Origin of the sequence: Pseudomonas fulva NBRC 16637 = DSM 17717 (assembly GCF_000730565.1) — a bacterium.
Lineage (GTDB): Bacteria > Pseudomonadota > Gammaproteobacteria > Pseudomonadales > Pseudomonadaceae > Aquipseudomonas > Aquipseudomonas fulva.
Genome location: NZ_BBIQ01000024.1, coordinates 1 through 56,664, shown reverse-complemented (window position 1 = coordinate 56,664; position 56,664 = coordinate 1). Strand labels below are relative to the sequence as shown.

Genomic DNA, 56,664 nt, shown 5'->3' with positions numbered 1-56,664 from the left:
CTGGGTACGTGTGTGCGCCAATCAACCTGGGGGCGAACACCGACCCTTATCAGCCCATAGAGCGCGAATACATGCTGGCCCGGCGTTTGCTGGAGGTGCTGCTGAAGTTTCGCCACCCCGTGACCATCGTTACCAAGGGCGCCTTGGTTCTGCGTGACCTTGACCTGTTGACTGAAATGGCCAGCTTGCGGCTCGTGCGCGTGATGATCAGCCATACCACCCTTGATGCCGGCCTCAAGCGCATTCTGGAGCCCCGTGCCGCTTCGCCTGCTGCACGCTTGCGGGCCATACGCCTGCTGCGCGATGCCGGCGTACCCGTAGGCGTCCTGTGCTCGCCGATCATTCCCATGATCAACGACTGTGAACTGGAGCAGTTGCTGGAGTCGGCGCAAGAGGCTGGGGCGCAAAGCGCAGCCTACATGATGCTTCGCTTACCGCTTGAGGTGGCCCCTCTGTTTGAGCAGTGGTTGCACGATCACTACCCGCAGCGTGCAGCCCATGTAATCAGCCTGATTCGGCAAAGCCGGGGTGGAGCGCTTTATGACAGCCGTTTCGGTGCTCGTATGCAGGGCGAGGGAGTGTTTGCACAGTTGCTTGCCCAGCGCTTCGCCAAGTGTATACGCAAATTGGGATTACAGGACCGTGGCGCCTTGAAACTGGACTGTTCGTTGTTTAGTCCGCCTGGCGTCCAGCTTCAGTTGTTGTGAACCATGGAGCATGGCGCAAACGCTCTGTCGCATTGAAAACGTAGATAGGCGTTCGTCAGTGATTGTGAATGGACGGTGATTTATTGTTGAAAGCGGGCACGCACTCAAAGAGGGTAATGCGTTCAGAGCGATAATGTTGTGATCGATGGACCTAACGTTTGCGGGGTTTTGCCCGTACTGCCCTTCCGAATTGAATCATACGCATGTCGTTCGTGTAAGCGAATACTTACATGAATGTAAGTATATTGCTATTCCGTGTTCACGGATTGCTCGGGTAACCTCATGCCAATTGTTACCCGTTAGTCGGCATAAAAATGTATTGGCGCGTGCTGGTAAACAAGTGAAAAACGGAGCGAGGTGCTCCATGACCTCCGGCACCAGGATAAATTTAAGGTCCGTTCCTTCATTCGGAACAGCGCTCATTACACGGTTAGAATTGAAAAGCAGGCCGATTTAAAAGCCTGTCACAAACAGCTACCGGGCCTTACCTTCAAAGATCTATCGATGCCCGAAAACTTCAGCGACGTAGACAACAAGATTTGGCCGGCCAGCAGGCGTTACATGTCCAACAGGGAAGGTATGCGTACTACCAAAAATTTGGAGGCAGCAATCGGCGCTGCAGCGTTTCAGGCCTCCCATCCCCGCCGATCTCGTCTGCGGCCTTGCTTACTGGCCCTGCTTGCCTATGGCGCATTCACCGTTGTGTCGGCTATGTCATCAACTGTTCAAGCCAAGGAGCTTGCCATGCAAGATGGCGCTAACCACTATCAACCCTATCAGCCAGGCATGGAACTTCCGGAGGGTGTGTTCCCACCGATGCCGGGTTACACCCATCAGGATTTGATTGGCGCGGCTACCACGCGCGCACGATCAGTTTTGGATAAAGGGGGTATCGAGCCAGCGCTTGTCCGTGAATCGTTAATTGGCTTGACCAAGCAGCTTAATCAGGCATTTGAAGCCCAAAATGTCGAGTATCAGATATCGACGTGGTACCAGAAACCTTACGCGAACAGCGCGGACCGTGGCAAAAGCGTTGCAGACATGGCTGAGCACTTTGGTGCGCTTGCTGTGCGCGCTGCTACCGCGTCACTCAGAGGCTCCCCGTTACTGGAAAAAGACCGTAACTTTCTCGGCGACTACATTGAAAGCGCCGGTGATGGTGTGCGCGACCTGATAGCAGGATTAGAAAATTCGGGCATTGATTGAGTTGCCGCATCACGCTGTGATTACCGCGGCTTTGAATATTCTCTGCTGCATAACCCGCGAATAACGAACCTCTAGCCAAGATACGGATGAACCGAACCCGCCTTCGATCCAGAACACATTGCAAGTTTTTTCATTCCGGACGCTTGGGTCTAGCTTTGGCTGTCAGCCTACTCGCGTTGTCCGGCAACTCCCCTGTTTACGCAACGGAGTCAGACATGGCTGGCCGAGACTATACCTACCACCCGTACACCCCAGGCATGAAACTCCCCGAAGGCGTTTTCCCACCGATGGAGGGGTACACCCATGACGCCTTGATCATCGCGGCTCAGAGGTGCGTTGAGAACTACCTGAAGGCCCATTCCATCGACCCCGTAATAATCCAGCAGTCACTGGCTACGCTGGCAACGAGCATGCGTGAAAAATTCGAGCGCGAGGGCGTTGAATACCAAGTGTCCAGTTGGTATCAGAAGTCGTATAACGACCCGGCGGCACGTGCTCGAAGTGTGGCAGCGATGAGTGAAGAGTACGGCTCGGCAACAGTTGAAGCGGCTGCCGAGTCCTTAGAGGGCTCCCCATTGCTACGCCAGGGCAGGGATTTCTACAAAGGCTACATCGCAGCTGCGGGCGAGGCCGTTCGTGACTTGATTCTGACATTGAAAGACCGGAAGGCTTGATCGGGCATCGAGGTATCGTTCCCTTCGAAAACCCGATGCACTACAGATGTGCGAAATGTAGCCCGGACGGCGCGTTGCCTCTGCGCCTTGACAGACTACCTTTGACAAAGCGCTGGGGGACTACCCCCAGCCTCACTAATCCGAGCAAATAATTGCAGTCATGGTACTTGGCAATTGATGCTTTTTTGCTACTATTGAAACACCCTCCTGATCATCTGGAACGCCCGTTCTAGAGCCTCCGAATTAAGTTTCAGTTAAGTTTTCCCGGCTAGCGTAGGAAATCAGTCCACACCGACTGTGATTTATGCTCAATGCCTGTCATCTAAATCCCAGCATTGCCAGAATCTTTCACCGGTAAAATGGATTTGCCTACTCACCGTCAAGAGGATGAATCATGCCCGTAAAGGACCCATCCAAGGTCGTGCCGCAGGTCCCTGCGGAGAGCGCCGATGCCGCCCTGAAGCACATTGTCGACGGCTTCCTGCGCTTTCATCATGACGTTTTTCCTGAGCAGCAAGAGCTGTTCAAGAAGCTCGCCACGGCGCAAACGCCGCGCGCCATGTTCATTACCTGCGCCGACTCGCGCATCGTGCCGGAGCTGATCACGCAAAGCTCGCCGGGCGATCTGTTCGTTACTCGCAACGTCGGCAACGTGGTCCCGCCTTATGGCCAGATGAACGGCGGCGTTTCCAGCGCCATCGAATACGCCGTCATGGCGTTGAAGGTGCATCACATCATCGTGTGCGGTCACTCCGACTGCGGCGCCATGCGCGCCGTGCTCAACCCGCAGTCGCTGGCCAAGATGCCGACCGTCAGCGCATGGCTGCGTCATGCCGAAGTAGCCCGCACCGTGGTCGAGAACAACTGCACGTGCGAAACCGAGCACGAGAACATGCAGGTGCTGACCAAGGAAAACGTCATCGCCCAGCTGCATCACCTGCGTACGCACCCCTCCGTTGCTTCGCGCCTTGCCGCTGGCGAGCTGTATATCCATGGTTGGGTGTACGACATCGAGACCAGCAAGATCGAAGCCTACGACGCCTTGAGCGACAGCTTCCTGCCGCTGTCGGCAGACCAGCCAGTGCCCTGCGCTACGCCGAGAGGCCGCTACTAAGCGACCCGACCACCGCTGAACCTTGATGGCCGGCTACACCCCGCTGGGGTGTGGCGTGGCCGTCTGCTGCCCTGAATTCCCTGACTGGTGTGCCGGCTTCTGCGCTGGCGGCTTGCTGCCGCGCGCCTGTCGGGGCTAAACGTGCCCGCGGCCAGAGGAATGGCCGTGCGATAGAGAAAGGAGTAATACGGTGAACATTACACAGCTGAAAGCGGCCCTGCCGCGTGAGTTGCTGGCCTCGGTAGTGGTCTTTCTGGTGGCCCTGCCCTTGTGCATGGGCATTGCGATTGCCTCCGGTATGCCGCCGGCCAAGGGACTGATCACCGGTATCATCGGCGGCATTGTCGTCGGTTTTCTTGCCGGTTCCCCGTTGCAGGTCAGCGGACCGGCAGCTGGGCTGGCGGTGTTGGTCTTTGAGTTGGTGCGCCAGCACGGCATGGCCATGCTCGGGCCGATTCTGCTCCTGGCAGGGATACTGCAGTTGCTGGCCGGGCGCCTGCGCCTGGGCTGCTGGTTTCGAGTGACGGCGCCTGCGGTGGTGTACGGCATGCTGGCGGGTATCGGGGTACTGATCGTGCTGTCGCAGGTCCATGTGATGTTCGACACGGCGCCTCAGCCGTCGGGCATGCAGAACCTGCTGGCGTTCCCGGCAACCGTCGCTGGGGCATTGCCCCTGCAAAGCGCAGGCATGGGTTGGCAGGCCGGTGCATTGGGGTTGGGTACCATGGTCATCATGTGGGGCTGGGAACGGTTGCGGCCACAGCGTTTGCGCTTCATTCCGGGGGCATTGCTGGGCGTGACAGCCATGACTGCCATCAGCCTGTGGCTGGCGCTGCCGGTGAACCGCGTGGAGGTACCGTCGGACTTGTCCGAGGCCATCGACTGGATTCGGCTCGATGACCTGATGAAACTGACCGACCCTAGCCTGCTGGTGGCTGCCTTCGCACTGGCATTCATCGCCAGCGCCGAAACCTTGTTGTCCGCCGCAGCGGTGGACCGCATGCACAGTGGCCAGCGCTCGGATTTCGACCGGGAACTCTCGGCCCAAGGCATCGGCAACATGCTGTGTGGCGTACTGGGCGCGCTGCCCATGACCGGCGTGATCGTGCGTAGCTCGGCCAACGTTCAGGCCGGCGCACAAACCCGGGCTTCGGCGATTCTGCATGGCGTGTGGCTGTTGGCGTTCGTGGTGGTGCTCAGCAGCATCTTGCAGCAGATCCCGATTGCAAGCCTGGCCGGGGTGCTGGTGTTTACCGGGATAAAACTGGTCGATCTCAAAGCCTTCCGGGGCCTTGGACGCTATGGCCGGATGCCGATGTTCACCTATGCGTCCACCGCCTTGGCGATCATCTTCACCGACCTGCTCACGGGCGTCTTGCTGGGCTTTGCCCTGACGTTGCTCAAGCTCGCCTTAAAGGCAGCACGCCTGAAGATCAACCTGGTGGACCTGCCCAAGGCCGGGCACATGGAACTTCGCCTGAGCGGCGCGGCCACCTTCCTCAAGGTGCCGGCGCTGACCAAGGTGCTCGACGGCGTACCGGCCGGCACCACCTTGCATGTGCCGCTGGGCAACCTCAGTTACATCGACCACGCCTGCCTGGAGTTGCTCGAAGACTGGAGCCGCAGCAATGCAGCCAATGGCTCCAAGCTTCGCGTCGAGCACAAGCGCTTGAAACGGCGGGTAGAGGGACGGTTACGTACCACGTCCGGCGTCGGCGCCTGACAGCGGGCCGTGGCCCAGGCCGGCCATCGCAAGAACAGCCAGCCTGGCCCTGCTCAGGCTGGCTGGCCGAGCTCCACGCCCAGCTGACGTGACAAGCAAGGCCAACGTTTCCAGGCGGCGCCGGTTTCAGGGCTGCTCAGCTTCTCGCGGTAGGCCTCTACGGATTCGGCGGCGAAGCTCTCGTCGTCGAGCATTTCATCGACCGAATGGTGCACCACTTCGTCGAGCTGATTGGCGAACGCCTCGCCGATCAGCTGGTGAGCGATCAGGTTGGCAACGGTGGTATCGACGGGGATGAGCGGCTGCTGGAAGTGCCGGATGTACAGGTCGTTCACCTCCTCCACCAGGCGATGGGCCAGATAGGCCTCATCCAACAGGCAGTCCAGGCCGACATGCCCTTGCATCACGCTGGGCGGCTGCAGGAAGTAAGCCTCGGCAATCTTCAGCACCGGCGTGATCTGCGACTCGATGCCGGCTTCACGCGCCACCTCATGAGCCGCTTCGAGCAGTTCCGGCACTTGATCGATGTAGGCACCCACAAAGCGCGCCAGCGTGTCCTGAGCACCCTGCTCCGGCAATTGAATGGACGGGTGCAGGTGCGGCAGTTGCAGCGCGAGACGTTTTTTCAGCTGGCCGGTCTGGCCTTCATGTTGATGGGCTTGATTCACCTGCTCGCGTACAGCAGCGATGTTCATGACAACTCCAAGGACAAAACGTTTCAAACGGAAGACACTAACTTAGCTGGATATTCAATTAAGTTAAGATCCATTTGTTATAAACGGATCCAATCCCTGTGGCATCCAGCATATATGGCGTTCCCTGCCTGACGGTTTTCCTTCAATTACACCGGTTTAGAGCCTTGAGGCGGCGGATGAAGTTCATTTCATGAAGAGCCTCGCCCACCGTGCTGATCCTTCCGGGCAGCCTGAAAAGGCCAGTGCAGGCCGTGGCGCCGCGCCGCATGCGCAGCATGTCGGCATCGCGTACCCTACTGCCTACCTTGTGCGCTGTTCGTCACAGCGATCGTCGACCTCAACCTGTTACCGAGCCCATGACCCGAACCCAGAAAGCCGTCTTCATCATCGCTGCCCTGATCGTTGTGATCATGGGCCTGATCCTCAACAATGTGCTCAACGCCAAACGCGCCCCGAGCGCCACCGAGCTTATCGATGCTGGCATCATCCTGCTGCCGCAAAGCCGGACGGTGGCTGGCGTGACCATGACCAACCAGGATGGCCAGCCGGTGCAGCTGGACCAGCTGAAAGGCAAGTGGTCGCTGCTGTTCTTCGGCTATACCTACTGCCCGGACATCTGCCCCACCACGTTGGCGCAGCTGCGGCAGGTAAAGAGTGAACTGCCCAAGCAGGCGCTGGACCGCTTGCAGGTGGTATTGGTGAGCGTGGACCCCAACCGCGACACGCCGAACCAGCTCAAGCAGTACCTGGGTTATTTCGACAAGGACTTCATGGGGCTGGCCGGTTCCGTGGAAGACACTCAGAAGCTGGCCAATGCGCTCAGCATTCCCTTCATCCCAGCCGATACCAGCAAGCCCGGTTACACCGTGGACCACAGCGGCAACCTGGCCATCGTCGGCCCGGACGGCCGTCAGCGTGGCTTCATTCGTGCGCCGTTCGACAGCCAGAAATTGGTGGCCCGCCTACCTGGTCTGGTCCAGGGCGACTGAGCATCGCTCAGGGCCCTGCGCGGGGCCTGGCCTCTGGGGCGATAGCACAGGCGCATTGCCCCCGTGCTTGTGTCACGCGCCAGTAGCAACCTTACCCTGGGTCGCCAGGCGACCCAGGGCGCAGGCTCAGAACGCGGGTACTACAGCGCCTTTGTACTTCTCGGTGATGAACTGCTTCACCTCAGGCGAATGCAGAGCGGCTGCCAGCTTCTTCATGTCCTCGCTGTCCTTGTTGTCCGGACGCGCGACGAGGATGTTCACGTAAGGCGAATCGCTGCCCTCGATGGCCAGCGCATCCTTTTCCGGGTTCAGCTTGGCTTCCAGTGCATAGTTGGTGTTGATCAGGGCGGCATCGACCTGGGTCAGCACGCGCGGGATGGTGGCCGCTTCAAGTTCGCGGAACTTGATGTTCTTCGGGTTCTCGGCAACGTCTTTCACAGTGGAGAGGATGTTGGTGTTGTCCTTGAGCTTGATGACACCAGCCTTGTCCAGCAGCAGCAGAGCACGGCCACCGTTGGTGGCATCGTTGGGGATGACTACGGTGGCGCCGGACGGGAGTTCGTCGAGCTTCTTGATCTTGGTGGAGTAAACGCCCAGCGGTTCGATGTGCACGCCAGTCACGCTCACCAGGTCAGTGCCCTTGGCCTTGTTGAACTCATCGAGGTAAGGCTGGTGCTGGAAGAAGTTGGCGTCCAGACGCTTTTCCGCCACCTGTACGTTTGGCTGGATGTAGTCGGTGAATTCCTTCACCTTCAGCTCCACCCCTTGCTTGGCCAGCAGCGGCTTGACCACATTGAGAATCTCGGCATGCGGCACCGGCGTAGCGGCGACGGTGAGGGTATCGGCCTGGGCCGAGAAGGCCGCGATGGCGGCAGCGACAGCAAGCAGCTTCTTCATTGATCACTCCTTGTGAGGGCCGCGACGGCCCCCGAACGGGTCGGTCGAGCCGACCCCATTGGGGTTACTTACGGGAAAAATGCACAACCAGCCGGTCGCCGACACTTTGCAGGACCTGCACCAGCACTAGCAGCAGCACCACGGTCACGACCATGACGTCGGTCTGGAAGCGCTGGTAGCCGAAACGAATCGCCAGGTCCCCCAGGCCACCGGCACCCACGACACCGGCCATGGCGGTGTAGGAAACCAACGTGATGGCCGTGACGGTGATCGCGGCGAAGATCCCTGGCCGGGCCTCAGGCAACAGCGCGCTGGTGATGATCTGGCGCGTGGTGGCGCCCATCGACTGGGTAGCTTCGATGATGCCGCGGTCCACTTCGCGCAGGGCGGTTTCGACCAGACGTGCAAAGAACGGGGTAGCACCCACCACCAGCGGCGGGATCGCACCTGCCACGCCTAGCGATGTACCCGTGATCAGCACGGTGATAGGGATCATTACGATCAGCAGGATGATGAACGGCAGCGAGCGCAGGATGTTGACCACCAGCGACAGCAACGCGTACACGCCCTTTTGTTCGAACATTTGCCGCGGGCCGCACAGGAACAACAGCACACCGAGTGGCAGGCCGAGCAGTACGGTGAAGAACAGCGAGCCGAACAGCATGATCATGGTATCGACGGTTGCCAGCCAGATTTCGGCCCAGTCGACGTTGGCGAAGAAACTCAGGGCGTCCATCAACGCAATACCTCCATATGAACATCAGCAGCCTTGAAGCAGGCAAAGGCCGCTTCCATGTCGCCGCCGATCAGGGCAAGCGTGAGCTGGCCGTAGGGGACGTCCTTGATGCGATCGATACGCCCGGCAAGGATGCTGTAGTCGACGCCGGTTTCACGGGCGACGGTGCCCAGCAGCGGTGCATAGGTCGCGTCACCCTGGAAGGTCAGTCGCACGATGCGGCCTGGCACATGGGCGAAATCGTCGCGCTGCTCGCCTTCGTCGACTTGCTCGTCTTCCTGCACGAAGCGTTTGGTGGTGGGGTGCTGCGGATGGAGGAACACGTCCGCCACCGAGCCCTGCTCGACGATCTGGCCGGCGTCCATTACTGCCACCCGGTCGCAGACACGGCGGATCACGTCCATTTCATGGGTGATCAGCACAATGGTGAGCTTCAGCTCACGGTTGATCTCGGCCAGCAGCTGCAGTACCGAGGCGGTGGTCTGCGGGTCCAGGGCGCTGGTTGCTTCGTCACACAGCAAAATCTTCGGGTTGGTGGACAAAGCACGGGCAATGCCGACGCGCTGCTTTTGACCGCCCGACAACTGCGCAGGGTACTTGCGCGCATGGTCCGACAGACCGACCCTGGCCAGAAGCTCGACCACGCGTTTGTCGATCTCGGCGCGCGACAATTGGCCAGCGAGGGTGAGTGGCAGGGCGACATTGTCGGCGACGGTCTTGGACGCCAGCAGGTTGAAATGCTGGAAAATCATGCCGACCTGCTGGCGAAAGCCGCGCAATTGGGTGGCATTGAACGCGGTCACTTCTTCACCGTCGACGATGATCTTGCCGCCGGAAGGCTCTTCCAGGCGGTTGATCAGGCGCAGCATGGTGCTCTTGCCGGCCCCGGAGTGGCCGATCAGACCAAACACCTGGCCATCCTCGATCGTCAGGGTCGTCGGATTCAGGGCGGGAATTTCTCTACCGGCAACGCGGTAAGTTTTGTGTACCTGTTGGAACTCGATCACGTAGCGAACCTTGTGGGGCGCATGGAAATTGATTCAGCGGTGGGCTGGGGGCCGCATTTTAGCCTTTTATAACCGCTGTTCTTAGCATTTATTTTGCCTCTGACCAATCAGAACGCTATATGGCGACAGCTGGTCATCCCGATGGAACGCTCGCTCTTGTGCCCGAGTCATTAACTGGACAAGCCCGATCGGGCGCCCGAAGACTGATGAGGAAAGCCAACCATGCCCAGCAAGAACAAGGATGCGCCGAAGCACAGCGAGGCCGCAGGTACTCAGACCCCGGATCGGGCCAATACCAATGCCAAGTTGCAGAGCCTGGAAGCAGACCGCAGCGATGCCACCGGGCAGGCGCTGCGCACCAACCAGGGTGTGCGCATTTCGGACAACCAGAACACCTTGAAGGCCGGCGACCGCGGCCCCTCGCTGCTTGAAGACTTCATCATGCGCGAGAAAATCACCCATTTTGACCATGAGCGCATCCCGGAGCGGATCGTCCATGCACGAGGCACCGGTGCCCATGGTTATTTCCAGAGCTATGGCTGCCACGCCGAACTGACCAAGGCCGGTTTCCTGCAAGATCCGAAGAAGATCACCCCGGTATTTGTGCGCTTTTCCACCGTTCAGGGGCCGCGCGGCTCCGGTGACACGGTGCGCGACGTGCGCGGCTTTGCCGTGAAGTTCTATACCGATGAAGGCAACTTCGACCTGGTCGGCAACAACATGCCGGTGTTCTTTATCCAGGACGCCATCAAGTTCCCGGACTTCGTACACGCCGTCAAGCCCGAGCCGCATAACGAGATCCCCACCGGCGGTTCGGCCCACGACACCTTCTGGGACTTTGTCTCGTTGGTGCCTGAATCGGCGCACATGGTCGTCTGGGCCATGTCGGACCGCGCCATCCCACGCAGCCTGCGCATGATGGAAGGTTTCGGCGTGCACACCTTCCGTCTGGTCAACGCCGAAGGCGTGGCCCACTTCGTCAAGTTCCACTGGAAGCCCAGCGAGGGCGTGCATTCCGTGCTGTGGGACGAGGCGCAGAAACTGGCGGGCAAGGACACCGACTACCACCGTCGTGACCTGTGGGAAGCCATCGAAACCGGCGACTACCCGGAATGGGAACTCGGCGTGCAGATCGTGCCTGAGGCCGACGAGCACAAGTTCGACTTCGACCTGCTGGACCCGACCAAGATCATCCCTGAAGAGCTGGTCCCGGTCACCCCGCTGGGCAAGATGGTGCTCAATCGCAACCCGGACAACTTCTTCTCCGAGGTCGAGCAGATCGCTTTCTGCCCAGGCCACATCGTGCCGGGCATCGACTTCACCAATGACCCGTTACTGCAGGGTCGCCTGTTCTCCTACACCGATACTCAGATCAGCCGCCTGGGTGGCCCGAACTTCCACCAGATCCCGATCAATCGCCCGGTTGCCCCGAACCACAACAACCAGCGCGATGCGATGCACCAGCATATCGTGCACAAAGGCCGCGCCGCCTACGAGCCCAACTCCATCGACGGCGGCTGGCCGAAGGAAACCCCGCCCGGCCCACGCGACGGCGGTTTCGAGACGTATCAGGAGCGCGTCGATGCGCACAAGATTCGCCAGCGCAGCGACTCGTTCGGTGATCACTTCTCCCAGGCGCGCCTGTTCTTCCAGAGCATGAGCCCGACCGAGCAGCAGCACATCATCAAGGCCTACAGCTTTGAGTTGGGCAAGGTCGAGCGTGAGCACATCCGTGCGCGCCAGGTGAATGAGATTCTCGCCAACATCGACCTGAAGCTGGCAGCAGCCGTGGCGGAAAACCTGGGCCTGCCAGCCCCTAAAGCCGGCACCGTCAAGGTCAAGGGCAGCCAGCTGGCCGAATCGCCAGCCTTGAGCCAGATGAACCATCCGGGCAAGGTCGGGATCAAGGGTCGCAAGATCGCTGTACTGATCGCCAACGGCGTGGATGCCGCCAGCGTCGACAAGATGGTCAAGGCCCTGGAGGCGCAGAGCGCTCGCCCCATGCTGCTGGGCCCGACCTCGGCGCCTGTGAAGGCCGCCGACGGTACGCAACTGCCGGTAGATGCCTCCATGGAAGGCATGCCGTCAATCATGTTCGATGGCATCGTTGTACCCGCTGGCAAGGCGTCCACCGATGCCATGGCGGCCAGTGGCCTGGCCAAGCACTTCCTGCTTGAGGGCTACAAGCATCTCAAGGCGATGGTGCTGACCCAGGAACTGCTTGCAACGTTGGGCCTGAAGGAAGACAAGGGTCTGCTGACCGGCGACGACCAGAAGGCCATGGACGCGTTCGTCAAGGCAGTGGAAGGGCATCGCGTATGGGAGCGTGAAGCGGCTGCCGAAGCGGTTCCTGCTTAAACCCTCCGCGTGTCAGGGGCTGCATTGCAGCCCCTATCCACGGGCCTAGCGCTGGTGGGGGACCAGCACCACCTGAGCGGGCAACGCGCGCTGGATGTCGTGCTTTTGTTTCAGGTCGAAGGTGCTGTCGATCTTGCGAACACGCTTGGCCAGCAATGTCTTCAGCCACGGCGCATCCGCGCTGCGTGGCACCTGGAACACCACATCGCAACCATAATTGACCACGTCGGCGGCGATGTCATCGAGCTGCTGGCGCATGGCTTGGATGTCGGTGGTTTCCAACGCAATCACTGTACTGGGCGCACTGGGGTCGATAACTCGAGCCTTGGGCTTGGCTTCGGCAGCCTTGAGTGCGGCTTCGGCCTTGGCCAGCTCGGCCTTGCGCGCTTGTGAAACGGCATCACCGCCAGTGACCGCCGGTGCCTGTGGCATCAGTGCGCGCGCGCGCGCCAGGGCTGTGACCGCCGCATTCACGTCACCCTTCTGCAACATGATCTGGCTGCGTTGCAGGTAGGCTTCGGCCAGCTCGCGCTGGTATTGCTCGACGCGTCCATCGCCAGGCGACTGCGCTTGCAGGGAGACCAGTTGGTCTTCTGCGGTGGCCAGCTCGTTGCTGGCGATATTTTGTTGCAACTGCTGCCATGCATCAGGCTGGGCAGGCGTGCTGGCCTGTTCGACCGGTGCATGGGAGCACGCGGCAAGGAACAGGGAAAAGACGCCAACAAGCAGACAACGGGAGGCAAACGGCTTCATTCCTGCGGCTCTCTATTTGCGCAAAAAGCGAGCAAGTCTACACCCAGGTGCGCACGCTCGAAAACTGGTCTTACAGACCCTTTACTCCGCCGAAGGTTGCAAGGCAGGACTTGGACGCCTGTCGCTCACCGTTTGGGCAGGGCCAGACTCAGCAAGAATAGCACCGCAGCGCACACCACAATGGATGGACCGGCAGGCGTGTCCTTGAACCATGACAAGGCCAGCCCGCCGCAGACCGCTACCACGCCTATGACGCTGGCGCCTACGGCCATCTGCTCGGGAGAGCGCGCATGCCGCTGAGCGGCTGCCGCCGGAATGATCAGCAAAGAGGTGATCAGCAAGACGCCGACGATCTTCATGGCCACCGCGATGACCACGGCGATGAGCAGCATCAGCGCCATGCGCAACGCTGCAACCGGTAGCCCTTCGACCGTTGCCAGTTCTTCGTGGACGGTGACGGCGAGCAAGGGGCGCCACAAGACGGCGATCAGTACGAGTACCAGGGCGCTGCCGCCCAAAATCCAGGCAAGATCGGTCGGGCTGATGGCCAGCAGATCCCCGAACAGGTAAGCCATCAGGTCGATGCGCACGTCGTGCATGAAGCTCAGCACCACCAGGCCCAAGGACAAGGTACTGGGTGCCAGGATACCGAGCAGCGTGTCGGATGCCAGAGGCTGGCGTTGCTGCAAGGTCACCAGCAGAATCGCCAGCAACAGGCAGCCCACGGTGACGGCCAATGTGGGGCTGACATCCAGCACGAAGCCCAGGGCCACACCCAGCAAAGCAGCATGGGACAGGGTGTCGCCAAAGTAGGCCATGCGCCGCCAGACGACGAACGAGCCAAGGGGGCCAGCTACCAGCGCGAGGGACAGACCAGCGAGCAGGGCGTAGAGAAGAAAATCAGCCATGCTTGCAGTGCGCTCCGTGAACATGGGGGGCTGGGGCGACCACCGAACCGTGCAGGTCGTGACTGTGGTCATGATGATGGTGATAAATGGCCAGGCTGGGTGCGGTCTGGCCGAACAGTTCGACGAATGCCGGGTCACCGCTGACCTGTTCGGGATGACCGGAGCAGCACACATGGCGGTTCAGGCACACCACCTGATCGGTCGCACTCATGACCAGGTGCAGGTCGTGGGAAACCATCAATACGCCGCAACCCAGGCGGTCGCGCAGTCGGGTGATGAGGTTGTACAGCTCCGTCTGCCCTACCACGTCAACACCTTGCACCGGCTCGTCCAGCACCAGCAACTGCGGCTCTCGCAGCAGCGCACGGGCCAGCAGCACACGCTGCATTTCACCCCCGGACACAGTCTGGATGGGACTGTCGATCACGTGCTCGGCGCCGACCTCCTGAAGCGCCGACAGGGCCGCTGCGCGATCCACGCCAGGTACCAGGCGCAGAAAGCGCAGCACCGACAACGGCAGCGTGGCGTCGACCTGGATTTTTTGCGGCATGTAGCCAATGCGCAGCCGGGGTTTGCGCCATACCGAGCCGCGGTGTGGCTTGAGTAGCCCCAGCACGGCGCGGACCAGCGTGGTCTTGCCCGCTCCATTGGGCCCGATCAGGGTGACGATCTGGCCGGGTGCGACTGCCAAGTCGATGCTGTCGAGCACGGCCTCCCCGCCATAGGTGACGCCAACCTGCTCCAGGCGGATCAGCGCGTCGCTCATGCCGCGTCCTTGCAGTTGCTGCACACGCCCACGACCTCGACGGTCTGGTTCTCGACCGTGAAACCTACATGCCTGGCGCTGCCGACGATGGCATCGCTGATACTCGCCTGCTCCAGCTCAATGGCGATATGGCACAGTCGGCAAATGAGAAACTGCCCCTGGTGCGTATGCTCGGGATGGCTACAACCGATAAAGGCGTTGAGCGAAGCGATGCGGTGCACGAGACCGTTTTCCAGAAGGAAGTCCAGCGCGCGGTACACCGTTGGCGGCGCCGCGCGACGGCCATCCTGTTCGCTCAGCACCGCCAGGATGTCGTAGGCGCCCAGCGGTTTGTGGCTCTGCCACACCAGCTCCAGTACCCGGCGGCGCAGCGCCGTCAGGCGCAGCCCTTGACGAGCGCACAGAGCGTCGGCTTCAGCCAGGGCGCTGTGCACGCAATGGGAATGGTCATGAGGACGGGTGGCCAGCGGCGTAATGGACATGGGCAGCGACGATTCTGGATAGAGACGTTATTATGTTACCTGTTTCTGACGATTCGAGTACCTACCGTGGCCCGATTCCTTACCCTGTTTGTCGCTTTCATCGCATTTTCCGCCCACGCTGACGTGCATGTGCTGACCAGCATCAAGCCTCTGCAACAGATCGCCGCTGCTGTACAGGAAGGCGTCGGCAGCCCTGAAGTGCTGTTGCCGCCGGGTGCCTCGCCTCACCATTACGCACTGCGTCCCTCGGACGTGCGCAGGGTCGCGGAGGCGGATTTGCTGTACTGGATAGGCCCGGACATGGAGGGCTTTTTGCCCAAGGTGCTGACCAGCCGCAGCAAGACGACCGTCGCGGTACAGTCGCTGCCGGGCATGAAGCTGCGTCACTTTGGCGAGGACAGCCATTCCCACGACGAAGACCACGACGACCATGACCATGATCACCGCCCAGGCAGCCTGGATGCGCACTTGTGGTTGTCTTCGGTGAACGCCCGGGTGATCGCCGGGAAAATGGCCGCCGATCTCGCCAGCGTGGACCCTGCCAATGCCGACCGCTACACGCGTAACCTGGCGACCTTCACCCAGCGCCTGGACGCGCTCGACACCCGCATCAAGGCTCGGGTGGCGGGTGTGGCCGGTAAGCCTTACTTCGTGTTCCACGAGGCCTTCGATTATTTCGAGGCTGAGTATGGCCTCAAGCATACCGGCGTGTTCAGCGTGGCGTCTGAAGTGCAGCCCGGCGCTCAGCACGTGGCCGCCATGCGTAAGCGGCTGCAGGAAGTGGGCAAGACTTGCGTCTTCAGCGAGCCGCCCTTGCGCCCCCGGCTGGCCGAAACCCTGACAGCCGGTCTGCCGGTGCGCCTGGCCGAGCTCGATGCGCTGGGTGGCACCGATCCGGTGGATGCGCAAGGCTACGAGCGATTGCTCGACAAGCTAGGGGGCGACTTGGCGAGCTGCCTGGAGCAGCTGTAAAGGTACGCTGCGGCTGCATATCTGGGTTGGGCGCCCGGGGCAGCGCCTGATGCCTTCTGCCCCATGGGTAGGCGCACAGGGCCTGCCGCCAGGGTTTGGATCAGAGGGCGAACGGCAGCTTCACGGCCACCTGCTGGCGCTGCGCCAGGCGCACCTCGAACTCGCTTGGGTCGTGGATCATCACGTCCATGCCAGCAAAGGACTCTGCCGCGATCAAGCGAGACAGCCAGAACCGCACGCAGGCAACGCGCAACATCTGTGGCCAGAGTTCGGCTTCGGCTGCTGTGAACGGCCGTAATGCGGCGTAGGCGGCAAGCAAGGCCTGGGCGCGCGGCACATCGATGCCGGCCTGCGCATCCAGGCACCAGTCGTTCAGGGTAATGGCAATGTCATACAGCATCGGCCCCGAGCAGGCGTTGTAGAAGTCGATGACCCCGGACAGATGGGTGCCCTCGAACATCACGTTGTCGCGGAACAGGTCGGCATGCAGGTTGGCCCGGGGCAGTGCCAGGATCTGCGCCTGGTGGGCGGCGATTTCATCCAGCGCCGGTTGCAGCAGGCTCGCCTGCTCGGCGTTCAGGCGCGGCAGCAGTTCAGCCCCGGCGGCCAGCATCCACTCAAGGCCTCGGTCCGTGCGGCGCTCGATGATGTGTTCACGGGTGGCCAGGTGAATGTGTGCGAGCAGGTCACCGACCTGGGCACAATGCTGGGCATTGGGCGCCTTGATGTGTTTGCCCGAGAGCCTGGGTTGCAGCAACGCCGGTTTGCCGCACAGTTCGCGCAGGCCATGGCCGTCACGGTCACGAATGGCGTAGGGCACTGGCATCCGGGCCGTGTGCAGGGTATCGAGCAGCTCGATGAAGAACGGCATGTCCTCGCTGGGCCCACGCTCGATCAGCGTCAGCACGAACTCCCCCTGTTCGAGGCTGACGAAGAAGTTGCTGTTCTCGGTGCCGGCGGCGATACCCTGGAAATCGAGCAGGCGACCCAGCTCATAAGGTGCCAGAAAGGTTTCCAGCTCAGGCCGGGTCACGGGGGTGAAGACTGACATGATGAAAGATTGCCCATGCAGGCACTTCTGGCCGAAGTGCCGGGTTGATGTGAACGGTGCGCGTCAGATTACCACTCGAAGATCTTCCAGGACGGAATCAGCATGTCCGGCTGGTCGGAACGAATGAAATTGCCATCGGAGCCATCGGCGCGTACCAGAAAGTAAGGCTTGCCATGTTTGGGCGTGATCTTGATCGCATACAGGAAGCCGTTTTGGCGATATTCCTGGATGGTCTTGTCGCCTTCCGTGCGAATGGTCACCTCGGGATCGGCCGAGGGCGCGTCATCCGCCGCCAAGGTAACGACGGGCAGACCTGCCATCAGGCAGAGCAGTAACAGGCGATTGAGTGTACGCATGATAACCTAGTCCCTTTGTCGTCAATGATTCTGGCTATTCTAGCGCCGGACCCGTCGAAAAGGTTGATTCTGCTCATGAGCCAAGCGCCCCTCGTCCTCGTGGACGGTTCCTCCTACCTTTATCGCGCCTTCCATGCCTTGCCCCCGCTGACCACGTCCAAGGGCATGCCAACCGGTGCGGTGAAGGGTGTGCTCAACATGCTCAAGAGCCTGCGCAGGCAGTACCCGGACAGCTTGTTCGCCGTGGTGTTCGACGCCAAGGGCGGCACGTTCCGCGACACCCTGTTCGCCGACTACAAGGCCAACCGCCCCAGCATGCCTGACGATCTGCGGGTGCAGATCGAGCCGCTGCATGCCAGCGTCAAGGCCATGGGCTACCCACTGTTGTGCGTCGAAGGGGTCGAAGCTGACGATGTCATCGGTACCTTGGCACGCAGCAGCGCGGCGCTGGACCGGCCGGTCATCATTTCCACCGGCGACAAGGACATGGCGCAACTGGTCGACGGGCACATTACCCTGGTCAACACCATGACCGGTAGCGTGCTGGACGTGGCTGGCGTGCACGAGAAATTCGGGGTCGGCCCCGAGCACATCATCGACTTCCTGGCGCTGATGGGCGACAAGGTGGACAACATTCCAGGTGTGCCTGGTGTGGGTGAAAAGACCGCCGTCGGGCTGTTGACCGGGATCGGCGGGGGGCTCAGCGACCTGTACGCGAACCTGGACAAGGTGCCTGCGCTGCCCATTCGAGGCGCCAAGAGCCTGCCCGCCAAGCTTGAAGAACACCGTGAAGCGGCTTTCATGTCGTACGAGCTGGCCACCATCAAGATCGATGTGCCGCTGGACATCGAAGTCGATGCGCTGGTGTGCGGCGAACCAGACCGCGAGGCGCTGCTGGCGCTATATACCGAAATGGAGTTCAAGAGCTGGATTGCCGACCTGCAGCGCGATGCGGCTCGGGAAGGGGACCAGTTGCCCCCGGTAGAGGCCCCGGCGGCCATGGTCGAGGCCCGCTATGAAACCATCCTTGACCAGGACCGCTTCGACGCCTGGCTTGAGAAACTGCGCCAGGCACCGCTGTTCGCGTTCGATACCGAAACCACCGGCCTCGATGCGCAGCGCGCCCAGCTGGTAGGGATTTCCTTCGCCGTCGAGCCCCATGAAGCGGCCTACGTCCCCTTGATGCACGACTACGAAGGCGCCCCTGCCCAGTTGGACCGTGAGGCCGTTCTGCTCGCGCTCAAGCCCTTGTTGGAGGACCCGGCAAAAGCCAAGGTAGGCCAGAACGCCAAGTACGACATCAACATCCTTGCCAATGGTTCTCCCGCGATCCAGGTGCAGGGGGTGGCCTATGACACCATGCTCGAATCGTACGTGTTCAACTCGACCGGCACGCGGCACGACATGGACAGCCTGGCGCAAAAGTACCTTGGGCATACCACCATTGCGTTCGAGGACATTGCAGGCAAAGGTGCCAAGCAGCTGACCTTCAACCAGATCCATCTGGACAAGGCCGGCCCCTACGCGGCCGAAGATGCCGACATCACCCTGCGCCTGCACCAGGCATTGCAGGCGCACATGGCCAAGACCCCCAGTGTGCAGCCGGTGCTCACGGACATCGAAATGCCGCTGGTGCCGGTGCTGGCCAAGATCGAGCGCCAGGGCGCGTTGGTCGATGCGGCGCTGTTGCACGTCCAGAGCGGCGAGCTGGGTGTGAAGATGGCCGAGCTGGAACAGCGGGCCTTCGAACTGGCTGGTGAGGAATTCAACCTGGGTTCGCCCAAGCAGCTGGGCGCGATCCTGTACGACAAGCTGGGCATGCCGGTGATCAGCAAGACGGCCAAGGGCCAGCCATCGACGGCAGAAGCTGTGCTGGACGAGCTGGCCGAGCAAGGGTACCCACTGCCTGAAGTGCTGATGCAGTACCGCAGCCTGAGCAAGCTCAAGAGCACCTACACCGACAAGCTGCCGGGGCAGATCAACCCTCGCACGGGGCGAATCCACACGTCGTACCAGCAGGCAGTGGCGGCCACGGGCCGGTTGTCGTCCAGTGACCCGAACTTGCAGAACATTCCGATCCGCACGGCCGAAGGCCGGCGAATCCGCCAGGCCTTCATCGCAAGCCCTGGCTACAAGCTGCTGGCCGCCGACTATTCCCAGATCGAGCTGCGCATCATGGCGCACCTGGCCAAGGACGAAGGCTTGCTGCACGCGTTCCAGAACGATCTGGACGTGCACCGGGCGACGGCGGCCGAAGTATTTGGCGTTGCGCTCGAACAGGTCACCCATGACCAGCGGCGCAGCGCCAAGGCGATCAACTTCGGGCTGATCTACGGCATGAGCGCCTTTGGTCTCGCCAAGCAGATCGGGGTGGACCGCAAGCAGTCCCAGGATTACATCGATCGTTACTTCACACGCTATCCAGGGGTGTTGGCCTACATGGAGCGTACCCGTGCCCAGGCCGCAGAGCAGGGGTTCGTGGAAACCCTGTTTGGTCGCCGGCTCTACCTGCCTGATATCAACGCCAAGAACCCAGCCTTGCGCCGGGGAGCCGAGCGCACGGCGATCAACGCGCCGATGCAGGGTACGGCTGCCGACATCATCAAGCGCGCCATGGTCAATGTGGACAACTGGCTGACCGAAAGCGCACTGGATGCGCGGGTGATCCTGCAGGTGCACGACGAACTTGTTCTTGAGGTGCGCGAAGACCTCGTGGATCTGGTGAAAGATGAAATTCGAAAGCACATGAGTCAGGCGGCGCAACTGGACGTGCCGTTGCTGGTCGAGGCCGGTGTGGGCGCAAACTGGGACGAAGCCCACTGATTGCGCGGGCCAAGGGGCGTTGTGGTGCGGTTTGCCGTCACAGTCGCCTTGGCCTGTCACAACCGGTTTCATGAAACTGTCGCAAATAGTTCCAGGCCCCAGGAACTAAAGCAGTGAACTGCAACTCAGAGTACCTGAATGGCTGGTGAAGCCGTTCGATGCTCCTATGTTGTGTTAAGTGTTGGCAGATATCCGGACCCCGCCCTAGCGGTCCGGGCTTGGACCCCGAACTTCCCCCTCCCCATACGAAGTCCGGGGTTTTTTTTGCCTGAAATTTGCCTGGCGCGGGCCTTGGCCCTCAGGCGACAGGCTTGTCTTCGAGCTCCATCCAGTCGGCCAGCACGCGGTAGGCGTCTTCAAGGCCCAGGCGCTTGGGGGCCGAGAACAGTTGGATGGTCACGCCTTCGCCCCAGCCTTTCCTGATCTCCGATTGCACCTTGAGCAAGGTGTTCTTGGCGGCGCCATGGGTGAGCTTGTCGGCCTTGGTCAGCAAGATATGCATGGGCATGCCGCTGGCCTTGGCCCAATCGAGCATCATCTTGTCGAAATCCGTCATCGGGTGGCGGACATCCATCATCAGGATCACGCCACGCAGGCATTCGCGGCTGCCCAGATAAGCTTCCAGGTGGCGCTGCCAGTGCTGCTTGAGGGGGATGGGCACCTTGGCGTAGCCGTAGCCCGGTAAGTCGACCAGGCGGCGTTCGTCATCCAGGCTGAAGAAGTTCAGCAACTGGGTGCGGCCGGGCGTTTTCGAGGTGCGGGCCAGGCTGGCGTGGGTCAGCGTATTCAGCGCGCTGGATTTACCGGCGTTGGAGCGGCCGGCGAAGGCCACCTCGTAACCCTGGTCGTCCGGGCATTGTTCGACCTTGGCAGCGCTGAGGGCGAATTTGGCTTTCTGGCACAGGCCGAGGATGGGGTTCTTGACTTGCATGGGATATCCGATGTGGTGATGCCAGCCCCCTGTTGAGCGGGACCTGGCAAGCGGTGTCGTTTCCGTTTGGGTGGCGGAAGTATATAATGCCCCAGTTTTTGTGTGCTCTTTCTCCCGGCTTTGGGGAACGAGCATGGGGTGTCGAACATGAGCTTGCGCATTAGAACGCAGCGCGGCCCCCAACCCTGAACGTCATGGCGCAATACGCAATGGCCGCTTGCTGTCGGTCTGTTCCTGCCGGTTTTCAGCGCACAGGCTACACAGGATTCCGAGGTGTTGTACAACCGCGTGTGCGCGGCGGGTACAGCGAACGCCTGCTCCATGAGCCCAGAGGGGCGATCGGGCAACCTGATTCCTGATCTGGCGCAATGCATGAATATCTCGGCACGGCACAATGCTCAGGGTTTCAAGGCTATGCCGCCGCGTGGATTGTGCATGGACTGCAGTGCCGAGGACTACCGTCTGGTCATCCTTTGGATGAATGGCAGTCCCGATACATAACATTTCACCCCTAGCCGTGTTGGATTAGCTGATGAACAAACTAGTCGTGAGTCTGCTGTTGAGCCTAGGTGTCGCAGGTGCGGCCACTGCTGCGCAGCCCGTCAAAGGCGATGCCGCCGCAGGTCAGGCCAAGACGGCCGTCTGCGGGGCCTGCCACAACCCAGATGGCAATAGCCTGGCACCGAACTTCCCCAAGCTGGCAGGTCAAGGCCAGCGCTACCTCGAAAAACAAATGCACGATATCAAGTCCGGCAAACGCGTCGTGCTGGAAATGACCGGTATGCTCGCCGGCTTCAACGACCAGGACCTGGCCGATATCGCGGCATATTTTGCCAGCCAGAAAGGCAGCGTGGGCGCGGCCGACCCTACGCTGGTCGAGCGCGGGCGTGCGCTGTTCAACGGTGGCGACCTGGACAAGGGCATGCCGGCCTGCACGGGCTGCCACTCGCCTGACGGGGCGGGTATCGCACTGGCCGGGTTCCCTCACCTGAGCGGGCAGCATGCCCAGTACGTGAGCAAGCAGCTGACGGACTTCCGTGAAGGCAATCGCACCAACGATGGGGATGCCATGACCATGCGCACCATCGCCGGGAAGCTCAGTAACCATGACATCGAGGCATTGGCCAGCTACATCCAGGGCCTGCATTAATGCCCGGTTAATGTTGAAAGCCAAAGATGAAAGGGCGGCGCGGCTGCCCTTTTTTTCGTCCGCAGCCGTTACACTACAGAACTAGAGCCCTTCCCGGCCTGTCTCAATCCAGGTCGTGCCGTGGCGACCCATGACTGCTCAGGAGTAAAGCATGCGTAAACTGATTCTCAGCGCTGCGCTGGTCGCTGCCAGCGTACTTGGTATGACTTCCGTTCAGGCCGCAGAGCCTGTAGCCGGCAAGGAGTATGTCGAGCTGAGCAACCCGGTTCCGGTTTCCGTGCCTGGCAAGATCGAAGTGGTCGAGTTGTTCTGGTATGGCTGCCCGCATTGCTATCACTTCGAGCCTGTCATCAACCCGTGGGTCGACAAGCTGCCCAAGGACGTCAACTTCAAGCGTGTGCCGGCCATGTTCGGTGGCCCTTGGGATGCCCATGGCCAGATGTTCCTGACTCTGGAAGCGATGGGCGTCGAGCACAAGGTGCACGCGGCGGTATTCGACGCCATCCAGAACCAGCACAAGCGCCTGACAGACCCAGAAGACATGGCCGCTTTCCTGGCACCGCAGGGGGTGGACAAGGACAAGTTCCTGGCCACCTACAACTCTTTCGCCATCAAGGGCCAGGTCAACCAGGCGAAAGAACTGGCCAAGAAGTATGAAATCACTGGCGTTCCCAGCATGGTGGTCAACGGTAAGTACCGCTTCGACCTGGGCACCGCTGGCGGACCAGAGGGCGTCCTCAACGTGGCCGACCAGCTGATCGACAAGGAGCGCGCTGCCAAATAGGCAGCGCAACCATGCCTCGCCTACGGGTCACGCGCGGCGTTGCCCTGCCCCAGCCGCAGGTCAACGAGCATCACTTGCAAGCCCCCGGCTTGCCAGAAGATGGTCGTCTGCGGCTGCTCAGCTTCAACATCCAGGTGGGCATTAGTACCGAGCGCTATCGGCATTACCTGACGCGCAGCTGGCAGCACCTGCTGCCGCACACTGGCCGAGCCAGCAACTTGCAGAAAATCGGTAAGTTGCTTGGGGACTTCGACCTGGTGGCCCTGCAAGAGGCGGATGGGGGCAGCTTGCGCTCGGGCTATGTCAATCAGGTCGAGCATCTGGCCCAACTGGGTGCCTTCCCCTATTGGTACCAACAGCTCAATCGCAACCTTGGGCGCTTCGCTCAGCACAGTAATGGCGTACTCAGTCGCTTGAAGCCTCACCAACTCGAGGATCACCCACTGCCTGGCCCAGCAGGGCGCGGGGCTATCCTGGTGCGCTTCGGCGAGGGTGAGGATGCGCTGATCGTAGTCATGATGCACTTGGCCTTGGGCGCCAAGACCCGTGCACTGCAGCTGGCCTACATCCGCGAACTGATCGGCGGGTATCGCCATCAGGTGTTGATGGGGGACATGAACACCCATGCTACCGACCTGCTCGAGCATTCACCGTTGCGCGACCTTGGCCTGATTGCGCCTCAGGTGGAGGCCACCTTCCCCAGTTGGCGACCACAGCGCTGCCTGGACCATATCCTGCTCAGCCCGAGCCTTACCCTGGAAAGAGTCGAAGTGCTGGCCCAGCCGATTTCCGACCATCTTCCTGTGGCCGTCGAGATCCGATTGCCTGATGCATTGACTGTGGATACGCTGCCGGCCTTGAGCTGAATCAACTGACGCCTCGCTTGCCCTCAAGTGTCCCGGGCACGCGCCGACAGTGTGTATCAGACAGCCCCAGTTGTATCACCCGTGCGGACACAGGCATGACCGAAGAAGCCGAGCGCTGGAAAGAAAAATACCTGATAAGCATTGAGCAACAGGAGAGGCTCGAACGTCGCTGGGAGGCGCGCCTGGACTTGCTGCGCCGAGGCCTGGTTCGCAGTACGTTAGCCGCTGAGGGCAGCGACAAGGTCGTCGACCAGTGCATGAAGGAAATGCGCGAGGTCATTCGCAGTGACAACATGGATGCCGGGCTTGCCGGCCTTATCCCCCGTCTTGAAAAAGCGGTACTGGAGTCTGAGCAGCGCCGCGAAACCCGCATGAACCAAGTGGGCGATGCGCTGACGGCACTGGTCGATCAGTTGCAAGGCCTGCCGTTGACCAGCGATGTCTCCAGGCCGTTGAAGAAGCTTGCCAAGCGGCTGGAGGCCGGTGTCACCCAGTCTCGCGATCTGCCGCCGCTGCTGGGGGAACTCAGTGGGCTGCAAGGGCGTGCGCTGGCCGCGCTGGACAGGCCCGAAGCCAGTTCGCGGGGCGGCTTTTTGCAGCGGTTGTTCAAAGGTCGCGATGACCTGGCGCCCGTCGAGGCCGCCAGCGAGCAGGCGCCGGGCCTCGTCCCTGCTGCCTCGCAGCCCCTGGTTCAGGAAGCGTCCATTGTCCCTCAGCACGATGGGCATGAGGACAGCGATGCGTCCCCGTCACTGATCGAGTCTGAACAAATGTCGGGTGGCGAGCCGCCGCCCGTGCCCCCGGCACCTGGTCCGGCAATGGACGTGCCATTGCAAAGTGGGGGTGAGGATGATTCGACCCCTTTGGCTGATGTCCCGTTGTCTGACCAAGAGGCCTATGCCCTGCCCTACGCAGTCGAGCCGCCATACAGCCAGGTGGCCGCCCATATCGAGCAGACGCTGCTCGGTCTGCTGGATGACCTGAGCCTGCCGGACCGCCACAAGGCGCAGGCGCAGGCGATGCGCGAACGGGTGGCGCGCGGCATGAACTGGTACGAGTTGATTCCGGTGCTGGATGATCTTGCCGTGTTGTTGCTGGCGATCTCCGACAGCGGCCAGCATGAGTTCGAAACCTATCTGCAATTGCTCAATGAGCGGCTCGAGGGTTTCCACGGCCACTTGCAGGCCGCCAGCGCAGGTCACGCCGACAACAGCAGTGCGGCACGCGAACTGGATACGCAATTGCGTGAGCAGGTGGACGGGCTGCAAACCGACATGCAAGGCGCCGCAGACGTATCGAGCTTGAAGCACCTGCTCGAAAGCCGGCTCGAAGGCTTGCTGATGACGATGGACCAGCACCAGCACGAGCGCGATCGCCGCGAGCAGGCGCTGGCTGGGCGTCTGCAGGGGCTGTCCGAGCGCGTGGCCAGCATGGAGCAGGAAGCGCTGGGTTACCGTGAGCACCTGGAGGAGCAGCGGCAGAAGGCGTTGCTTGACCCACTGACCGGCTTGCCCAATCGTGCGGCCTGGAGCGAGCAAATCGAGCGCGAGATGCAGCGCTGGCAGGAAAACGGCGGCGACTTGGCCATGGCGATTCTGGACCTGGATCATTTCAAGCAGATCAACGACGGCTATGGGCATCTGGCCGGTGATAAGGTACTGAAGATCGTGGCCGATCAGTTGCGCAAACGGCTGCGGGGCCAGGATTTCATTGCCCGCTTCGGGGGCGAGGAGTTCGTGCTGCTGCTGCCCGACACCTCGCCGGCAGACGCGTTACAGGTCGTCGAAACGATGCGCCTTGCCGTAGAGGCCTGCCCGTTTCACTTCAAGGGGGAGCGGGTGGTGGTATCCACGTCCATCGGGTTGAGCGCGTTCAGGCCTGGCGAGGTGGCCGATCAGGTGCTCAAGCGTGCCGACGCAGCGCTTTACCGTGCCAAGCAACGGGGGCGCAACTGCGTGGAGCAGCACTGACCGAGCGCCTGGCAAGGGCGAGCGCAGATGCGGGGAGAGCGTTATACTGTAGCGCTTATTCGCTGAGGCCACTGCCGTGCTTTCCACGCTGAAAAAATCACTGATCACCCTGCTGCTGCTGACTGTCGCCGGTTGCTCCACGGGCTTGCGCATCGACCGCAGCCACCCGTCAGCCAACCAAGACAACCGCATTCAGTTCGTGGTGCTGCACTATACCAATGCTTCACTGGAGCGCTCGTTGGCGTTGCTGACCCATGGCGAGGTCAGCAGCCACTACCTGATCGGTGATGGCCCCGCAACTGTCTACCAATTGGTGGATGAAAGCAGGCGGGCCTGGCACGCTGGCGACAGCCAGTGGCAAGGCAGAACCTGGTTGAATTCATCGTCCATCGGTATCGAGATCGTCAACGCTGGCTTTACCGATACGCCTGCCGGGCGGGTATGGCACCCCTACAGCGAAGCGCAGATCCAGTCGCTGATCGCGCTGCTCAAGGATATCGTCAAGCGTAATGGCATCGAGCCTCGGCACATCATTGGCCATAGCGACATCGCCCCACTGCGCAAGCAGGACCCCGGCCCGCTGTTCCCGTGGAAACGTTTGGCCGACGCCGGCCTGGGTGTGTGGCCTGACGCCTCTAGCGTGGCTCGCCAGCAGGCCTACTTCGAGGTCAATCCTCCTACGGTTGGATGGTACCAGCAGGCGCTTGCCCGATTTGGCTACGCCATCGAGCAGACGGGCGTGCTCGATGTCCAGACTCAGCACGTGATCGCGGCGTTCCAGATGCGCTTCCGACCTCAACGCTTCGACGGCCAGCCCGATGCGCAGACGGCCGCCATGCTCGAGGTGCTCAACCGCATGCGGTAAAGCGTTGACGGCTGCCGTTTGGTCCTCGCGCAAGCGAAGCGCTAAACGGCAAAGGTAATTGTCCATTGAGTTGCTATACCTTGGTAATCAACTGGATGCCTTCGATGCCTGATCGCCTAGCGGCCTTGCGCCAATTTTTCTACCGCCCCTGGATGCTTGCCGCTTTGGCGGCAATCGCCAGTGCCGCCCTATTGCTAACCGCCAGCATCGCCATTGCGTTGCAGCAGATGAAGCAAAGTGAGAGCGAACAGATGAATGCTCAGGGCGAGCGTTTTCTGGAACGACTGGAACAGGTATTCGGGCAGTTGCGCGAAGGTGTGGACTTATTGGAGACGCAACCTTTGCGTGGCTGCGGCCCCGCCATGCTGACGGCCTTGCAGCAGATCGGCTTGAGTTCACGGTTCATCTACGAGGCGGCCTATGTCGACGGTAATGTTGCCTGCTCGAACCGAGGTGACGAGCGGGCTTTCGTGCCGCTGCGCCCGCCAGACATCAAGGGGCCGGTCTACAGCTACTGGCTCAACACCACCACCGAGCCCGACGAAAACCTTGCCGCCCTGATGTTGGGGCGTGGCCGGTTTCTGGTGTCCACGTCCCGTGGGCATCTGACCGATGTAGTGGATTTGCCTCCGGGCGGGAGCTTGTTGGTCGTGCTGGACAACGGTGCTCGGGCGATCCCGGTGCTGGGCCCGCCCCAGGTGTGGCCACCGCCTTCTGTGTGGTCGACCAGTCACAAAACGTTGCTGGAGTTCAGCGATCGTCTCATCTATCGCATGCCCACCAAGTCTCCTGATTACCAGTTGGTTCTGATTGCACCACGCGCAAGTCTCCCCCTGCGCATGAATGGCGCCCTGTGGCTGCTGTTTCCAGGCAGCGTACTGGGAGCTTGTTGCATTGGCTGGCTGGTCCTGCAATTGGCTCAACAGCGACGCTCCATGAGCTCGGAGCTTCAGCAAGCGCTGAGTCGTGGCCAGCTGCAAGTGCTCTACCAGCCGATTTTCGAGCTCGACAGCAGGCGCTGTGTCGGCGCCGAGGCATTGGTGCGCTGGCGTCGTCCCGATGGCAGCCTGACCAGCCCTGAGCTGTTCATACCGCTGGCCGAGAATACCGGGCAGATCCGTGAAATCACCGACTTCGTCCTGCGACGCGTCCTTGAGCAACTCGGCCCTCTGTTGCGCTCAAGGCCCATGCTCTACATCTCGGTGAACCTGGCGGCGTGCGACGTGATGGTTCCGCGTGTTGGGGAAGTGGCGGCGCGCCTGCTGGCGCTGCACCGGGTGGCCCCGAGGCAGATCGCTTTCGAGGTGACCGAACGGGGCCTGATCGATGTGGTGGTGGCGCGCGAAAACTTGCAAGCGTTGCGCGCCGAGGGCCATCAAGTGCTGATCGACGATTTCGGCACGGGTTATTGCAGCCTGGCCTACCTTCAGACCTTGCCCGTGGATTGCCTGAAAATCGACAAGGCATTCATCGATGCGCTGGGCCACGATGCCGCCAGCAGCGGTGTGGCACCCCATATCATCCGCATGGCCCACGACCTGCATCTACGGGTGATCGCCGAAGGTATCGAGCGTGAGGACCAGGCGCTGCTGCTGCTTGGCGAAGGGGTGAAGTACGGCCAGGGCTGGCTGTTCGCCAAGGCCCTGACGGCCCGGCAGTTTGCCGAGCTGGTCACGCGGGATAAGTTGCCACGGGGCAGACAGGCCTGACAGGCCTTGCGAGCGTCAGACCGGCAGGGCCAGGTAGAACTGGGTACCTTCACCTGGTCGCGAGAAGACGCCCATGCGCCCACCGTGCAACTGCACGATTTCCTTGCACAGGGCCAGTCCCAGGCCGGCCCCGCCCTTCTTGCGGCCCACTTGCACGAACGGCTCGAAGATGCGGCCCTGCTGACCATAGGCGATACCCTCGCCCGTGTCCTCGACACTGATGATCACGCGTTCGGCATGGCGGCGCGCATGCAGGCGGATGCGCCCGCCCTGGGGGGTGTGCCTGACCGCATTGTGCAGCAGGTTGTCCAGCACGCGGTCGAGCTGAGCAACGTCAGCCTGGATGCGCGGCAGTGGCGGTTCCAGGGCCAAGACCAGTTCGATCTGCTTCTGGCCCGCCTGATCGGCGAAGCGCACTTGCGCCCGCTCCAGCAATTCATCGATGGCACAGGGCGCCAGCTCGAGCTTTTGCAGACCGCTTTGATAGCGGCTGAAGTTGAGCAAGTCGTTGATCAACTGGGTCAGGCGCTGCATTTCTTCGCCAATGGTTTCCAGCAGATCGTATTCACGCGCTTCCTCGGGAAACTTGACCCGTTCGCGCAGCAAGCCGAACGCCATGTGCATACCGGTGACAGGCGTACGCAGCTCGTGGGAGGCGCGTAGCACGAACTCGCTGCGCACCCGCTCGAAGGCACGCTGTTCGGTCACATCGTGCAGCACCATCACGGCGCCCAGGATCGGGCCCTGAGGATGGCTGACGGGCGTCAAGCTATAGGTCAACAGACGCGTTTCCTCGTCAACGTCGATGTGAAGGTCGTCCGGTTGGCGGTCCAGACTGCCGCCGCGTAGCACCTGGCACAGTTGCTGTTCCAGTTCAGGTCGTTCCAGGGCTTCGGCCAGGCTGCTGCCAACGCGGCTGTCGTTCCAGCCCAGTTGGCGTTGAGCAACCGGGTTCAGGTGCTCAAGCAGGCCCTGTCGGTCGATGATCAGCAGGCCATCATCGATACTGTCGAGCACGGCTTGCAGGCGCTGCTGCCCGGCGAGCAATTCGTCGACATTGGTGGCCTGGTGCTTGCGCAGGGCGTCGGCCATGATCCCGAAGCGACGCGTGAGCTGGTTCAGTTCGCTGGCTTGAGTGATCGGGAGTGTGACATCGAAATTGCCCTTGCCCAGCTGATCGGCTGCCTTGGCCAGGGCCTCGATGGGCTGGCCGAATCGGCGGGCAATGTTGTGGGCCGTGATGAAGCCCAAAACCAGGACCACCAGGCCCATCAGGCCCAGCACGCCGCCTACCAGCAGTGCGCGGGCACGGCTTTGTTCTTCGCTGCGAGCGATGTTGGCCAGCGCTTGTTTGTGGGAATCGATCAGGTCGGTACGCACTTGATTGAATGCGGCGCCCAGTGGCTGGTCCACGGCCAGGCTGCGCGAGGGCGCTGGGGTGGCGTGGTAAGCCTCGAGAAATGCCTGGTAGTGGTCGCGGGCTTCGCTGAACCCTGGCCGCTGGCCACCGTCGGCCAGGCCTTGGTCGAGCAGGCGTTGGAAGTCGTCTTGCAGCGTTTGCAACTGACCTGGAGCCGTGTCCGTATCCAGCAGCAGGATAAGCTGCTCACCCAGGTTCTGGCGTAGCTTTAGCCCTACATCCAGCGAGTGGTTGGTGTCGCGAACCAGCGCCTGCTGGGCCGAAGCCATCTGCAGGACACTGACCAGGCCGAGTAGCAACCCCAACAGGGCGACCGTGACCAGCGCCGAGATGCTGAGAAAGAGCCGCGTGCGCAGCTTCATGGTCGGCCACTTCACAGGTTGTACTGCTTACTCTTGCGATACAGGGTCGATGCGTCGATTCCGAGGGTCTTGGCGGCTTGGTCGAGCGTGTCGCTGGCGGCCAGCACAGCGCCGATGTGCGCGCGCTCAAGCTCATCCAGGCTCAAGGCGGCCCCTACGCGCGGCGCGTTGCTGGCCGGTTGCTCGCCCATGCCCAGATGGCTGATCTCGACCTTTTCCTGGGGGCAGATGATGCTGGCCCGCTCGATCACGTTACGCAATTCGCGAATGTTGCCCGGCCAGCGATAATTGAGCAGCGCTGCACGTGCTTCCTCACTGAAACCGCGGGCCGGCCTTGAGTATTCCTTGACGAAGCGCGCCAGAAAGCGGTCGGCAAGCGTGAGGATGTCTTCACTGCGCTCGCGCAGGGGCGGCAGGTGCAAGGTAATGACGTTCAGGCGGTAGAGCAGGTCTTCGCGGAAACGACCCTCGCGCACCATTTCTTCAAGGTTGAGGTTGGTGGCGGCGAGAATGCGCACATCGGCCCGGCGGGTGACCGGGTCGCCAACACGCTCATATTCCTTGTCCTGGATAAAGCGCAGCAACTTGGGTTGCAGGGTCAGGGGGAAGTCACCGATTTCATCGAGGAACAAGGTGCCGCCGTCCGCCTGGTTGACTCGGCCAAGGGTGCTTTCGCTGGCGCCGGTAAAGGCCCCTCGCGTGTGACCGAACAATTCGCTTTCCATCAGCTCGGCATTGAGCGACGGGCAGTTGATGGTCACGCAGGCCTTGCGTGCGCGCTTGCTCCAGCCGTGGATGGCGCGAGCCAACTCACCCTTGCCGGTCCCGGATTCGCCCAGGATCAGGATGTTGGCATCAGTGGTTGCCACCTGGCGGGCTGTTTCCAGTACGACCATCATGGCCGGGCTGTGGGAGTCGAGGCCATCCTTGGGCTTGCGCACTTCGCCTTCCAAGGCTTCCAGGCGGGCGGAAAGCTGGCGCACCTCCAGTTGCTTGGCTGTGGCCAGGCGCAACTGGTCTGGACTGCAAGGCTTGACCAGGTAGTCGGCGGCGCCGGCCTGGATGGCATCGACCGCTGTATCGATGGCGGAGTGGGCGGTCACGATGACCACACGCATCCACGGCGCCTGAACGCGCATCTGGGCCAACACGTCCAGGCCATTGTCTTCGCCAAGGCGCAGGTCAAGGAAGCACAGGTCGAACACCTGGCGCTGCAGCAGGCTCTCCGCCTGAGTGGCGCTGTTGGCGGTCGCCACGCTATAGCCCTCGTCTTCCAGGCAGTAGCGGAAGGTGCGCAGGATCGCGGACTCGTCATCCACCAGCAGAATGCGGCCTTGCTTGTCCTGGGCTGATTCCATGTACCTGCGCTCCTTTGGGAAATATCTTTGTTTAGTGTGGGAAAAATCGGGCAAGTTGCATGGTCAATTCTGAAGGATTCTGCCCTTTGCACGCCAGCGAGTCGACCAGCATGCTCAAAAGTCCCGGGGGACTGGCGATTTGCTTAGAGAGGGTGGTTGGCACATTGGTTGCGAAGAGTTTCAGATTTTGCCTACAAAAGGAGAGTACGACATGCCCTTCCCCTTTCGCGCGCTTGCGCTAGCGGTCAGTTTGCTGCCCTTCGTCGCTGTGGCGAGTGGAGATCCTGTTCACGATGCTCGCTTGGAAGGTTCGCTGCAGACGGCAGTGTCCCTGAACCGGATCCTCAACCCTTATCGGATCACCGTTGAGGTCGACGGCGCATCGGCGCGTTTGGCTGGGGAGGTCGAAAATGAGGTTGAGCGCCGTTTGGTCGAGGAAGTGGCCTTGGCCACTTCAGGTATCGAGAAGGTCGACAATCAGGTAAAGGTCAATCCTGAGCTGGTTGAGCGACCGCTGGCGTTGCGAGCCTATGCCCGGCGCACGGAAGACGTGACGCTGACGGCGGTCATACGGTCACGGCTGTTGTGGAGCCGCCTGACCGAGAAGGCATCTATAGAAGTGCAAAGTGACAGCGGTGTCATCACGCTCCGGGGTCGGGTAGACAATCCCGAGGCCAAGGAGCTTGCGGGCGTCGTGGCACGTACCACCGAGGGGGTGTACCTGGTCAACAACCTGATCAGCCTGGACACCGCCGCCATGATCAAAGCCAAAGGCCAGCCCGTGGATGCCCCGAGCGGACCACAGCCAAGCGATGCCTGGATCGTGGATAAAGTCCAAAGCAGTTACAGCTTCAGCCGCAACCTCGACGGGCTGAATCTGAAGGTGGTGAGCCAGGATGGCTTGGTACGACTCTCCGGCGAAGTCGTTAGCCCCGAGCAGAAAAATATCGCGATGGACATCGCCAGGCAGATCATCGGAGTACGTGGCGTAGATGCCGACATGCTCAAGGTGGCAACCAAGGTTGAGGGGTGATCGTGCATTTCGCACGGCCCCCCAGGGTGCATCGTGCAGGATACGTGGTAGGTCCTAATGGTTCAATCTTTTAACTCATTGAAAAATAAGGATTTTTTCTAATTTGAAAGCTGGCACGCAGGCTGCAATTACTTGTTCAAGTCTGGACAAAAATTACAGCAGGAGAAGCCGGCATGAACCGCCCATCTGTCAACCGTTTGCAAGTTACCGCCCTGCCACTGCGTCAGATCATGTCGCTTGGCATCGCGGTCATGCTGACCTTGGCAGCAGGGCTGTTCTACTACAGTGTGCAAACCGCCCGGTTGGCCGATCAGGTAGCGGCGCAAACCGCCCTGCTGTCGCAGATCCAGAACACCCGCGCCAGTAACCTCGTTCAGGCAGCCGAGCCGCTGCCATCGAAGGGTAAGGCCGAGTCCCCTGCAACCGTTGAACATGTCGTACCACAGGACCGTTGGGTGTTCTGATCACCCTGCTTTTGAAAAACAAAGGAGAATCACCATGCTGAGCTGGGCTATCACTTTCCTCATCATTGCCATCGTCGCTGCAGTTCTGGGCTTTGGTGGTATCGCTGGCGCTGCAACGGGTATCGCCAAGATCCTGTTCATCGTCTTCCTGGTTCTTTTCGTGGCTTCGTTCTTCTTTGGACGCGGTCGCAGATGAGCAGGCTGTTGCGCAATGCCGTAGCTGGCGTTCTGATGATGGGCGCCACTGCAGCAGCGTTGGCGGCCAATGATGGCCAGCTACGTGTCGATCAATTGCTGGGTAGCGATGCCGAATACCGGGAATCTTGGCAGGATGCTGTCAAAGGCGAGGAACGCCTGCCCGATTGGGTATTGAACCTCACGGGGAGTTCGTCTCAGCAGATGTCGGCGGTCACGGAAGACGGTGATAAGTACCTCGTGGGCCCGCTCTGCGAAGCCGCGGACAAATGCACTTACAAGCGTTTGATCGTGGCATTCAGCTGGGACAAGGATGATGCCTACGGGATGCTGGTGGAGGTACCGGAAGGCCTGCCCAGCGACAAGTCGCCTACCCGCCATGCGCAGTACCGGTGGCTTGGCGAACCTGATGATGGCATGAAAGCCCTGCTTCAGGAGCAACTCAAGCAGGACCCGAACTGGTACTGAGTCGCAAGACCAGTGTGGTTCAGGTCCGGCACTGTCATGAAATAGAAGCTGAACGGCCGTAGGCTTGCAGCCTTCTATGATGCGCCGCTCCGAGGAGGAGCAGCACATGACCAAGGGGCCGGGCTGTTCTGATCGCTACAGGATCGGAGTGGCCTAGGGGTACAGGGAGTGCCTCCACCTGTTGGGCCGGGTCAGGTAAGGCAGAATCGGAAGTTCCAGGTCAGTAGAGCCCTGAACGATCTTCAGGGTGGACCTGGCTTCCGAGGAGCCATCCAAATATCAGTGCACGATGCACGAATTCCCTCTCGGGACACATTTTGTCTCAACCGCATGTCTTTTTTTTCCTCAGCCGTGCTATCAATACGAGCTGCGTTTGAAGCATTCGGATTGTCGAACAACCTGATTTTTCCTACGTGCTTTTGCGACTATTCCAGCCGCCATTTGGCGTTTATGTCCTATTCGGGTTTCCGAACGGCGCACCGCATGTCAGTTATTTCCCTCGAAATGCCTCCACTTTCCCATGCTTGATCGGTATGGGGTATGCGTTTCCGGCATTAGATTTCCCTCTTTCCCATCGCAATAGTTGCGGCCTTTTTCGCCGACCGAGCCCTGCGCTCGTCTGCGCTGTCCTTACAACACGTCGCTGATCGGCGCATTCGCCCCGGGGTTGTTTCCACAGTTTTCCGGTAGCCGTTAGTTGACATGACCACTACAACAAAGGGTAAAGACATGAAGAAGGCAAAACTGAGCCTCGCCTGGCAGATCGTCATCGGTCTGGTCTTGGGCGTTGCAATCGGCGCGCTCCTGAACCACTTCAGTGCGGAAAAGGCCTGGTGGATCAGCAACGTCCTTCAGCCTGCTGGTGATATCTTCATTCGCCTGATCAAGATGATCGTGGTCCCGATCGTGATCTCGTCGCTGATCGTGGGCATCGCCGGGGTTGGCGACGCCAAGAAGCTTGGCAGTATTGGCCTGAAGACCATCCTTTACTTCGAAGTCGTCACGACCATCGCCATTGTCGTGGGCCTGGTGCTTGCCAACCTGTTCCATCCGGGCGCCGGCATCGACATGAGCACCCTCGGCACCGTGGACATCTCCAAGTACCAGGCGACCGCCGCCGAGGTGCAGCATGAGCATGCCTTCATCGAGACCCTGCTCAATCTGATTCCGTCGAATATCTTCGCGGCGCTGATGCGCGGTGAGATGCTGCCGATCATCTTCTTCTCGGTCATGTTCGGCCTTGGCCTCTCCAGCCTGCAAGCCGAGCTGCGCGATCCGCTGGTACGCACCTTCCAGGCCGTATCGGAAACCATGTTCAAAGTCACTCACATGATCATGAAGTACGCGCCGATCGGTGTGTTCGCGCTGATCGCGGTGACCGTTGCCAACTTTGGCTTCAGCTCATTGCTGCCACTGGCCAAGCTGGTCCTGCTGGTGTATTTCGCCATCGCCTTCTTCGCCTTCATGGTGCTGGGGCTGGTAGCGCGCCTGTTCGGCTTCTCGGTGATCAAGATCATGCGCATCATGAAAGATGAGCTGATCCTGGCCTACTCCACCTCAAGCTCGGAAACCGTCCTGCCACGGGTTATCGAGAAGATGGAGAAATACGGTGCGCCCAAATCGATCTGCTCGTTCGTGGTGCCTACCGGCTACTCGTTCAACCTCGACGGCTCTACCCTGTACCAGAGCATCGCGGCCATCTTCATCGCCCAGCTCTACGGCATCGACCTGTCGTGGAGCCAGCAGCTGCTGCTGGTACTGACCTTGATGGTGACCTCTAAAGGTATTGCCGGAGTACCGGGTGTTTCGTTCGTGGTACTGCTGGCCACCCTGGGTAGCGTGGGTATCCCGCTGGAAGGTCTGGCGTTCATTGCCGGTGTCGACCGCATCATGGACATGGCCCGCACGGCACTCAACGTGATCGGTAATGCCCTGGCCGCGCTGGTCATCTCCCGCTGGGAAGGTATGTACGACGCAGCCAAGGGCGAGCTGTACTACGCCTCGCTGATCGCCGAGAAGCCTGAAGCTGCCATGGTGGGTGAAGCAGCCAAGCGCTGAGGCCAAGCCTGTTGGACACAAAGCCCCGACATGTCGGGGCTTTTTGTTGTCTGCGGCATCTACACTCACGGCGGGCCGCAGCCAGGGCGGTGTTCGATACGTTATGATTCGGGCATTTCGGGGGAGGTACGTGGATGCTCAACGGCTTGTGGCTCGGCTTTTTCCTGGTAGCGGCCATATCTGCCATGGCTCAATGGCTAGTGGGTGGCAACGCTGGCATCTTCGCGGCCATGGTCGAAAGCATCTTCGCCATGGCGAAACTTTCCGTCGAGGTCATGGTATTGCTGTTCGGCACCCTGACGCTGTGGCTGGGCTTTCTGAAGATTGCCGAGCAGGCGGGTATCGTCGAATGGCTGGCCAAGGTGCTGGGCCCCTTGTTCGCACGGCTGATGCCAGAAGTGCCGCCTGGGCACCCCGCGCTGGGGCTGATCACCATGAACTTTGCGGCCAACGGTCTGGGCCTGGACAACGCTGCTACCCCTATCGGCTTGAAGGCCATGCGTGCCCTGCAGACGCTCAACCCCAGCAGCACCACGGCCAGCAATGCACAGATCCTGTTCCTGGTGCTCAATGCGTCTTCCTTGACCCTGCTCCCTGTGACCGTCTTCATGTACCGGGCTCAGCAAGGCGCGCCCGACCCAACCATGGTGTTCCTGCCTATCCTGCTGGCCACCAGTGTGTCGACGCTGGTAGGGCTGCTGTCGGTCGCGGTGATGCAGCGTTTGCGGCTATGGGACCCTGTGGTGCTGGCTTACCTGGTGCCCGGTGCGTTGCTGCTGGGGGGCTTCATGGCCTTTCTCGGCACGTTGTCGGCAGCCGCGCTGGCCAGCTTGTCCTCAATCCTGGGCAACCTCACGCTGTTCGGGGTGATCATCGTCTTTTTGATCATCGGCGCGCTTAAGCGGGTCCAGGTCTACGAAGCGTTCGTCGAAGGGGCGAAGGAAGGCTTCGACGTTGCCAAGAGCCTGCTGCCCTACCTGGTGGCGATGCTGGTGGCGGTCGGTGTGCTGCGCGCATCAGGGGCGCTTGAGGTGGCGTTGGACGGTATTCGCCATGCGGTGAACTGGATGGGCCTGGATACGCGCTTCGTCGAAGGGCTGCCAACTGCCCTGGTCAAGCCGTTTTCCGGCAGTGCCGCACGGGCGATGCTGATCGAGACCATGCAGGCCCAGGGTGTGGACAGCTTCCCTGCCTTGGTCGCTGCGACCATCCAGGGCAGTACCGAAACCACGTTCTACGTCCTCGCCGTGTACTTCGGTGCCGTGGGCATTCAACGGGTGCGCCATGCCGTGGGGTGTGCACTGTTGGCCGAGTTTTCCGGTGTGGTGGCAGCGATCTGCGTTTGCTACTGGTTCTTTGGCTGAACGGCGTTTCAAGTGCTACAGGGTGCGCCGCTCATGAAGCGGCGCCATCCTCGACTACCTTGAAGCGCAGTACGCCTATCACCTGGCCATCCTCGGTCAGCACCCTCACCTGCCAACGCCCCACCGGGTTGGGCGGGAAGTTCTGCTTGTGGGTCCAGGCCCGATAGCCTTCCTTGCGCCCACCGTGAATGTCCAGGGCGATACGGTCCACCTCCTGCCCGTCTTTCTGCCACACATGGTAGATCCGCTCATTCAGGCCGCGCGGCGCGTTGATGGCGGTGTAGGCGTACAGGCCGCTGCTGCGAATACGGCTGGCAGCGATTTTATCCAGTGAATCTCCCGGCTCACGGTTGATGACCTCGGTACTCACGGCGACCTCGGTCATCCACAAGGTGGCCGGCGGCACCCAGGAGCGCAACAACCAACCACCGCCACCGACTGCCAGCGTGATCACCACCAGGCCGACACCGCGTCGCCAGTTGCTGACCGGGAAGCTGCTGACCAGGCTTGGGAAGGACAAGGCCATGGCGATGATCAGGGCCAGCTTGAAGCTTTGCGCGGTGGTGAGGTGCAGGATGATCGGCAAAGCCGTCAGCAAGGCGGCGAACAGGGTCAGGGTGTGCAGCGCCATGAACAGCCAGCGCCGCGGCGCGAGCCAGCGGTAGTACAGCGGGTCGATGATCGAGACCAGCCCGGCGGCGCCCAGCAAGCCTGTAAAGATCGACTGGCCGCTGTTCCAGGTGGTGGTGATGAAGAAAAACGGCAGCACGAAGAACAGGGATTCCTGGTGGATCATCTGCGTGGCATAGCGCAACAGCGGCTGGGGTATTTCACGCTTGAACGTACGCGTGAACAGGCGAGTGAGCGTGCTTTCGAGCATCAGCCAGACCCAGCTGACCAGCAGCATGACGGCGATCCAGCTGGCAAGCCCCGCCTGCCGGTCGACCAGGATGAAGCTGCCTACACCCGATAGAAAGCCCCCCAAGGCAATGACGCCCGGATAGCGTTTGAGCAGTTCGATGATGCGCTGGGCGATCTTGGGTATTGGGGGCATGGGGGCTGCAATGCTTGGAGTGGCTAGGGGGCGGCCCTTGCATGCACGACGCGGGCATTGAAAGGATACCGCCGTTTCACATGTGCCGAGTAGCACCGCTTGGCTTGTCAGGAGTTTGTCGACGCCAGCGCAGAAGGCACGCGGCGAGCAGCAACCCTGCCAGCAGGAACGACAGACCGTAGAGCTCGTCGTACCCAAGCAGCGGTTTTTCGATACGAATGTAGCCTTCGTGGGCGAGCAACTGCTCGAGCGCCTGGTTGGCTTGCTCCAGTGTCACTCGTCGCAGCTGACGCACAGGGCTGGTGAAGCGGCCGTCGGTGTAGTCGTTCAATGCGCCCCAGTAATAATCGGCAAGGGCACTGTTACCTTGGGTTGCCCAACTTTCCTTGGCGATGCTCGCTTGCTTGATGCGGGCAAAGGTGTCCGGGTCCAGGCCCTGCTTGCGCAAATGATCGAACAAGCGCCGCATGACCTCGATGGCCCTTCCTATATCATCGCGCTCAAGGTCGGCGTTGAGGCTGAGCAGGCCGGTATCACCGAAGCTCTCGCGCTGGACCGAGGGCCCGTAGGACAGGCCGTTGCGCAGGCGCAGCTGGTCGTACACTGCCCAATCCAGATAACGGGAGAGCAGATCCAGGGTGGCCTGATGGTCGTTGTCCAACACTGGCTCGATGAACAGCCAGTGGAGTTTGGCGGTATCGCCCAGCCAGCCGTGCATCAGGTCGCGCCGTTGCTTGGCCTCGTGGCTGATCGATTCCAGATCACGGCGGTCTTCCGGCTCGGTGGCCGGGAGTTCGCCGAAGGTTCTTTCCAGGTAGGCGGGCAACAGGCGGTCAAGGCCACCCACCATGATCAGTGTCATGTTGTTGGCCGCGTACCAACGCTCGCGCAGGCCTTGGACCTGCTCGAGGGTCATGTCGTCGAGGTTGGAGCGCTCGGGGCATTTCAAGCCCAATTCCGTGGCCAATTGCTGCCCGGCGGGGTGGCCGATGTCCTGCCGGTCGAGCCAGCGCTGCAGATGCCCGTAATGGCCACCGTCCTCACGCTCGATGATGCGCTTGGCAGTCGCCAGGGCCTTGGCGTCGATCTGGGTGTCGCGAATGATCGACAGCAACAGATCGAGTACCTTGCGCTGATTGCGTGCGGGCGCCTCGATCACGAACGTGGTGTCGGCATTGCCCGTGAACGCATTCCATTCGCCACCCAGCGCCTGCAGGCGCTCTTCCAGACCCCCTTCGCCCGTGTCATCCACCCCACTGAACAGCAGGTGCTCCAGCAGGTGCGGCAGCTCTTTCTGGTCGCAGCCGAAGTCGTCCAGGCCCACCCCCACGACCAGGCGAATGGACACATGGTCGCGTTCGTAGCCGTCCTTGAGGATGACCTGCAGGCCGTTGGGCAGCAGATAGCCCTCCACGCGAGCGCGGTCCAGGGCAAAGGAGCAGAGGCTACACATCAGCAGGCAGACGAACATCAGGCAACGCATGGGTGAGCGGGGGTCCTCAGGTCGGCGACATCACGGCAGAGGGGCTTCGTCCGGCACGCTGTCGAGCATCAGCCCGCCCGTGTCCGAGCCGCCCAGTACCACATAGGCACTGCTGCAGAACAAAGAGTTCAACCGCTTCATGTCGGCGATAAGCTCCAGGTGGATGGAGCTGGTCTCGATGCTCTGTACCACTTTGCGCTGCAGGCGGCTGACATGGGCGTGGGCCAGGCGCCGTTCCTGGGCGCGAAAACGACGTTTCTCGCGCAGCAGCAAACGCGCGCTTTCCGGGTCGGCGCTGAGGAATACCGAGAGGCCAAGGCGCAAGTTGGCCAGCAATTGCTCCTGCAATCCGGTCAGTTCCTCCAGCCCCATCTGAGAAAAGGCACGGCGTTGGCTTGTCTTCTGCTGCTGGACTTTGCGCAACATGCGTTCGATCAGGTCGCAGGCCAGCTTGAGGTTGACGGCCAGCTCGATGATCTCGGCCCAGCGACGGTTGTCGTGTTCGCTGAGGTCCTCGCGGGTCATCTGCGCCAGGTATAACTTGATGGCGCTGTACAGGGCCTCGGCATCCTCACCCAGTGCGCGTACCTGCTGAGGCAATGCAGCCTGAGTGCCGCGCAGGGCGCCAAGCATGGCTTCAAGCAAGTTGTCGACGATATCGCCCAGGCGCAGCGTCTCCCGGGCAGCATTGGCCAGCGCCAGGCTGGGCGTTTCCAAGGCCGAGGCGTCGAGATGGCGCGGGCGTATCTGCCCGTTGTCGCGCTCGCGCTCTGGCAACAGGCTGTTGCACAGCCTTCCCATGGGCTTGACCGTAGGCAGCATGATCAGGCAGCGGGCCGTGTTGTAGAGCAAGTGGAAGCCAATGACCAGTTCTTGCGGACTGAAACTCAGTGAGTCCATCCAGTCCACCAGCGGGTGGAGCACGGGGATGATCAACAGCAGGCCGATCAGCTTGTACAGCAGGCTGCCCAGCGCCACGCGGCGGCCGGCGGCGTTCTGCATGCTGGTGCTGATGAACGCCAGCAGGCCGCTACCAATGTTGGCGCCGACCACAAGGCCTATGGCCACCGGCAGGCTGATCACCTCGGCACCTGCCAGTGTGGCGGTGAGCAGGACGGCGGCCAGGCTCGAATACGACACCATGGCAAACAATGCACCGACCAGGGCGTCGAGCAGAATGTCGCCGGTCAGCGAGGCGAAAAGCACCTTCACGCCTTGGGCATGGGTGATGGGGGCGGCTGCCTGGACGATCAGTTCCAGCGCCAGGATGATCAGGCCCAGGCCGATGCCGACGCGGCCGAGTTGGCCAGCACGGGTCTGCTTGCGTGAAAGGAAAAAGATCACCCCCAGGAAAATCAGCAGGGGCGAAAGCCAGGACAAGTCGAAGGTCAGTACACGGGCCATGAGCGCCGTGCCCACGTCGGCCCCTAACATGATGGCCAGCGCCGGGGTCATGGCCATCAGGCCCTGACCTACGAATGAGGTGACCAGCATTGCGGTTGCGTTGCTGCTCTGCACCATTGCAGTGACCAGAATGCCCGCGATGAAGGCCAGCGGGCGTTTGTCCATGTTCTGGCCGATGATGCGTCGCAGATCCGAACCGAATACCCGCAAAATGCCGGTTCGCACGATGTGCGTGCCCCACACCAGCAAGGTGACTGCCGAAAGCAGATTGAGTAGGGTCAGCATGACGAGAGCCCCCTGAGTGCACCGGCCAAGGTGGCCGGTCGAAAAGACGCGGGCGCAGTGCTGTTTGCAAAGGCCTGTTCAAGCTTTAGTTCTATTATGCCGCTGCCGCCAGCTTCGCATGGCTGTCATCATTTTGAAACATCCTTGGGACGTACTGGCGGCATGCGCAAAGGGCCCCGCAGGGCCCTTTTCTTCGTGACGTGTGAGGTTATTGACCCGGCACGTCCTTGCGCAGCTTCACGGCCTCGTGCTCCTTGCCAGCCTTGCGTGCCAACGACGTACGCATGCGGATGTTGATGGCTTCGACCGCCAGGGAGAAGGCCATGGCGAAATAAACGTAGCCTTTAGGAACATGCACATCGAATGCTTCGGCGATCAGCACGGTACCTACCACGATCAGGAACGACAGCGCGAGCATCTTCAATGAAGGGTGCTTGTCGATGAAGTCGGCGATGGTACCGGCACAAGCCATCATGACCAGCACGGCGACGATGATTGCGGCGATCATCACCGGCACGTGCGACACCATCCCCACAGCGGTAATCACCGAATCCAGGGAGAAGACGATATCGATGATCGCGATCTGGATGATGGTGTACAAGAACTTGCCGCCAGAGCCCTTGGGTTCGTCGGCGTTTTCTTCTTCGCCTTCCAGGCCGTGGTAGATCTCCTGCGAGCTCTTCCAGAGCAGGAACAAGCCACCGAAGAACAAGATCAGGTCACGCCCGGATATACCCTGCCCTAGCACCACGAACAGATCGTCGGTCAGGCGCATTACCCAAGTGATGGACAGCAGCAGCATGATGCGAGTGACCATGGCCAGGGCCAGGCCGAAGATCCGGGTACGCGGCTGCATGTGCTTGGGCATGCGGCTGACCAGGATCGAGATCATGATGATGTTGTCGATGCCCAGAACGATTTCAAGCGCGGTCAGGGTGAAGAAGGCAACCCAGATTTCCGGGCTGGTCAGCCATTCCATGTGTTTTCCTTTGAGCGGTATGGGCGATGCGCCTGCATCGAGGCGCATTGCGGTGGAGAGAGGTCTGTTATCAGAGACTACTGAACAGCGGGAAAATGCCCATGATCAGCGCGGCGAACATTATGCACATGCACACCAGTACTGCCCACTTGAGCGTAAAGCGTTGGTGATCCCCGAATTCGATGCCGGCCAGGGCGACCAGCAGGTAAGTCGAGGGTACCAGCGGGCTGAGCAGGTGCACCGGCTGCCCGACGATGGATGCACGGGCCATCTCGACCGGACTGATGCCATAGTGGCTTGCCGCTTCGGCCAGTACGGGGAGAACACCGTAATAGAAGGCGTCGTTGGACATGAAGAAGGTGAACGGCATGCTCACGATCGCCGTGATCACCGCCAGGTACGGGCCCAACGCTTCGGGAATGACAGCCAGCAGGCTTTTGGACATGGCATCGACCATGCCCGTGCCCGACAGGATGCCGGTGAAGATGCCTGCGGCGAAGATCAGGCCGGTAACCGCCAGCACGCTGCCGGCGTGGGCGGCGATACGGTCTTTCTGTTGTTGCAGGCAGGGGTAGTTGACGATCATCGCGATGCTGAAGGCGATCATGAACAGCACTGGCAACGGCAGCAGGCCGGCGATGAGGGCCGCCATCAATGCAGCGGTCAGTGCGCCATTGAAGTACAGCAGCTTTGGCCGGCGTGCCTCTGGATATTGCGAAACACTGATGTCGCTGTGATCGATATCGTCAGTTGGCAGGTGCAGCTCGCCCAGGCGGGCACGTTCGCGTTTGCCGTACAGGTAGGCGATGGCCAGGATCGCGACCACGCCGAACAACATCGCTGGAATCATGGGTACGAAGATATCGGAAGGGTCCACGTGCAAGGCGCTGGCCGCCCGCGCGGTGGGCCCACCCCATGGCGTCATGTTCATGACCCCGCCGGCAAGAATGATGAGCCCCGCCATGATGCGCGGGCTCATGCCCAGGCGGCTGTACATGGGCAGCATGGCCGCGCAGCAGATCATGTAGGTGGTAGCGCCGTCACCGTCCAGCGATACCACCAGGGCCAGCACGGCGGTGCCTACCGACACCTTGAGCGGGTCGCCCTTGACCAGCTTGAGGATTTTTCGCACCGCAGGGTCGAAAAGGCCGGAGTCGATCATCAAGGCAAAGTAGAGAATAGCGAACATCAGCATGACGCCGGTGGGCGCCAACTTGCTGATGCCTTCGAGCATCATGGGGCCGATCTTGCTGGCGAAACCGCCAAAGAGGGCGAATAGAATGGGCACCAGGATCAGGGCGATCAAGGCCGACAGACGCTTGGTCATGATCAGGTACATGAACGTGACGACCATGGCGAAGCCGAGGAAGGTCAGCATGGCAATACTCCAGGCGAGGCGCGACGAAAAAGAGGACGGTTCGGGCGGGTCAGCGTGCAGGACGCTGCGCGTGGAGTAGGTAGGACGGGACTAAGAAAAGTCGGGCACGGAAAGGCATCGGTATCACCATTGTTGTTGTTGGTTGCGCCGGGCGCGGCACGTACCTCGCCCTGGCTGACCGGTCTGTGCCGGCAATGGGGCTATCCTAAGCGGGCAAGCTTTCAGCCAGCTTTCGCTCCAACAAGGGTGACAAAAGGTAGGTAAGGCGGGTGGATGAGCTGTTGAGCCGCTACAGCTGTAGCCCACCCGCTGCCTTATGCAGTGCGCGAAGATGCTCTCCGATGTGCTTCACGTTGGCTTCAACTGCCGCTATCTGCCTGGCCCGGGAAGGCTCGAGCAGCGCCCTCACCTCTTTGTCCAGGTTGGTACTCAAGCGCAGCAACTGCGCCTGGCGTTCGCTGCTGACCTTTTCCAGATGAACCCGCTCTTCTCGCTGCGGCAGCCCGTAGCCTGTGGTGTCGAGCAATTCCGCCGGGCGACTCAGGAAACCGCTGTTGGCGAGCATCTGCTTGAGGGTGGCATCGGCCTTGTCGACGCTACCATCCTTGAGCGCTGCGGCATTGAGATAGCGCTGCTTGACCTCGTCCTGTGCCAACAGCAGTTGCCGTCGCAAGCCCGCCTGTTCCAGAAGCAGCAAGGCGGCACTGGTGCGCAGGTCAGCCTGGTCGAACCAGGGCTTGCGTTGCTCGGCGTCCAGGGCCAACCAATCCTCTACCTTGGTTTGCTTTACCGGCAGTTGCTTCTTCAGCACATCGAACATGGCCTGGTAGCGGTCGCGGTACGAGTCAAAGCGGTAGCCCAGGCGCAGTGCCTCTCGCGGATCGTCCAGCACGCTGGTGTCAGCCAGCCCACGGCCGTCGAGCACGGCAAGCAGGCCATTGGGCATGATGCTGTCGAGGTCGTTGAGTTTTGGGTTGGCGGTACCGCTACGCAGCAGCTTCAGCGATTCCACGGCGCAGTTATTGGACAGGAACCAGTAGTTGCCGTCGTAGCTCCAGTGCATTTCGGCGGCCTGGCGGACCAGGTTCTCGATCTCCTCACGATTGAGCTTGAGTGGCACCGAGGCCAGGCTGCGCAGTTCGGTCTTGGTGTATTCATCGATGACCTGCCCCAGCGGCAGCACGAACAACCGGGAGGGATAGACGCCGACCAGTCCATCCCAGCTGGACAACTGGACGTCGTTGACGAAAGCGCGGTACGAAAGCACCAGGCTTTGATCAAGGTCCAGGCGGCAGTCCGGGCCTCGCGGACGGCCGGGCTTGCAGATGACTAGGCGCAGCATGCTGTGCCCCCAGCGGCTGACCAGGTTCTGATTGGCCTCGGCCAGCAGGTAATCCACTTCGTACACCCGCTCGGGGTCGACCTCACCCAGCGGCTGGCGCGCGAAGTCGCTACCGGCATTGATGAACGGCAGGCCTTTGGCGCAGGCGTCCTGGGGAGGGCTCCAGCCAAAATGTTGAGTCAGGTATCGATTGAGCGCGGGGCGGCGACAGCCATAGCTGGGGTCGAGAAGGAAGTACTCCATATTGACCGCGACGTATTCTTTCGGGCTGCTCAGCTCGTAGCGGTCGGGGCTACGCACGAACTGGCCGTTATGCTGTTCGCGCTCGCCGCGCCGGCCTACGTACTGGGGCCAGCCGGCGAGGTCCAGCAGGCGTGGGTCATCGCTGAGGGTGAACCGTCGCCCCGCCTGGCCGCGGCATTCGCCGGGCAGGCCTATATTCCCGACAGTGCCTTGCAGGCGGTTGCATCGAGTGAGCAATGCGTTCTGCTGCCCCGGCCACAACCGGGCGCGGTCGTAGATATGAGTGAGCTCATGGACCACGGTCGCCAACAGTTCGTTGCGCACAGTGCCATGGGGCCGATGCGTCAGCTCTGTGGTCGCGGTGCCGTCGGCAAGGCTGGGCAGCAGGCGCCGATTGAGCATCAGGCTGGACACCAGTGATGCCTGGCCGTAGGCGTCAGGCGGCATCTGGTCACTCCAACTGACGCTGACGGTGCGATCAAGCCGCTGCTTGAACGAGGGTGGCAGGCTGGCCATGGCTTGGTCGAGCAGCGCCTGGCTGGCGCTGACCTGCTGCGGGGTCAGGTCGGCGGTTTGCAGATCCAGGTGCAAGTCTGCAAGCGCGGGCGTGCCGAGCAGTGTCAGAAGACAGCCGAACCACCCGGCACGCAGTGACTTCACAGCGCGAGAATAGCTTCGGCCAATACCTGGTCACTGGCATCGCGTGCCTGCGGTACACGCTCGCGCAACGTCGTGAACGCCGCTTCCAGTTGCGCGCCACGGATATCGCCGTCGCTGGCCACGAAGCTGGCTGCATCGTCGTGAGCTTCACGTACCACTTTCGAATCGCGAATGGATGTCGTGGTATCCGATGTGAAGTCGATCGAGCGGCCAAAGGCGCGCACGATGATGTTGCTGGTGGCCACCAAGGTCTGAGCCTGGGCCAGGTCGGCCAACAGGAACATGCCGAGAGTAGCGGCAATCAGCGGTTTACGCATGGAGCATCTCCGAAAATACTGGGAGGAAAAGGATAGTCATTCGACGAGGATTGCTCGCGCCAGTTCCAGGTCGCTGGCAGTGCGCGCGGGTTTATGCACGCGAATGGCTTCAAGGGCTGCCTCAAGGCGTGCACCGCGCACACGACCCTCGGTGGCGACGAACACTGCTGCATCGTCGCGCGCTGCGCTTATGAGCTTTCGATCAAAAGGTGCAGTGGTGACCTGGGTCGTGACGTAACCCGAGATCACCAGGCCTTGGGTGGTGGCGTCCAGCGCGTGGGCCGTGGCTATGCCCGCGATCCAGAGCAGGGGTAATAGCAGAAAACGCATGAGCGATCGGCTGGAGACGGCTTGCTGACTCAAAGAGCCAGGATGGCTTGAGCCAGTTGCTCGTCGCTGGCGTGCAAGGCAGGTGCCTGGGCACGGATGTGAACCAGCGCGCTTTCGAGCTTGGCGCCCCGGATGCTGCCCTGGCTGGCGACGAAGCTGGCGGCGTCGTCGCGGGCTGCTTGCACGATCTTGTTGTCGCGCAGGGATGAAGACGCATCGGACGTGGCGTTGGTTGAGGCAGCGACGCCTCGTACCACGGTGTCGGTGGTGACGACAAAACTGCTGGCACTGGCTGTACCAGCCAGGCCAAGCATCAGCGCAGCGCCGATCAGGTAAGTACGGGTCATGAACGTAAGCTCCTGGTGTGAGGGGATCCAGCTGGGAACGTGGGCAACGGCCCTTGCCTAGACTATGACAGTCGGTTCTACCAGACAGTTAAGCGAAGCGTATCACGCGGTGCTGTATCAAGATGTTAATGATAGAGCGGCGTTGAACTGTTATGCCTTATAGAAGAGCTCACGGTAACTGTACCGGTGACGGAGATTTTATTTGAAACACAAATAAAAAACCCGTCGCAGGGCTCTGCGACGGGTTTTCGAAATTCACGTTGCCAGTCAGGCTGGCACAGGCGCTTAGCGCCAGAAAGGCTTGCTCAACTCTTCGTAACGCTGCGATTCGCTGATACCGGCGTCTGCCAGCAGACGCGCATCCAAGCGAGCCAATTGACGACGGCTTGCCATACGACGCTGCCAAAGCAACAAGGTAGAGGCTACGCGCAGGGGGAACGAGGCGTTGGATTGTTTGGCGGTGCTTTCAAAAACCAGACCGGAACTGAGGGTACGTTCCATGATGATCATCCTTCCGCTTATGGCGGCATTAGATAGTGATTTAACTGATGCCAATGATCCTCCCCTCTTGTCCATAACAGTAGATACAGTTGCAGGTAAAGAGGGCGAGCCAGTTAACTGTGTAATGCTACTGTTGCACTCGAAAGTGGCTAAACTGTACTGGTGTGCGCGAATATGGTGCATATTTCGGTGATTCCTCTGCCTTTCGGAGAGATCATCTGGTGAAAAGCAGTACAGTAGTACAGTTCATTCTGTTCCTGCCTTGTTGCTGCTTTCTCAGTGGCGTAAAAAAAGGGTCGCCAAGCGACCCTTTGAGGTTTGTGCTTACTTCAGGACGCGTTACAGGGCAAGCATGCGACCTGTCTCTTCCAGGTTTTCATGCCATGCCAGTGCTTCACGCAAGATGTGCGGCGTGTGCCCGCCCCGCTGGCAAGCGCGCTCGAAGTAATCGTTCAAGGCCGCGCGATAGTCGGGGTGTACGCAGTTGTCGATGATCGCCCTGGCGCGCTCCCGAGGGGCCAGGCCCCGCAAGTCTGCCAGGCCTTGCTCGGTGACCAGGATGTCCACGTCATGCTCGGTATGGTCCACATGGCTGACCATGGGTACCACGCTTGAGATGGCGCCGCCTTTGGCAATCGATTTGGTCACGAATACGGCCAGGTGTGCATTACGGGCGAAGTCGCCGGAACCGCCAATGCCGTTCATCATCCGGGTGCCGCAGACGTGCGTGGAGTTGACGTTGCCGTAGAGGTCGAATTCCAGGGCAGTGTTGATACCGATGATACCGAGACGCCGAACCACTTCGGGGTGGTTGGAGATTTCCTGCGGGCGCAGAACCAGCTTGTCCTTGTACTTTTCCAGGTTGCCGAACACGTCGGTGTTGCGGCGACTGGACAGGGTGATGGAACTGCCCGAGGCAAAGCGCAGTTTGCCCGCATCGATCAGATCGAACGTGGAGTCCTGCAGCACCTCGGAGTACATGGTCAGGTCTTCGAACGGCGAGTCGATGAGCCCGCACATCACGGCGTTGGCAATGCTGCCGATCCCCGCCTGCAGGGGCCCCAACCGGTTAGTCATGCGCCCTGCTTCAACCTCTTTCTTCAGGAAGCTGATCAGGTGGTCGGCAATGCCTTGGGTTTCGTCATCGGGTGGCAGCACCGTGGAGGGCGAATCGGGTTGGTCACTGATGACGATGCCTACGATCTTGGCAGGGTCGATGGCAATGGCGGTACTGCCGATGCGGTCATCCACCTTTACCAATGGGATGGGCGTGCGGGTAGGACGGTACGTAGGTATATAGATGTCGTGCAGCCCTTCCAGATTCGGGTTGTGCGACAAATTGATCTCGACGATAACTTTCTTGGCAAAGATCGCAAAGCTCGCCGAGTTGCCGACCGACGTGGTCGGTACAATATGCCCTTGCTCGGTGATGGCCACCGCTTCGATCACGGCAATGTCGGGGAGCTTCAGTTGCTGGTTGCGCAGTTGCTCGACGGTCTCCGACAAGTGCTGGTCGATGAACATGACCTTGCCATCGTTGATGGCCTTGCGCAGCGTACTGTCCACCTGGAACGGCATGCGGCGGGCCAGTACACCGGCTTCGGTCAGCTGTTTGTCCAGGTCGTTGCCAAGGCTCGCGCCGGTCATCAGGCTGATTTGCAGCGGCGACTGCTTGGCGCGTTCGGCCAGCGCGTGAGGGACGGCCTTGGCTTCACCGGCGCGGGTGAAGCCGCTCATGCCGACGGTCATGCCGTCCTCGATCAGGCCAGCGGCGTCGGCCGCACTCATTACCTTGCTATGCAGGGAGGACAAGCGGATGCGATCACGGTACATGGATTGTTATCTCGGGCTACTAAGCTACTGCTGCGCAGTCTAGTGATTTAGACCGGTGCCGTCCCGCGACCATGGTCGTATTACCCCCGCCGCTTCATGGCCGTTGATCCGGATCAATTAACGAAAAAGCCCCGGCCGTTATCGACCAGGGCTCTTCTTGTTCACAGGATCAGAACAGAACCTGCCTCACTCCACGGCCTTGACCATGTCTTCGATGACCTTCTTGGCGTCGCCGAATACCATCATGGTCTTGTCGAGGTAGAACAGCTCGTTGTCCAGGCCTGCATAGCCGCTGGCCATGGAGCGCTTGTTGACGATGATGGTCTTGGCTTTGAAGGCTTCGAGAATCGGCATGCCGGCGATCGGTGACTTGGGGTCATTCTTGGCGGCCGGGTTGACCACGTCGTTTGCGCCCAATACCAGGACTACGTCGGCCTGGCCGAACTCGGCATTGATGTCTTCCATCTCGAAGACCTGGTCGTAGGGGACCTCGGCTTCTGCCAACAGCACGTTCATGTGACCAGGCATACGCCCTGCCACCGGGTGAATGGCGTATTTGACGGTGACACCGTTGTGCGTGAGCTTCTCGGTCAGCTCCTTGAGCGCATGCTGGGCACGTGCGACGGCAAGGCCATAGCCGGGAACGATGATCACGCTGTCGGCGTTGCTGAGCAGGAAGGTCGCATCGTCGGCCGAGCCGGACTTCACCGGACGCTGTTCTGTGGAGCCTTGGGCAGCACCCGCTTCGGCATCGCCACCAAAGCCGCCCAGGATGACATTGAAGAACGAGCGGTTCATGGCCTTGCACATGATGTAGGACAGAATCGCCCCGGACGAACCTACCAGCGAGCCGGCGATGATCAACATGGAGTTGTTCAGCGAGAAGCCGATCCCTGCTGCAGCCCAGCCCGAGTAGCTGTTGAGCATCGACACCACCACCGGCATGTCGGCACCGCCGATCGGGATGATGATCAGCACACCCATGATGAACGCCAGCACCAGCATGAGGGTGAAGGCGCTGTAGTGGCCGGTGAAGGTGAACAGCAACCCCAGCGCGATGGTGGTCAGGCCGAGAATGAGGTTGAGTTTGTGCTGACCGGCAAACTGCACCGGCGCGCCTTGGAACAGGCGAAACTTGTATTTGCCCGATAGCTTGCCGAAGGCGATCACCGAGCCCGAGAAGGTAATGGCACCAATGGCAGCCCCCAGGAACAGCTCCAGGCGGTTACCCGTAGGGATTGGATCGCTGATGGCGGCGACGATTCCCATCGACTGGGGCTCGAGCACTGCGGCAATGGCGATGAATACCGCGGCAAGGCCGATCATGCTGTGCATGAAGGCGACCAGCTCAGGCATCTTGGTCATCTCGACGCGTTTGGCCATCACCGAGCCTGCGGTGCCGCCCACCAGCAGCCCGACGATCACATAGCCGATGCCGGCCGTGGCCAGCTCAGCACTGAGCTTATAAATGAGACCGACCGTGGTGAGGATCGCGATACCCATACCGATCATGCCGAACAGGTTGCCACGCCGGGATGTAGTGGGGTGCGACAGGCCCTTGAGCGCCTGGATGAAACACACCGAGGCGACCAGGTACAGAAGTGTTACCAGATTCATGCTCATGCTGACTTCTGCCCCTCGTTCTTGACCTTTTTCTTGAACATTTCAAGCATGCGGCGGGTGACCAGGAACCCGCCAAATACGTTGACTGCAGCCAGAGCAACGGCGAGCGTGCCCATCACCTTTCCGGCAGGCGTGACCGTCAGCGCAGCGGCGAGCATGGCACCGACGATAACGATGGCCGATATCGCGTTGGTGACGGCCATCAGCGGGGTGTGCAACGCCGGTGTGACATTCCAGACCACGTGGTAACCCACATAAATGGCCAGCACGAAAATGATGAGGTTATAAATGCCATGGGAAATCAGCATGTCTTCCATTTGTCGTGCTCCTCAGCCGTTCTTGCGGACGATTTGACCGTCGCGGCACATGAGGCAGGCCGCGACGATGTCGTCTTCGAGGTTGATGGTCAGGGCGCCGTCCTTGTCGAACAGCAGTTTTGTGAAGTCCAGCAGGTTGCGTGCGTAAAGGGCGGAAGCGTCCGCTGCCACCAGGGCGGGTAGGTTCGTTGGGCCCACGATGGTGACGCCATGGGCATGCACGACCTCGTCGGCCACGGTCAGTGGGCAGTTGCCGCCCTGGGCCGCCGCCAGGTCGATGACCACCGAACCTGGTTTCATGTGGGCGACCGTTTCGGCGCTTAATAGCGTAGGCGCCTTACGGCCAGGGATCAGTGCGGTGGTAATGACGATGTCCGCTTGCCGGGCACGCTCGTGTACGGCCTGAGCCTGACGCTGCATCCAGCTTGCCGGCATGGGCCTGGCGTAGCCGCCGACGCCTTGGGCACAGTCGCGCTCCTCATCGGTCTCGTAAGGCACATCGATGAACTTCGCGCCGAGCGATTCGATCTGTTCCTTCACCGCAGGGCGCACGTCCGATGCCTCGATGACTGCGCCAAGACGCTTGGCCGTCGCAATCGCTTGCAACCCCGCTACACCTGCACCCAGGATCAAGACGCGTGCTGCCTTCACCGTACCGGCGGCCGTCATCAGCATCGGCATGAAGCGCGGATAGTGATGGGCAGCCAGTAATACGGCCTTGTAGCCGGCGATGTTGGCTTGGGATGAAAGTACGTCCAGGCTTTGTGCCCGAGACGTTCGCGGCGCGGCCTCCAGCGCAAAGGCCGTGAGGCCGCGCGCGGCCATCTTGGCGATAACGTCGTTGTTGAACGGGTTGAGCATGCCGACCAGAAGGCTGCCGCTGCTCATCAGTGCCAATTCACCATCGGTTGGCGCGACTACCTTGAGCACCAACTGGGTGCCATAGGCTTCAGCCGCCGAGCCCAGGCGGGCACCGACAGATTCATAGGCGCTGTCCGGAATGCTGGCATTGACCCCAGCACCTTGCTGGACCGTAACCTGATGACCCTGACCTATCAGTTTCTTGATGGTTTCAGGCGTCGCGGCGACCCTTGTCTCGCCGGTCTGCGTCTCGAGCGGAACACCAATGTGCACGACTATTTCTCCTGCGATGACCTTTTTTATATTTGTGAGGCCAGCGCACTTCGTAGGGTGCGCCGGAGCGGCTTAGGGCCCAACCACCCGATCCTGGGCGGGCACAGCATTTTGCAGACGAACCAGACGGGCTTCAATAGAATCTGGAGCGAAACTAACCAATAACTACAAGTCACCATGTGACCAGATGTCGCAGCTGATCTGTTGCGAACGCTCAAGCGCCTTTATTCGTCAAGCTAGGACACTTTTCAGCGGAAAATCTGCATTTTTCGTGTTTAAGCAGGCGAATGTCGCAAATAGAGGCTTGATAACAGATCGCTGAAGCACTCTATCACTGTCAGAAGCGCTGCAATATAGTTATTTAAATGCGACAGATCATTATATCTGTAGGTGTAAATTATAATTGACTACGGGGTCAGCTTTCCTTGGTGTCAGCGTAATCCGCCGCCTGTGCCACCAGCCATTCCCGAAACGCATCCAGCGTGGTTGATTCGACCCTGCGCTCCGGAATCATTAGATAGTAGGCCCTGTCGCTACGTAGAACATGCCTGTTAGCGACCACCAGCCTACCCTCGCCGAGCTCGCGTTGAATGAGAAAGGGGGGAATGAGCGCAACCCCCATTCCATGCATGGCCGCTTGTGCGAGCATTGAAAAGAGCTCAAGGCGGGGGCCGGTCATGTCGGTTGCTACAGAAATGCCGATGCTGCTGAACCACTGGCGCCATGCATAGGGCCGGGTGCTTTGTTGCAGCAGGGGGAGTTGTGCAATGTCGTGCGCCTGGAGGGTGTGCCTATCACCAAGCAACGCCGGGCTGCAGACAGGGACAGGATTTTCACCCATCAGCCTGTGCGAGCGGGTACCTGACCAGTCACCGTCACCAAAGTAGATGGCGGCATCGAAGCTGGTATCGGCAAATAGAAAAGGTCGTGTGCGATTGGTCAGGTTGACCGTGACATCGGGTTGACGCTGCTGGAAATCCATCAACCGCGGCAGCAACCATTGAGTGCCGAACGTGGGCACCACTGCCAGCTCGATCACGCTGGCGCCCTGCTGACGCATTACCGACAGCGTATCGCGCTCTACCGCATCGAGTTGCGCGGCCACTTGCCGGCTGTAGGACAGCCCTGCTTCGGTCAGCTTCACGCCCCGGTGTGAGCGGCGGAACAACTCAACGTTCAAAAAGCCCTCAAGGCTGCCGATCTGCCTGCACACAGCGCCCTGGGTCAGCGACAGTTCCTGAGCAGCCTTGGTGAAGCTTTCGTGGCGGGCGGCAGCCTCGAAGCAAACCAGGGCTGTAGTGCTGGGTATCTTCCGACGCATGCCTATCCCTCACTCGTGGACATTTGGTTTTGGGGTTTCAATGCTCTCTGAGTGAGAAAATAGCACTCATAGGTGCAGAAACGTCGTTTGTCGTCGCCGCTTGCCCGGCCTAGGATCACGTCATAAGTCATCCACCGTTCTGGGAGAAATGCATTCATGGCCGCCAAAGCAAGCTTCAGCTGGATCGACCCCCTCTTGCTGGATCAACAGCTCAGTGAAGAAGAGCGCATGGTTCGAGACAGTGCCTATCAGTTCGCCCAGGACAAGCTGGCTCCGCGCGTGCTTGAAGCGTTCCGTCACGAAAAGACAGATGTAGCGATCTTTCGCGAGATGGGTGAAGTGGGCCTGCTGGGCGCTACGATCCCGGAGCAGTACGGTGGGAGCGGTCTGAACTACGTGTGTTACGGGCTCATTGCTCGCGAGGTAGAGCGCATCGACTCGGGGTATCGCTCGATGATGAGTGTGCAGTCGTCGTTGGTGATGGTGCCGATCAATGAATTTGGCTCCGAGGCACAGAAACAGAAGTACTTGCCCAAGCTTGCCAGTGGCGAGTGGATTGGTTGCTTTGGCCTTACTGAACCCAATCATGGGTCTGACCCGGGGTCGATGGTCACTCGTGCCCGGAAAGTCGAAGGCGGCTATCGGTTGACCGGCAGCAAGATGTGGATCACCAACAGTCCTATCGCTGATGTGTTCGTGGTGTGGGGCAAGGACGATGCAGGTGACATCCGTGGTTTCGTTTTGGAAAAGGGCTGGGAGGGCCTGAGTGCACCGGCGATTCATGGCAAGGTCGGGCTGCGCGCCTCCGTGACGGGTGAGATTGTCATGGACAATGTGTTTGTGCCCGAGGAGAACATGTTCCCTGAGGTGCGCGGGCTCAAGGGGCCTTTCACTTGCCTGAACTCCGCACGCTACGGCATTTCATGGGGAGCGCTGGGCGCTGCCGAGGCCTGCTGGCATACAGCGCGTCAGTACACCCTGGACCGGCAGCAGTTTGGCAGGCCGCTGGCTGCCAACCAGCTGATTCAGAAGAAGCTCGCTGACATGCAGACAGAGATCACCTTGGCACTGCAAGGCTGCTTGCGTCTGGGGCGCATGAAAGACGAGGGCACTGCCGCTGTCGAGATCACGTCGATCATGAAGCGCAACTCATGTGGCAAGGCGCTGGACATCGCCCGCATGGCGCGTGACATGTTGGGCGGTAATGGCATCTCGGACGAATTCGGCGTGGCGCGTCATCTGGTCAACCTCGAGGTGGTGAACACTTATGAAGGCACCCATGACGTGCATGCTCTGATTCTGGGGCGTGCGCAGACAGGTATTCAGGCTTTCTATTAATAAGGAGGCTGTCATGGGAGCGCTTTCGCATCTGCGCGTGCTGGATCTGTCGCGGGTACTGGCGGGGCCGTGGGCTGGTCAGATCCTTGCGGACCTTGGTGCCGATGTCATCAAGGTCGAGCGTCCTGGCAAGGGCGATGACACGAGGGCGTGGGGGCCGCCTTATCTCAAGGACAGCGCGGGTGGCAGTACTGGCGAAGCGGCTTATTATCTGGCAGCCAACCGCAACAAGCGCTCTATCACGATCGACTTCACCCAGGCCGATGGTCAGCGACTGATCCGCGAGCTGGCTGCCAAGAGCGATATCGTCATTGAAAACTTCAAGGTAGGCGGCTTGGCGGCTTATGGGCTGGATTATCCATGCCTGAAGGCTATCAATCCGAAGCTCATCTACTGCTCGATCACCGGGTTCGGGCAGACAGGCCCCTATGCGCAGCGTGCGGGCTATGACTTCATGATTCAGGGGCTTGGCGGGCTCATGAGCCTGACAGGGCTGCCGGAGGGTGAGGTGGGTGCGGGGCCTGTGAAGGTTGGGGTGGCGCTGACGGACATTCTTACCGGGCTGTATTCGACGGTGGCGATTCTGGCGGCGCTGTCTCATCGGGAGCAGCGTGGTGAGGGTCAGCACATCGACATGGCTCTGCTGGATGTCCAGGTGGCGTGCCTGGCCAATCAGGCGATGAATTACCTCACAACGGGCGTGCCGCCGCGTCGCCTGGGCAATGCGCACCCGAATATCGTGCCTTACCAGAACTTTCCCACGGCCGATGGCGACTTCATTCTCACTGTGGGCAACGATGGTCAGTTCCGAAAGTTTGCAGAGGTGGCTGGGCAGGTACAGTGGGCTGATGACCCGCGGTTCGCAACCAACAAGGCACGTGTAGCCAACAGGGGCGAGCTAGTACCGTTGATTCGCCAGGTGACGGTGTTCAGGACGACGGCGCAGTGGGTGAGTGACCTGGAAGCAGTGGGCGTGCCGTGTGGGCCGGTCAATGACCTGGCGCAGGTGTTTGAGGATCCACAGGTAGTGGCGCGAGAACTGGCAGTGAGCATGGCGCACCCGCTGGCAGGCACAGTGCCCCAGGTCGCTTCGCCGATTCGCTTGTCGCAGACGCCTGTTGAGTACAGGCATGCGCCACCTCTACTGGGTGAGCATACAGAGAGCGTGTTGAAGGCACTGCTAAGCATGCCGGATGCCGAGGTGAAACGGTTGCGGGTGGCCGGGGTGATCTAGCGGGTGACGGCGGCTATGAATAAGCGGGGGGCGGCAGCCCCCCGCTTTGCTTTTGATTTATATGAAATTAAAGGTTGACGCGGTTTCGAATCCCCTTATAATGCGCCCCACTTCCAGCGACATCGGAACGCGAAACTCCTTGAGATTCAATTGGTTAGCTAGTTCGGGTGGTGCTGAAAGGGCTACGATCGAATAGATCGAAGGCGGTTAAGAAGAAGGTTGACAGCGTGTTGAAACGCTGTAGAATTCGCCTCCCGCTACGAGAGATCGAAGCGAGTCAAGTGGTTGAAGTTGAACGAGTTTCTCGAAACAAACTTCAAAATAAAT

52 protein-coding genes (1 of these 52 only partly in view) are annotated in these 56,664 nt (G+C 60.6%); 24 read left to right on the top strand and 28 right to left on the bottom strand.

All coding sequences use genetic code 11. The features are described 5' to 3' along the window. The 5 genes from PFU01S_RS19405 to PFU01S_RS19385 form a co-directional block, all read left to right on the top strand. Window positions 1-707, top strand: the 3' portion of a protein-coding gene (locus PFU01S_RS19405) for a PA0069 family radical SAM protein (RefSeq protein WP_028687754.1). It extends 352 nt beyond the left edge of the window; the window shows 707 of its 1,059 coding nt (coding positions 353-1,059); its start codon lies off the left edge, out of view; it ends in the stop codon at window positions 705-707. A gap of 357 nt (window positions 708-1,064) precedes the next feature. Then, entirely contained in the window at window positions 1,065-1,913 is an 849-nt protein-coding gene (locus PFU01S_RS22750; RefSeq protein WP_050438013.1) for a hypothetical protein, read from the top strand. A gap of 215 nt (window positions 1,914-2,128) precedes the next feature. Continuing rightward, the gene (locus tag PFU01S_RS19395; protein ID WP_028687756.1) at window positions 2,129-2,587 is read left to right on the top strand and encodes a hypothetical protein; all 459 of its coding nucleotides are present in this window, start codon (window positions 2,129-2,131) and stop codon (window positions 2,585-2,587) included. A gap of 394 nt (window positions 2,588-2,981) precedes the next feature. Next, window positions 2,982-3,701: a carbonic anhydrase gene (locus PFU01S_RS19390; protein WP_023532649.1), complete on the top strand. Its 720-nt coding sequence runs from the start codon at window positions 2,982-2,984 to the stop codon at window positions 3,699-3,701. A 190-nt stretch (window positions 3,702-3,891) separates the two neighbouring features. Continuing rightward, complete coding sequence (locus PFU01S_RS19385) at window positions 3,892-5,424, top strand: SulP family inorganic anion transporter (protein WP_028687757.1); 1,533 nt, start codon at window positions 3,892-3,894, stop codon at window positions 5,422-5,424. A 53-nt stretch (window positions 5,425-5,477) separates the two neighbouring features. On the opposite strand, the gene PFU01S_RS19380 is transcribed toward PFU01S_RS19385, so the two are convergent. Beyond that, window positions 5,478-6,119 (bottom strand): hypothetical protein, encoded by a 642-nt coding sequence (locus PFU01S_RS19380; RefSeq protein WP_027913249.1) that lies wholly within the window; start codon window positions 6,117-6,119, stop codon window positions 5,478-5,480. A gap of 356 nt (window positions 6,120-6,475) precedes the next feature. On the opposite strand from PFU01S_RS19380, the gene PFU01S_RS19375 reads away from it, so the two are divergent. Beyond that, window positions 6,476-7,108 (top strand): SCO family protein, encoded by a 633-nt coding sequence (locus PFU01S_RS19375; protein WP_027913248.1) that lies wholly within the window; start codon window positions 6,476-6,478, stop codon window positions 7,106-7,108. A 126-nt stretch (window positions 7,109-7,234) separates the two neighbouring features. Here the strand turns inward: PFU01S_RS19375 and PFU01S_RS19370 are convergent, their stop codons facing one another. The 3 genes from PFU01S_RS19370 to PFU01S_RS19360 all read right to left on the bottom strand — a co-directional run bounded on the left by PFU01S_RS19370 (window position 7,235) and on the right by PFU01S_RS19360 (window position 9,748). Further along, window positions 7,235-8,005, bottom strand: coding sequence for a MetQ/NlpA family ABC transporter substrate-binding protein (locus PFU01S_RS19370; protein ID WP_027913247.1), 771 nt, complete (start codon window positions 8,003-8,005; stop codon window positions 7,235-7,237). Window positions 8,006-8,069: 64 nt separating this feature from the next. Continuing rightward, the gene (locus PFU01S_RS19365; RefSeq protein WP_027913246.1) at window positions 8,070-8,741 is read right to left on the bottom strand and encodes a methionine ABC transporter permease; all 672 of its coding nucleotides are present in this window, start codon (window positions 8,739-8,741) and stop codon (window positions 8,070-8,072) included. Further along, window positions 8,741-9,748, bottom strand: coding sequence for a methionine ABC transporter ATP-binding protein (locus PFU01S_RS19360; protein WP_027913245.1), 1,008 nt, complete (start codon window positions 9,746-9,748; stop codon window positions 8,741-8,743). The genes PFU01S_RS19365 and PFU01S_RS19360 overlap by 1 nt, the downstream gene beginning before the upstream one ends. Before the next feature lie 222 nt (window positions 9,749-9,970). Between PFU01S_RS19360 and katE the strand changes: the two genes are divergently transcribed. Continuing rightward, window positions 9,971-12,106: a catalase HPII gene (katE, locus tag PFU01S_RS19355; protein ID WP_028687758.1), complete on the top strand. Its 2,136-nt coding sequence runs from the start codon at window positions 9,971-9,973 to the stop codon at window positions 12,104-12,106. 45 nt (window positions 12,107-12,151) lie between these two features. Here the strand turns inward: katE and PFU01S_RS19350 are convergent, their stop codons facing one another. From PFU01S_RS19350 to zur, 4 genes are all read right to left on the bottom strand, one after another. Beyond that, complete coding sequence (locus tag PFU01S_RS19350) at window positions 12,152-12,859, bottom strand: PA5502 family lipoprotein (protein ID WP_027913243.1); 708 nt, start codon at window positions 12,857-12,859, stop codon at window positions 12,152-12,154. Window positions 12,860-12,984: 125 nt separating this feature from the next. Next, on the bottom strand, window positions 12,985-13,767 hold the full coding sequence (gene znuB, locus PFU01S_RS19345) for a zinc ABC transporter permease subunit ZnuB (protein WP_027913242.1): 783 nt from the start codon (window positions 13,765-13,767) through the stop codon (window positions 12,985-12,987). Further along, window positions 13,760-14,533: a zinc ABC transporter ATP-binding protein ZnuC gene (gene znuC / locus PFU01S_RS19340; protein ID WP_027913241.1), complete on the bottom strand. Its 774-nt coding sequence runs from the start codon at window positions 14,531-14,533 to the stop codon at window positions 13,760-13,762. The genes znuB and znuC overlap by 8 nt, the downstream gene beginning before the upstream one ends. Then, window positions 14,530-15,015, bottom strand: coding sequence for a zinc uptake transcriptional repressor Zur (zur, locus tag PFU01S_RS19335; protein WP_027913240.1), 486 nt, complete (start codon window positions 15,013-15,015; stop codon window positions 14,530-14,532). The genes znuC and zur overlap by 4 nt, the downstream gene beginning before the upstream one ends. Window positions 15,016-15,081: 66 nt before the next feature. On the opposite strand from zur, the gene PFU01S_RS19330 reads away from it, so the two are divergent. Further along, window positions 15,082-15,987 (top strand): zinc ABC transporter substrate-binding protein ZnuA, encoded by a 906-nt coding sequence (locus PFU01S_RS19330; protein ID WP_027913239.1) that lies wholly within the window; start codon window positions 15,082-15,084, stop codon window positions 15,985-15,987. A gap of 100 nt (window positions 15,988-16,087) precedes the next feature. Here the strand turns inward: PFU01S_RS19330 and PFU01S_RS19325 are convergent, their stop codons facing one another. Beyond that, window positions 16,088-17,038 (bottom strand): homoserine kinase, encoded by a 951-nt coding sequence (locus tag PFU01S_RS19325; protein WP_028687759.1) that lies wholly within the window; start codon window positions 17,036-17,038, stop codon window positions 16,088-16,090. Between the two features lie 68 nt (window positions 17,039-17,106). Continuing rightward, on the bottom strand, window positions 17,107-17,394 hold the full coding sequence (locus PFU01S_RS19320; protein ID WP_027913237.1) for a DUF2782 domain-containing protein: 288 nt from the start codon (window positions 17,392-17,394) through the stop codon (window positions 17,107-17,109). A 75-nt stretch (window positions 17,395-17,469) separates the two neighbouring features. On the opposite strand from PFU01S_RS19320, the gene polA reads away from it, so the two are divergent. Next, entirely contained in the window at window positions 17,470-20,217 is a 2,748-nt protein-coding gene (gene polA, locus PFU01S_RS19315; RefSeq protein ID WP_028687760.1) for a DNA polymerase I, read from the top strand. Window positions 20,218-20,515: 298 nt separating this feature from the next. Here polA and yihA read toward each other — a convergent pair whose 3' ends face one another. Then, a complete protein-coding gene (gene yihA / locus PFU01S_RS19310) occupies window positions 20,516-21,148 on the bottom strand; it encodes a ribosome biogenesis GTP-binding protein YihA/YsxC (protein WP_027913235.1) in 633 nt (210 codons plus the stop codon). A gap of 228 nt (window positions 21,149-21,376) precedes the next feature. Between yihA and PFU01S_RS22745 the strand changes: the two genes are divergently transcribed. From PFU01S_RS22745 to PFU01S_RS19280, 7 genes are all read left to right on the top strand, one after another. Then, window positions 21,377-21,649, top strand: a complete 273-nt coding sequence (locus PFU01S_RS22745; protein WP_081783975.1) for a cytochrome c5 family protein — start codon at window positions 21,377-21,379, stop codon at window positions 21,647-21,649. A 31-nt stretch (window positions 21,650-21,680) separates the two neighbouring features. Beyond that, complete coding sequence (locus PFU01S_RS19305) at window positions 21,681-22,298, top strand: c-type cytochrome (protein ID WP_028687761.1); 618 nt, start codon at window positions 21,681-21,683, stop codon at window positions 22,296-22,298. 151 nt (window positions 22,299-22,449) lie between these two features. After that, window positions 22,450-23,082, top strand: a complete 633-nt coding sequence (gene dsbA / locus PFU01S_RS19300) for a thiol:disulfide interchange protein DsbA (RefSeq protein ID WP_028687762.1) — start codon at window positions 22,450-22,452, stop codon at window positions 23,080-23,082. 11 nt (window positions 23,083-23,093) lie between these two features. Beyond that, window positions 23,094-23,948, top strand: a complete 855-nt coding sequence (locus tag PFU01S_RS19295; protein ID WP_027913232.1) for an endonuclease/exonuclease/phosphatase family protein — start codon at window positions 23,094-23,096, stop codon at window positions 23,946-23,948. A gap of 95 nt (window positions 23,949-24,043) precedes the next feature. Beyond that, a complete protein-coding gene (locus PFU01S_RS19290; protein WP_028687763.1) occupies window positions 24,044-25,918 on the top strand; it encodes a GGDEF domain-containing protein in 1,875 nt (624 codons plus the stop codon). Window positions 25,919-25,994: 76 nt separating this feature from the next. Next, entirely contained in the window at window positions 25,995-26,783 is a 789-nt protein-coding gene (locus PFU01S_RS19285) for an N-acetylmuramoyl-L-alanine amidase (RefSeq protein ID WP_028687764.1), read from the top strand. Window positions 26,784-26,887: 104 nt separating this feature from the next. Next, window positions 26,888-28,492: an EAL domain-containing protein gene (locus PFU01S_RS19280; RefSeq protein ID WP_027913229.1), complete on the top strand. Its 1,605-nt coding sequence runs from the start codon at window positions 26,888-26,890 to the stop codon at window positions 28,490-28,492. 15 nt (window positions 28,493-28,507) lie between these two features. Here the strand turns inward: PFU01S_RS19280 and PFU01S_RS19275 are convergent, their stop codons facing one another. Both PFU01S_RS19275 and algB read right to left on the bottom strand, forming a co-directional pair. Continuing rightward, entirely contained in the window at window positions 28,508-30,274 is a 1,767-nt protein-coding gene (locus tag PFU01S_RS19275) for a KinB sensor domain-containing domain (RefSeq protein WP_033737087.1), read from the bottom strand. An 11-nt stretch (window positions 30,275-30,285) separates the two neighbouring features. Next, on the bottom strand, window positions 30,286-31,632 hold the full coding sequence (gene algB, locus PFU01S_RS19270) for a sigma-54-dependent response regulator transcription factor AlgB (RefSeq protein WP_028687766.1): 1,347 nt from the start codon (window positions 31,630-31,632) through the stop codon (window positions 30,286-30,288). 211 nt (window positions 31,633-31,843) lie between these two features. On the opposite strand from algB, the gene PFU01S_RS19265 reads away from it, so the two are divergent. The 6 genes from PFU01S_RS19265 to PFU01S_RS19240 all read left to right on the top strand — a co-directional run bounded on the left by PFU01S_RS19265 (window position 31,844) and on the right by PFU01S_RS19240 (window position 37,214). Continuing rightward, on the top strand, window positions 31,844-32,665 hold the full coding sequence (locus PFU01S_RS19265) for a BON domain-containing protein (RefSeq protein WP_027913226.1): 822 nt from the start codon (window positions 31,844-31,846) through the stop codon (window positions 32,663-32,665). Between the two features lie 173 nt (window positions 32,666-32,838). Continuing rightward, entirely contained in the window at window positions 32,839-33,129 is a 291-nt protein-coding gene (locus tag PFU01S_RS19260; protein WP_027913225.1) for a hypothetical protein, read from the top strand. 34 nt (window positions 33,130-33,163) lie between these two features. Further along, window positions 33,164-33,325 (top strand): DUF1328 domain-containing protein, encoded by a 162-nt coding sequence (locus PFU01S_RS21945; RefSeq protein ID WP_023532363.1) that lies wholly within the window; start codon window positions 33,164-33,166, stop codon window positions 33,323-33,325. Further along, complete coding sequence (locus PFU01S_RS19250) at window positions 33,322-33,792, top strand: inhibitor of vertebrate lysozyme family protein (RefSeq protein ID WP_028687767.1); 471 nt, start codon at window positions 33,322-33,324, stop codon at window positions 33,790-33,792. The genes PFU01S_RS21945 and PFU01S_RS19250 overlap by 4 nt, the downstream gene beginning before the upstream one ends. A gap of 729 nt (window positions 33,793-34,521) precedes the next feature. Continuing rightward, complete coding sequence (gene gltP, locus PFU01S_RS19245; protein ID WP_023532821.1) at window positions 34,522-35,850, top strand: glutamate/aspartate:proton symporter GltP; 1,329 nt, start codon at window positions 34,522-34,524, stop codon at window positions 35,848-35,850. A 134-nt stretch (window positions 35,851-35,984) separates the two neighbouring features. After that, window positions 35,985-37,214: a nucleoside recognition domain-containing protein gene (locus PFU01S_RS19240; protein WP_023532681.1), complete on the top strand. Its 1,230-nt coding sequence runs from the start codon at window positions 35,985-35,987 to the stop codon at window positions 37,212-37,214. 31 nt (window positions 37,215-37,245) lie between these two features. Here the strand turns inward: PFU01S_RS19240 and PFU01S_RS19235 are convergent, their stop codons facing one another. The 15 genes from PFU01S_RS19235 to PFU01S_RS19165 form a co-directional block, all read right to left on the bottom strand. Next, entirely contained in the window at window positions 37,246-38,268 is a 1,023-nt protein-coding gene (locus PFU01S_RS19235) for a DUF5924 family protein (protein ID WP_027913223.1), read from the bottom strand. Between the two features lie 76 nt (window positions 38,269-38,344). Continuing rightward, a complete protein-coding gene (locus tag PFU01S_RS19230; RefSeq protein ID WP_028687768.1) occupies window positions 38,345-39,751 on the bottom strand; it encodes a M16 family metallopeptidase in 1,407 nt (468 codons plus the stop codon). A 30-nt stretch (window positions 39,752-39,781) separates the two neighbouring features. After that, the gene (locus PFU01S_RS19225) at window positions 39,782-41,440 is read right to left on the bottom strand and encodes a Na/Pi cotransporter family protein (protein WP_027913221.1); all 1,659 of its coding nucleotides are present in this window, start codon (window positions 41,438-41,440) and stop codon (window positions 39,782-39,784) included. A gap of 208 nt (window positions 41,441-41,648) precedes the next feature. Then, window positions 41,649-42,419 carry a TerC family protein gene (locus PFU01S_RS19220; protein ID WP_027913220.1) on the bottom strand — a complete coding sequence of 257 codons (771 nt, stop codon included), beginning with the start codon at window positions 42,417-42,419 and terminating at the stop codon, window positions 41,649-41,651. Between the two features lie 70 nt (window positions 42,420-42,489). Beyond that, entirely contained in the window at window positions 42,490-43,797 is a 1,308-nt protein-coding gene (locus PFU01S_RS19215) for a CitMHS family transporter (RefSeq protein ID WP_028687769.1), read from the bottom strand. 289 nt (window positions 43,798-44,086) lie between these two features. Beyond that, window positions 44,087-46,042, bottom strand: a complete 1,956-nt coding sequence (locus tag PFU01S_RS19210; RefSeq protein WP_028687770.1) for a DUF7844 domain-containing protein — start codon at window positions 46,040-46,042, stop codon at window positions 44,087-44,089. Further along, complete coding sequence (locus PFU01S_RS19205; RefSeq protein ID WP_023532340.1) at window positions 46,039-46,359, bottom strand: DUF2388 domain-containing protein; 321 nt, start codon at window positions 46,357-46,359, stop codon at window positions 46,039-46,041. The genes PFU01S_RS19210 and PFU01S_RS19205 overlap by 4 nt, the downstream gene beginning before the upstream one ends. A 36-nt stretch (window positions 46,360-46,395) precedes the next feature. Continuing rightward, window positions 46,396-46,689, bottom strand: a complete 294-nt coding sequence (locus PFU01S_RS19200) for a DUF2388 domain-containing protein (protein WP_028687771.1) — start codon at window positions 46,687-46,689, stop codon at window positions 46,396-46,398. A gap of 29 nt (window positions 46,690-46,718) precedes the next feature. After that, complete coding sequence (locus PFU01S_RS19195) at window positions 46,719-47,036, bottom strand: DUF2388 domain-containing protein (RefSeq protein ID WP_027913216.1); 318 nt, start codon at window positions 47,034-47,036, stop codon at window positions 46,719-46,721. Between the two features lie 285 nt (window positions 47,037-47,321). Continuing rightward, window positions 47,322-47,537: a DUF1127 domain-containing protein gene (locus PFU01S_RS19190; RefSeq protein ID WP_027913215.1), complete on the bottom strand. Its 216-nt coding sequence runs from the start codon at window positions 47,535-47,537 to the stop codon at window positions 47,322-47,324. Between the two features lie 339 nt (window positions 47,538-47,876). Continuing rightward, the gene (gene scpC, locus PFU01S_RS19185) at window positions 47,877-49,370 is read right to left on the bottom strand and encodes a succinyl-CoA:acetate CoA-transferase ScpC (protein ID WP_028687772.1); all 1,494 of its coding nucleotides are present in this window, start codon (window positions 49,368-49,370) and stop codon (window positions 47,877-47,879) included. A gap of 186 nt (window positions 49,371-49,556) precedes the next feature. Next, a complete protein-coding gene (locus tag PFU01S_RS19180; protein ID WP_028687773.1) occupies window positions 49,557-50,993 on the bottom strand; it encodes an NAD(P)(+) transhydrogenase (Re/Si-specific) subunit beta in 1,437 nt (478 codons plus the stop codon). Continuing rightward, a complete protein-coding gene (locus tag PFU01S_RS19175) occupies window positions 50,990-51,310 on the bottom strand; it encodes an NAD(P) transhydrogenase subunit alpha part 2 (protein ID WP_023532697.1) in 321 nt (106 codons plus the stop codon). The genes PFU01S_RS19180 and PFU01S_RS19175 overlap by 4 nt, the downstream gene beginning before the upstream one ends. A 12-nt stretch (window positions 51,311-51,322) precedes the next feature. After that, the gene (locus tag PFU01S_RS19170; protein ID WP_027913212.1) at window positions 51,323-52,444 is read right to left on the bottom strand and encodes a Re/Si-specific NAD(P)(+) transhydrogenase subunit alpha; all 1,122 of its coding nucleotides are present in this window, start codon (window positions 52,442-52,444) and stop codon (window positions 51,323-51,325) included. A 415-nt stretch (window positions 52,445-52,859) separates the two neighbouring features. After that, window positions 52,860-53,765: a LysR family transcriptional regulator gene (locus tag PFU01S_RS19165; protein WP_027913211.1), complete on the bottom strand. Its 906-nt coding sequence runs from the start codon at window positions 53,763-53,765 to the stop codon at window positions 52,860-52,862. 156 nt (window positions 53,766-53,921) lie between these two features. On the opposite strand from PFU01S_RS19165, the gene PFU01S_RS19160 reads away from it, so the two are divergent. Further along, the gene (locus PFU01S_RS19160) at window positions 53,922-55,103 is read left to right on the top strand and encodes an acyl-CoA dehydrogenase (RefSeq protein ID WP_027913210.1); all 1,182 of its coding nucleotides are present in this window, start codon (window positions 53,922-53,924) and stop codon (window positions 55,101-55,103) included. A 13-nt stretch (window positions 55,104-55,116) separates the two neighbouring features. Further along, complete coding sequence (locus tag PFU01S_RS19155) at window positions 55,117-56,337, top strand: CaiB/BaiF CoA transferase family protein (RefSeq protein WP_027913209.1); 1,221 nt, start codon at window positions 55,117-55,119, stop codon at window positions 56,335-56,337. Window positions 56,338-56,664 lie beyond the last annotated feature (327 nt).

What these genes read in the sequence shown, in the direction of transcription:
- PFU01S_RS19220 (WP_027913220.1), bottom strand. Translation starts at nt 42,419, where the DNA reads ATGGAATGGCTGACCAGCCCGGAAATCTGGGTTGCCTTCTTCACCCTG.
- PFU01S_RS19265 (WP_027913226.1), top strand. Translation starts at nt 31,844, where the DNA reads ATGCCCTTCCCCTTTCGCGCGCTTGCGCTAGCGGTCAGTTTGCTGCCC.
- PFU01S_RS19280 (WP_027913229.1), top strand. Translation starts at nt 26,888, where the DNA reads ATGCCTGATCGCCTAGCGGCCTTGCGCCAATTTTTCTACCGCCCCTGG.
- znuB (WP_027913242.1), bottom strand. Translation starts at nt 13,767, where the DNA reads ATGGCTGATTTTCTTCTCTACGCCCTGCTCGCTGGTCTGTCCCTCGCG.
- PFU01S_RS19380 (WP_027913249.1), bottom strand. Translation starts at nt 6,119, where the DNA reads ATGAACATCGCTGCTGTACGCGAGCAGGTGAATCAAGCCCATCAACAT.
- PFU01S_RS19240 (WP_023532681.1), top strand. Translation starts at nt 35,985, where the DNA reads ATGCTCAACGGCTTGTGGCTCGGCTTTTTCCTGGTAGCGGCCATATCT.
- PFU01S_RS19180 (WP_028687773.1), bottom strand. Translation starts at nt 50,993, where the DNA reads ATGAGCATGAATCTGGTAACACTTCTGTACCTGGTCGCCTCGGTGTGT.
- PFU01S_RS19160 (WP_027913210.1), top strand. Translation starts at nt 53,922, where the DNA reads ATGGCCGCCAAAGCAAGCTTCAGCTGGATCGACCCCCTCTTGCTGGAT.
- PFU01S_RS19195 (WP_027913216.1), bottom strand. Translation starts at nt 47,036, where the DNA reads ATGACCCGTACTTACCTGATCGGCGCTGCGCTGATGCTTGGCCTGGCT.
- PFU01S_RS19365 (WP_027913246.1), bottom strand. Translation starts at nt 8,741, where the DNA reads ATGGACGCCCTGAGTTTCTTCGCCAACGTCGACTGGGCCGAAATCTGG.
- PFU01S_RS19290 (WP_028687763.1), top strand. Translation starts at nt 24,044, where the DNA reads ATGACCGAAGAAGCCGAGCGCTGGAAAGAAAAATACCTGATAAGCATT.
- PFU01S_RS19375 (WP_027913248.1), top strand. Translation starts at nt 6,476, where the DNA reads ATGACCCGAACCCAGAAAGCCGTCTTCATCATCGCTGCCCTGATCGTT.
- polA (WP_028687760.1), top strand. Translation starts at nt 17,470, where the DNA reads ATGAGCCAAGCGCCCCTCGTCCTCGTGGACGGTTCCTCCTACCTTTAT.
- PFU01S_RS19295 (WP_027913232.1), top strand. Translation starts at nt 23,094, where the DNA reads ATGCCTCGCCTACGGGTCACGCGCGGCGTTGCCCTGCCCCAGCCGCAG.
- PFU01S_RS19230 (WP_028687768.1), bottom strand. Translation starts at nt 39,751, where the DNA reads ATGCGTTGCCTGATGTTCGTCTGCCTGCTGATGTGTAGCCTCTGCTCC.
- PFU01S_RS19155 (WP_027913209.1), top strand. Translation starts at nt 55,117, where the DNA reads ATGGGAGCGCTTTCGCATCTGCGCGTGCTGGATCTGTCGCGGGTACTG.
- PFU01S_RS21945 (WP_023532363.1), top strand. Translation starts at nt 33,164, where the DNA reads ATGCTGAGCTGGGCTATCACTTTCCTCATCATTGCCATCGTCGCTGCA.
- PFU01S_RS19225 (WP_027913221.1), bottom strand. Translation starts at nt 41,440, where the DNA reads ATGCTGACCCTACTCAATCTGCTTTCGGCAGTCACCTTGCTGGTGTGG.
- gltP (WP_023532821.1), top strand. Translation starts at nt 34,522, where the DNA reads ATGAAGAAGGCAAAACTGAGCCTCGCCTGGCAGATCGTCATCGGTCTG.
- PFU01S_RS19390 (WP_023532649.1), top strand. Translation starts at nt 2,982, where the DNA reads ATGCCCGTAAAGGACCCATCCAAGGTCGTGCCGCAGGTCCCTGCGGAG.
- scpC (WP_028687772.1), bottom strand. Translation starts at nt 49,370, where the DNA reads ATGTACCGTGATCGCATCCGCTTGTCCTCCCTGCATAGCAAGGTAATG.
- PFU01S_RS19165 (WP_027913211.1), bottom strand. Translation starts at nt 53,765, where the DNA reads ATGCGTCGGAAGATACCCAGCACTACAGCCCTGGTTTGCTTCGAGGCT.
- dsbA (WP_028687762.1), top strand. Translation starts at nt 22,450, where the DNA reads ATGCGTAAACTGATTCTCAGCGCTGCGCTGGTCGCTGCCAGCGTACTT.
- katE (WP_028687758.1), top strand. Translation starts at nt 9,971, where the DNA reads ATGCCCAGCAAGAACAAGGATGCGCCGAAGCACAGCGAGGCCGCAGGT.
- PFU01S_RS19205 (WP_023532340.1), bottom strand. Translation starts at nt 46,359, where the DNA reads ATGCGTAAACCGCTGATTGCCGCTACTCTCGGCATGTTCCTGTTGGCC.
- PFU01S_RS19175 (WP_023532697.1), bottom strand. Translation starts at nt 51,310, where the DNA reads ATGGAAGACATGCTGATTTCCCATGGCATTTATAACCTCATCATTTTC.
- PFU01S_RS19320 (WP_027913237.1), bottom strand. Translation starts at nt 17,394, where the DNA reads ATGCGTACACTCAATCGCCTGTTACTGCTCTGCCTGATGGCAGGTCTG.
- PFU01S_RS19250 (WP_028687767.1), top strand. Translation starts at nt 33,322, where the DNA reads ATGAGCAGGCTGTTGCGCAATGCCGTAGCTGGCGTTCTGATGATGGGC.
- PFU01S_RS19275 (WP_033737087.1), bottom strand. Translation starts at nt 30,274, where the DNA reads ATGAAGCTGCGCACGCGGCTCTTTCTCAGCATCTCGGCGCTGGTCACG.
- yihA (WP_027913235.1), bottom strand. Translation starts at nt 21,148, where the DNA reads ATGCAAGTCAAGAACCCCATCCTCGGCCTGTGCCAGAAAGCCAAATTC.
- PFU01S_RS19350 (WP_027913243.1), bottom strand. Translation starts at nt 12,859, where the DNA reads ATGAAGCCGTTTGCCTCCCGTTGTCTGCTTGTTGGCGTCTTTTCCCTG.
- algB (WP_028687766.1), bottom strand. Translation starts at nt 31,632, where the DNA reads ATGGAATCAGCCCAGGACAAGCAAGGCCGCATTCTGCTGGTGGATGAC.
- PFU01S_RS19305 (WP_028687761.1), top strand. Translation starts at nt 21,681, where the DNA reads ATGAACAAACTAGTCGTGAGTCTGCTGTTGAGCCTAGGTGTCGCAGGT.
- PFU01S_RS19235 (WP_027913223.1), bottom strand. Translation starts at nt 38,268, where the DNA reads ATGCCCCCAATACCCAAGATCGCCCAGCGCATCATCGAACTGCTCAAA.
- PFU01S_RS19190 (WP_027913215.1), bottom strand. Translation starts at nt 47,537, where the DNA reads ATGGAACGTACCCTCAGTTCCGGTCTGGTTTTTGAAAGCACCGCCAAA.
- PFU01S_RS19260 (WP_027913225.1), top strand. Translation starts at nt 32,839, where the DNA reads ATGAACCGCCCATCTGTCAACCGTTTGCAAGTTACCGCCCTGCCACTG.
- zur (WP_027913240.1), bottom strand. Translation starts at nt 15,015, where the DNA reads ATGTCCATTACGCCGCTGGCCACCCGTCCTCATGACCATTCCCATTGC.
- znuC (WP_027913241.1), bottom strand. Translation starts at nt 14,533, where the DNA reads ATGAGCGACGCGCTGATCCGCCTGGAGCAGGTTGGCGTCACCTATGGC.
- PFU01S_RS19370 (WP_027913247.1), bottom strand. Translation starts at nt 8,005, where the DNA reads ATGAAGAAGCTGCTTGCTGTCGCTGCCGCCATCGCGGCCTTCTCGGCC.
- PFU01S_RS19325 (WP_028687759.1), bottom strand. Translation starts at nt 17,038, where the DNA reads ATGTCAGTCTTCACCCCCGTGACCCGGCCTGAGCTGGAAACCTTTCTG.
- PFU01S_RS19215 (WP_028687769.1), bottom strand. Translation starts at nt 43,797, where the DNA reads ATGCTGACCTTCCTCGGCTTCGCCATGGTCGTCACGTTCATGTACCTG.
- PFU01S_RS19200 (WP_028687771.1), bottom strand. Translation starts at nt 46,689, where the DNA reads ATGCGTTTTCTGCTATTACCCCTGCTCTGGATCGCGGGCATAGCCACG.
- PFU01S_RS19395 (WP_028687756.1), top strand. Translation starts at nt 2,129, where the DNA reads ATGGCTGGCCGAGACTATACCTACCACCCGTACACCCCAGGCATGAAA.